A 57,671-nucleotide genomic window follows, 5' to 3' on the forward strand; every position below is an offset into this window, starting at 1 on the left:
CGAGCCAGATCGTGGCTCGGACTTCGGTTGTCGACCTCGAGTATCACGGACGCACCATTCCGGCGGGGGAGAAGGTCCTGCTCCTGATCGGATCGGCCAACCGAGACGCCGACGTCTTCGACGATGCCGACAGCTTCCAGATCGGCCGGAGTTCGTCGGGAAAACTCGCGAGTTTCGGTGGTGGCGTGCACTTCTGTCTCGGTGCCCACCTTGCCAAGCTCGAAGCCAAGATCGCCCTCGCAGAGTTCGGGCGTCGGGTCAGCGACTACGAAGTCGACGAGTCCGGAATCGAGCGTGTTCATTCGACAAACGTCCGGGGCTTTGCGGCCCTGCCGGTGAAAGTGCAGGTGCGCTGATGCCTCGTTTCGAACCCAATCCACTTCGCCGGCCGGCATTGATCAGTGGTGCATCGTCGGGAATCGGCACCGCTACTGCGTATGCCCTGGCCGAACTCGGCCATCCGGTTGCGCTCGGTGCGCGTCGAGTCACCGAATGCGAAGCCATCGCCGAGAAGATCCGCAGCAATGGTGGCGAAGCGTTTGCCCACTTCCTCGACGTCACGGACGGTGATTCGGTCGACGGATTCGTCTCGGCCGCAGAGGCAGTCCACGGTCCCACCGAAATGGTCGTCTCCGGTGCCGGTGACCTCGAATTCGGGGCTGCGGACGAGATGGATCCAGAGGCGTTTTCACGGCAGATCCAAGTCCACCTCGTTGGTGCGCAGCGATTGGCGCATCGCGTACTCCCCGGCATGAGGCAACGACAGCGCGGTGACTTCGTACTGATCGGCTCGGATTGTGCCGAGCGCCAGCGTCCACTCATGGGTGCTTACGACGCGGCCAAGGCCGGGCTCGAAGCAATGGGGCGCCAGATGCGAATGGAGCTCGAAGGAACAGGCATTCGCGCGTCGATCGTGCGACCCGGGCCGACACTGACCGGCATGGGGATGGACACGACGCCGGAGATCATCGGACCGGTTGGGGAATCGTGGAGTAAGTGGGGGTTCGCCCGCCATGGTTACTTTCTGCGCGCCTCGGACATCGCCAATGCCATTGTCGCCGTTGTGTCGGCGCCGCGAGGAGCACACATCGTGCTCGTCGAAGTTCAGCCCGAGGCACCACTGGACAAACTTCCCACTGCGAACTCACAGGAGACGACATGACGCACGGAGTGCAGGAGACGTCGCGAACACTGCCCGAGCCACCGCGGGTGTCCGGCGGGGATCTCCCGCACGGGCACCTCGAGGAACTGCGAACCGACCCGATAGCGCTCATGCGCCGGGTGCGTGAGGAATGTGGTGACGTCGGCGCCTTTCAACTTGCCGACCGCACAGTGATCTTGCTGTCCGGAGCCGAGGCAAACGAGTTCTTCTTCCGCTCCACCGACGAGGATCTCGACCAACAAGCTGCGTACCCCTTCATGAAGCCGATATTCGGTGAAGGCGTCGTCTTCGATGCCAGCCCGGAGCGGCGTAAAGAGATGCTCCACAACTCGGCTCTGCGCGGCGAACAGATGCGCGGGCACGCCGCCACGATCGGCCGCGAGGTCGAGGCGATGGTCGCGCAGTGGGGAGACGAAGGCGAGATCGATCTGCTCGACTTCTTCGCCGAGCTGACCATCTATACCTCGTCGGCGTGCCTGATCGGCAAGAAGTTCCGCGACGAACTGGACGATAGCTTCGCCAAGCTGTATCACGAACTCGAACAGGGAACGGATGCATTGGCTTTCGTGGATCCGTACGCGCCGATCGAGAGTTTCCGCCGCCGCGACGAGGCCAGGTTGGCGTTGGTTGCTCTGGTACAGGACATCATGAACGGGCGCATCGCGAATCCTCCGCAGGGCAAGGAGGACCGCGACATGTTGGACGTGTTGGTCTCGGTCAAGGACGAGAACGGCGACCTCCGGTTCAGTGCCGACGAGATCACCGGCATCTTCATCTCGATGATGTTCGCCGGCCACCACACGACTTCCGGCACGGCAGCGTGGTCGCTGATCGAGATGTTGCGGCATCCCGACACCATGACGGACGTCGTCGACGAACTCGACAATCTGTACTCCGACGGCGCCGACATCAGTTTTCATGCCCTGCGCCAGATTCCGGTTCTCGAGGCTGTGGTCAAGGAAACCCTTCGACTGCATCCGCCGTTGATCATCCTGTTGCGGGTGGCACGTGGAGATTTCGAAGTGGGCGGCTTCGAGATCCGAGAGGGCCATCTTGTCGCCGCGACGCCCGCGATCTCCAATCGAATCGCCGAGGACTTCCCCCGACCGGACACCTTCGATCCCGGGAGGTACATCGACCCGAATCAAGAGGACATCGTCAACCGCTGGACGTGGATTCCGTTCGGAGCCGGCCGGCATCGCTGCGTCGGCGCTGCATTCGCCCAGATGCAGCTCAAAGCGATCTTCTCGATCCTGCTGCGGGACTTCGAGTTCGAGATGGCGCAGCCGTCGGAGTCCTACCGAAACGACCACAGCAAGATGGTCGTCCAGTTGCAGCAGCCGTGCGCGGTGAGGTACCGGCGCAGAACACGTCCCGGGCGTGAGGGGTGATCATGCACGTCGAAGTCGACCTCGACCTGTGCCAAGGCCATGCGGCGTGTGAGCTCGAGGCACCGGAGATCTTTGTCGTCCCGAAGCGGGGGAAGGTCAGTCTTCTGGACTCGGACCCACCCGAGTCGCTCCGCGGTGAAGCTGAGATGGCGGTCAGGTACTGCCCGACCGGCGCCCTGAGAATTGTCGACTGATTACAGCGGATTGTCGATTGATTGCAGCGAATTCAAGTACTCGAGGGAGGAAGTTCAGATGACGGGTTTCGACCGCGCAGAGCTCGACGAGATGGTCCAACGCTGGATCGAGGCGAACAAGAAGGCCGAAGCCGCCGGTGATTGGAAACCGTTGGCGGACATGTACACCGAGGACGCCACGTACGGGTGGAACTACGGTCCCAAGCAGGATTTCATGGCGGTGGGGCGCGAGGAGATTCGCGAAGTCGCGCTCGGCCTCGAGATGAAGGGCCTCGAAGGCTGGGAGTACCCGTATCAAGACTTTGTGATCGACGAACGTAGTGGAAACGTAATCGGCTTGTGGAAGCAGATTTCCGATGCCAAGCGTGAGGACGGGAGCAACTACTCCGTCTACGGTATCGGCGGTAGTTGGTTCCGCTACGGCGGGGACTTCCAATGGTCCTGGCAGCGTGACTTCTTCGACTTCGGGAACGTGTCGGCACTGTTCATGGAGATGATCGGCAACAACGCTCTCTCGAAGGGGATGCAGGGCCGGATCCAGCGATCGATCTCAGGCGACCCGCTACCGGGCTGGTATCCGGTGGGCACCGCGCCGGTCCCGCTGTGGTGAGTCCGATGACGGTGCGCGATTCCTTCGAGACACTCTCGCAGCGCGACCTTGCCGTGTTGGTGCCCGAGTTGCTCCTGTGCGGGCAGCTGATCGATCGCTCGGGCATGGCGTATCTGATCGTCGAATTCGGACGCGAGGGTATGGCGCAGGTGGCCGTCGAGGAGTGGGAATCGGCCAGCCCCTGGTACACCCGCCGCATGCAGAAGGCTCTCGGATACGAGGGCGACGACGTCGTGACGATCTTCAAAGGGTTACAACTCGACATCGGCGCTCCGCCACAGTTCATGGACTTTCGATACCGGGTCGACGATCCGCTGCACGGTGAATTCTGGCTCGATCATTGCGGAGCACTCATGGACGTCGAGCCGTTGGGCGATGAGTTCGTGACCTCGATGTGTCACGACATCGAGGATCCGACTTTCGATGCGACGGCCATCGCGACCAACCCGCACGCCCAGATCCGTCCGATTCACCGACCACCGCGCAGGCCTGCGGACCGACATCCGCACTGTGCCTGGACCGTTTCCATCGACCCGTCGCACACGCCTCCCGTGATGACCGCGCACACCGAGCAGATCGGACGCACCGCCGCGGTGACGGTCGAGCTGAGCCCGATCGATCACGGTGGGGACGGTAGGGCGGACTACTCGGGTCCGTTGTTGTCCGACCTGAGGTTTTCCGACTTCTCGCGATCAGCCTTGGTTCGTATCGCAGAGGAGATCTGCGTGCAGCATCATCTGTTGGCGTTGGGCTTTCTGGCAGCGGTTCGCCGCCGTGCCGACGAAGACAAGGCGCGCGAGATCACGCGAAAGCAATTGACCGGAATCGCGGGAGTTGCGGCACAGCGTATTCGAGATGCGCTCGGGCTTCCTTCGACTCTGGAATCGTTGGCAGTGGTCCTGTCCGTGCATCCCTTGCTGAATCCGAAGCAGTATGTGGAGAGCGAGATCCGACCGGACGGCGGTGCTCTGGAGCTGTGGATCTCGCGAGACGCTCTTGTCGACCGCGACGGCGGTTGGCCGACCTTGCTCGGCAGCGAGCACCTCGATCCCCTCCAGGCTTTGGTCCGCGGCGTGAATCCGCACTTCACCGTGAGAGTGGTGGCCGAAGATGCCGCGGGGCTCCTTCTGGCCGTCGACATCACCGAAGCTCCCGCTCCGGAATGCGTCGAAGTCGCCATTACGAAGGTCAGTACCGGCGCGGCATTCGTATTCGAAGATCGCGGAATCCCTTTGCCTCTCTTCGTCGTCTGACCGGCCGAACCCGAAGGACTCAACCTATGGCGTACACGTTTGCAGACCTGTTCGAGCATTCCGTCGATGTGATGCCCGATCGCCTCGCGCTGATCGTTTCCGGCGAGGAGGTGACATACCGTGAGCTCGACGAGCGGGCCAACCGATTGGCGCATTACTTCCAGTCCGTCGGGTTGGGTGTCGGTTCGCACATCGGTATACAACTGCACAACTCGATCGAGGCGATGGTTGCTGTCCTCGCGGCCTTCAAGATCCGCGGCGTTCCCATCACGGTGAACTACCGCTACACGAGCGACGAATTGGTTTACCTGTACGAGAATGCGGATCTCACGGCGTTGGTTTTCCATCGTGGTTTCGCTGAGCGGGTCGCCGAGGCGTTGGTGTCCGCGCCGCGGGTCAAGTACGTGATCGAGGCGGCGGACGAACTCGCTCTCGGGAACGAACCGTCGATTCCGGGGGCAGTGGCGTACGAGGATGCGCTCGGCAACCAATCCCCGCTGCGCGTAGGTGAACATGCTTTTCCCGAGCGTTCCGGCGACGACGTCTACGTTCTCTACACCGGCGGAACAACCGGACGACCGAAAGGCGTCGTCTGGCGGCAGGAAGACATCTGGCGCGTGTTGGCCGGCGGTTACGACTTCTATTCGGGTGAGCCGATCGCCGACGAGTACCAGCAGTCGCGCGGTGGCGCCGCGGCAGCCGAACCGATGCGGTGGTGCATGCTTCCACCGCTGATCCACACCTCGGCACTGATGCCGACGTTCAACGCTCTGTTCTCCGGAAACACCGTCATCTTCGAACCGAAGTTCGATGCGGCGCAGGTCTGGAAAGTCGTCGCCGAGTATCGCCCGCAGGTCATGGTCATCACCGGCGACGCCATGGGCCGTCCACTGGTCGAAGCCCATCACGAATTGCAACCGGATGCGTCGAGCCTGGCTGTGCTCGCCTCCGGCGCTGCGCTCTTCTCCGGATCGGTCAAAGACGCGTTCTTCGACGTCTTTCCGAATCTGATGATCTCCGATTCGGTTGGATCGTCCGAAACAGGCTTCGGCGGAATCGGATTCGCAACCAAAGGGCTCGAGCAGCGTGGCGGACCCAAAGTGGGCGCCAACAGATTCACGGTCGTCGTCGACGACGACAACCGTGTGTTGGAGCCGGGTTCGGGGGCCGAAGGATGGTTGGCGAAACTCGGCAACGTCCCACTGGGCTACTACAACGATCCGGTGAAGTCGGCGGAGATATTCCGAGAGGTGAACGGCGCGCGGGCAGTGGTGACCGGAGACCGAGCGCGGATCGAGGATGACGGCTCGGTCACTCTCCTCGGCCGGGGAAACATGGTGGTCAACACCGGCGGTGAGAAAGTCTTCGTGGAAGAGGTCGAAGCAGTGGTGAAGGCCCATCCCGACATCTACGACGCAACAGTGATCGGCATTGCCGACGAGCGGTGGGGCAATCGGGTGGCGGCGGTGCTCCGCGTCCGCGATGGTGTGGAACCGGATTTCGATTCCATCGAAAAACACACCCGCACTCAGCTTGCCGGCTACAAGATTCCGCGTTCCTTCTGGATCGCCGACGAGGTCGTTCGAGCGCCGAGCGGCAAGCCGGACTACCGCTGGGCCAAGGAGTTCTCACAGAACAGCGACCCGGTCCACCGGATCGACTAGCGCTCACACGCAACACCCGGCACCCGGCACCCATCCGTAAAGGAGCATCTGCAATGCCTGAGATCGACCTTCCCGACGGGTTCGACGTGACCGACCCGCATCTGTACGGCGAGCGCGTCCCGCTTGCCGAGTTCGCCGAACTACGACGATGCGCTCCGGTCTGGTGGAACGCCCAGGGACCGGGTACCGGCGGATTTCACGACGGTGGTTGTTGGGTTGTCTCCCGCCACGCAGACGTCCGCGACGTCTCGTTGCGCAGCGAGGAGTTCTCGAGCAACGTCAACGGCTGCATTCCGCGGCATGAAGACAACATCTCGGCGGAGGAGTTGGAGGCGACAAAACACGTCCTCATCAACAAGGACGCCCCTGAGCACACACAGCTGCGCAAGTTGGTGGCGCGCTTGTTCACTCCGCGGTCGGTGGAAGCGATGCGGGCCGGGCTGGAAGCGCGGGCAGAAGACATAGCGTCGGCTGCCGTGGCGGAAGGTAGCGGTGATTTTGTCAGCCAGGTCGCCAGCGAGTTACCGATGCAGGCGATCTCGGAGCTGATCGGTGTACCGCAGGACGGGCGCCGTCAGCTGTACGAATGGTCGAATCAGATGACGGGATACGACGACGAGTCGCTCGCCGGCGAGTCGCGGATGGCGTCGGCGCAGATCCTGGGCTACGCCTATCAACTGGCCGAGGCGAGACGGGAGGAACCGCTCGACGACATCATCTCGCGCTTGGTGCATGCCGACATCGACGGACAGAAACTCACCCCGGAACAGTTCGGTTTCTTCGTCATCATGTTGGCTGTCGCGGGCAACGAAACGACGCGCAACGCAACGACACTCGGCATGATGGCATTTCTCGAGCATCCGGATCAGTGGGAACTGTACAAGCGTGAGCGTCCGCGCACCGCCGCGGACGAGATCATCCGCTGGGCTTCGCCACTGACGTCGATGCAACGAACAGCAGTGGTGGACACACAGATTGCCGGCACTACGATTGCGAAGGGGCAGCGTGTCGTACTGCTCTACGGCTCGGCGAACTTCGACGAAACCGTCTTCGAGAACCCCGACGTCTTCGACATCACCCGAGACCCGAATCCGCACCTCGCGTTCGGAGGAACCGGACCGCACTACTGCGTCGGCGCCAACCTGGCCAGAATGGAGGTCGATCTGATCTTCGGCAAGATCGCCGATCACATGCCCGACATCAGCAAGCTCGGCGATCCGAGCAGGCTCTCGTCCGGTTGGCTCAACGGGATCAAGGAATTCAAGGTCGACTACGGCAACTCCACGTCGTGTCCTTCGGGGCATTGACGTGTACAGCGGAAGAGTTGCGCTTGCGAGCCCGATGCGCGAACTCGGCCAGTTCTACCGGATGGGCGCCGATGTCGCAGTGGGCTTGTTCCGCACCCGCTTTCAGGTGCAGGAGTTTCTCGAGCAGAGTTGGATGATCGCCCGGGTGTCGATCGTGCCGACAGTGTTGGTAGCCGTGCCGTTCACGGTCCTGGTGAGTTTCACCCTCAACATCCTTCTCCGCGAGATCGGTGCCGCCGACCTCAGCGGCGCCGGGGCCGCGCTCGGTGCCGTGACTCAGGTCGGTCCGGTGGTGACGGTGCTGATCGTGGCAGGTGCGGGCGCGACAGCCATCGCCGCCGATCTGGGATCGAGAACGATTCGTGAAGAGATCGACGCCATGGAGGTGCTCGGGATCGATCCGATCAATCGGTTGGTGATTCCGCGTGTGGTCGCGTCGACCGTGGTGGCTTTGCTGCTCAACGGACTCGTCTGCGTCATCGGCATCGCCGGCGGTTACGCCTTCTCGGTGTTTCTCCAGGGCGTGAACCCTGGCGCCTTCGTCGAGGGAATCACGTTGCTGACCGGCCTGCCCGAGGTGGCGTTGTCGATGGTCAAAGCTGCACTGTTCGGGATGCTGGCGGGATTGGTGGCCTGCTATCGCGGACTGTCGGTACGGGGTGGGCCGAAAGGCGTGGGGGAGGCCGTCAACGAAACGGTGGTGTACGCATTCATGGCGTTGTTCGTCGTCAACACCATCGTCACCGCGGTCGGCATCCGATTGACGGCGGGGTGATCGAGGTGACGCTGTCGGATTCGCTGGCACAAATCGGCAAGTTCGGACGCACGCGGGCGCGGGTGGCTCGAACGTCACGCTCGATCGACGACGTCGGGCGACAAGCTGTCTTCTTCGCGCGCGCCATCGCTCACATCCCGTGGGCAATTCGCAAACACCCGAAAGAAGTGTTGAGGCTGGTAGCCGAGATCAGCATGGGCACCGGAGCTTTGGCAGTGATCGGCGGCACGGTTGCGGTCGTAGGATTTCTGACTCTAGCCTCGGGCGGCACCATTGCGATCCAAGGTTTCAGCTCGCTGGGAAATATCGGAGTCGAAGCGCTCACCGGATTCTTCTCCGCCTTCATCAACGTTCGTATCGCTGCGCCGGTCATCGCGGGAATCGGCCTGTCGGCCACGATCGGAGCAGGTTCGACCGCGCAGATCGGTGCCATGCGCATCAGTGAGGAAATCGACGCCCTCGAATCGATGGCGATCAGTTCGGTCCCGTACGTCGTCAGCACCCGCGTCACCGCAGGGATGATCGCGATCTTGCCGCTGTACTCACTGGCGCTCGTAGGATCATTTCTGGCCGGACGATTCACCACGGTCGTGCTGTTCGGTCAATCCTCCGGTCTTTACGACCACTACTTCACGACGTTCCTCGATCCGGTCGACGTCGCATGGTCCTTCGTTCAAGTGCTCGTGATGGCACTACTGGTGATGCTGATCCACACGTACTACGGATACAACGCGTCCGGGGGACCGTCGGGCGTGGGAACTGCAGTGGGCCGCGGGGTTCGGCTCTCGCTGATCTGCGTCGTGGCGGTGACCCTGCTCGTCTCACTCGCGCTCTACGGCGGTTCCGGCAACTTCAATCTGTCCGGTTAGGGGTACTGCGTGCACAGATACGGCTACAAGTTGGCTGCTCTGGGCTTGGCTGCGGCGATCGTCGGGGTCATCGCTTTGTCGGTCGCGTCTTTCAACCAGGTGTTTGTCGCTCGCGTCCCGATCACGGTGATCGCGGAGCGCGCGGGGCTCGTGATGGATCCGGGCGCGCGGGTGAAGATGGCCGGGGTGACCGTGGGCTCGGTGGAGTCCATCACGCCGACTGACGACGCTACCGCACAACTGTCGTTGTCGATCGATCCCGAAGCGCTCGAATCTATTCCGTCAAACGTGGATGTGGCGATCACGTCGAACACGGCCTTCGGCGCGAAGTTCGTCAGCCTGTCCTCGCCGGAGCAGCCGAGCAGCGCGCGACTTGCCGCCGGGGCGACGATCGACGCATCCCGGGTGACTGTCGAGCTGAACACGGTGTTCGAGAAACTCACCACCGTGCTCCGGACGGTGGACCCGGGCAAGCTCGATTCGACATTGGGTGCCCTCTCGACTGCTCTGCAAGGACGCGGCGAACGGCTCGGGGTCGCACTCGAACAAGCAGATTCCTCGTTGCTCGAATTCAACACTGCACGTGAGGCTCTCGATCATGTGTTGACGGATTTACCAGCCGTCACACAGACCTACCGCGACGCTGTTCTCGACTTGATGGACACCCTCGACTCGCTCACGACGACGGGAACCACTGTTCTCGACGAGCAGCAGAATCTCGATTTCCTCTTGCTCAACGTGATCGGGGTCGCCCGCACCGGAGAAGATGTACTGGGAGCCAACGCCGACGGTATCGACACCGTTCTGTCGTTACTGCGGCCGACCACCGCACTGCTCGAGGAATACTCCCCGGTGATTCCCTGCATGTTCCACGGACTGCAGGAGAGCAAGAAGATCGGCGACGGCGCCTACAACGGACAACCAGGAATCAAGATGTCGATCGGTCTGATCGCCGGAACCGAACCGTACCGATATCCCGACGACCTTCCGAAGGTCGCGGCAACAGGTGGCCCGCAGTGTATGGGTCTTCCACTGCGCGACCCGAACGTCAATGCTCCGTACCTGGTGACCGATACCGGGGTGAATCCGTTTGCGCCCGAGCGTCAGCCGAATGGTGGGCAACCGATGAACACGGTCCCGGATCTGATGAGCTACCTGTTCGGGACGGAGATCCGATGAAAGTTCGTGGGTACACCGTCAAGTTCGGAATTTTTGTTCTGGTGATGATCCTCGTCAACGCCGGGCTGATCCTCGTGTTCGGCCAGATGCGAGGTGGCGACGCGAGGTCGTACTCGGCGGAGTTCGTCAACGCCTCCGGGCTCAGAGCCGGCGACAAGGTGCGCATCGCGGGTGTGCCGGTCGGTTCTGTCGGCTCCGTCGAATTCGGTGGGAATCACCGTGCCCACGTGAGTTTCAGTGTGGATACGGGTGACACCGTGACTGTATCGACCAGAGCCGCTGTTCGATATCAGGATCTGGTGGGTAATCGATACCTCGAACTGCTCGACGATCCGGGGATCGCGGAACCGCAGCCACAGGGAGAGAGCATTCCCGTCGATCGCACCGCGCCGGCACTCGACCTCGATGCGCTACTCGGTGGTTTCAAGCCGCTGTTTCAAGCCCTGGACCCAGAGCAGGTCAACGCGTTGTCGATGTCCTTGCTCGAGGTGTTTCAAGGCCAGTCCGGAACTGTGGCATCGGTGCTGGCGCACACCGGATCGATCACGAACACTCTCGCAGACCGCGACCAACTGATCGGTCGAGTGATCGGCAACCTCGACGGTGTGCTCAGTGAATTGCGCAGCCGCGGTGGTCAGTTCAGTGACACTCTCGATCACCTACAACAGCTGGTCAGCGGGCTCGCGGCGGACAGGGAGATGATCGGGACTGCCGTCGAGAGCGTGAACACCGCATCAGGCACCTTCGCCGATCTCCTCGCCGGAGTTCGCCCGGACATCGCGGGAAACCTGTCGAAGCTGGACGCAAGCCTGAATCCGCTGATCGAGCAACAAAGTGAGCTCGATCGGATTCTCGCGTCCATGCCCTCGAACTACAAGCAGCTGATCCGAGTCGGCTCGTACGGGTCGTTCTTCAACTTCTATCTGTGCGGAATCGCACTGAAGGTCGACGGTGCCGACGGTACGCCGCTCACTGTCGACCTGGTGGATCAGACGACCGGAAGGTGCGCACCACGATGAGAGAGATGGCACAGAGCCAGGCCGTACGCGTGGGGGTCGTGGGATTGGTCGTCACGGCCGCCGTCGTATTGGCATCGCTCCAGTATCAGAATCTGCAGTTCCTGAAATCGGGCGTCGGGTACAGCGCGGTGTTCGCCGACGCCAGCGGTCTCGCGCCGGGAGACGAAGTCAACGCCGCCGGAGTGAAGATCGGAAAGGTGGACCGGATCGAGGTCGAGCACGGACTCGCGCGCGTGGACTTCACACTGGAAGGCTCGATCGGTTTGGGAGAAAGCACGTCGGCAGCCGTCACCACGATGTCGTTGCTCGGCAAGCGAGCGGTATCACTCGATCTGGACGGTCCGGGAAGGATCGCGGTCGGCGGCGAGATCCCGGTCGAGCGAACAAGATCGGCGTACTCGCTGCCCGACGTGCTCGGTGACCTCACCACGACGGTCGAGGACATCGATCTCGACCAACTCTCCGAATCACTCGACGCAGTGGGGCAGGTGATGTCCGACAGTGCGCCGAACCTGAGGCCGGCACTGGACGGTGTCGCACGGATCTCCGACAGCGTCAATAGACGCGACGACATGTTGCGCACCTTGCTGTCCGATGCAAACGACGTCGCCGGGACGCTGGCCGAGCGTGGACCACAGGTCAACGCGCTACTCGTCGACGGCAACGCCTTGTTGGGAGAACTGGATCGGCGACAGGCGGCGCTGGGGGAAGTGATCACGAACATCTCGGCGTTGTCGACCCAGCTGAGCGGACTCGTCCACGACAACGAGGCGCAATTGCAACCGGTCCTCGGCAAACTCGACACGGTTGTCGGCATTCTGCAGAACAACAAGGACAACCTTTCTCAGGGAATCGACGGTCTCGGTACGTACGTGGGCACGCTCGGCGACACCGTGGCCAGCGGTCCCTTCTATTACGCCTACGTCCAGAACCTGGTACCGGCGCAATACACCCAACCGTTGATCAACGCGATGTTCGGGCTACCACCTGCGCCGCTACCGATTCCGGAGGTTCGATGATGGGTGCCTTACGAGTTCGCAAACCGGTGAACTGGCGTCGAATCGCCGTCGTCGGTGGAAGCGTCGTCGGCGCGGCGATCGTCGTCGCGTCGGGATACCTTGCGGTGCAACATCTGCGCTACTACAACGTGACCGCCTACTTCACCTCGACGACCGGCCTGTATGTCGGTGACGACGTTCGTGTCGTGGGAGTCGACGTCGGCCGCGTCACCGAGATCGCCCCACAGGGAGATCGAATGCGCGTCGAACTGAAATTGGCGCGCGAGGTTCCCGTCGCCGAGGACGCGAAAGCGGTGATCGTTGCCCAGTCACTGGTCTCGGCCCGCTTCGTGCAGTTGACGCCGGCGGTGACGGACGGCGCCGACGCACTGAATGACGGTGCGGAGATCGGGCTCGACCGAACAGCCGTCCCGGTCGAGTGGGACCAGATCAAGGAACAGCTGGGCCGGGCTGCCGATGCTTTGGGTCCCGACGGGGACGATCGCGGTCCCGCCGCCAACTTCCTCGACGGTGCCGGATCCGCACTGGCCGGCAACGGGGAAGCGCTGGGGCGCTCGGTGACCGAACTCTCGGAGGCTATGAGCACACTCGACGAAGGCGGAGCCGATCTGTTCGGCACCATCCGCGGCCTGCAGACCTTCACGACCGCACTCGCCGCAAGCGACGAACAGATCGTTCAGTTCCAAGGACGACTGGCAAATGTCTCGAGTGTGCTCGCCGAGAGCCGGACGCAATTGGCTCCGGCTCTCGCCGATCTGGACGCCGCCGTCATCGACGTACAGCGGTTTGTCGAACAGAACCGAACCGGCTTGACGGAGCAGATCGCGAAGTTGGCCGACGTGTCCCAGGTATTGGTCGACAAGCGCGCAGGTCTCGAGAAGGTACTGCATCTGGCTCCGACAGCGTTGTCGAACTACTACAACGTCTACCGGCCGGCCCAAGGAGCGATGGTGGGTGTGCCCGCATTCCAGAACGTCGGCAACCCGATCGACTTGATCTGCGGCGGAATCGCCGGCCTGGCCAACGACACCTCGAAGAAGGGCGCGGATTTGTGCATCGAATACCTCGGCCCGTTGCTCAACACGATCAAGGCGAACTACCCGGACCTGAGCATCAACCCGACCCGGGCGCTCGGCGCTCTTCCGGACCAACTGGTGTACAGCGAGCCTGATCTGGAACCGACTGGCGCCTTGAGTTTTCCGACGGTACCGGTGGCGTCTGATCTGACCGGCTTGCTCATGCCGTCGACAGGATCACGATGACTGGCCGCCGGTGGGGAACAGTGTGTGTGGCGGCGAGCGCCGTGCTCGTTCTGACGGGTTGTCAATGGAGCGGGCTGAATTCGGTGTCGCTGCCGGGCGCGGCCGGCAGCGGTGAGGGAAGTTTCTCGGTCGTGATCGAGATGCCGGACGTCACGTCGATCAGTCCCAACTCTCCGGTCATGGTCAACGACGTGACAGTCGGAAGTATCAGTGCGATCGAGACCGACAACTGGCACGCCCGGGTGACGGTTGCGCTCGACGGTTCGGTGTCGCTGCCCGCCAACGCGACTGCCAAGATCGGCCAAACCAGTCTGCTCGGATCCAAACACGTCGCGCTCGCGCCGCCCACCGAGGTGGCGCCGGAAGGGCGGTTGTCGGAGGGATCCGTGATTCCCCTTGCATCGGCCAGTGTCTATCCCACCACCGAGGAAGCGTTGACGGCACTGTCCTTGGTGCTCAACGGCGGTGGGCTGGCCCAGATTCACAGCATCACCACGGAACTGAACACCGCTCTCGGCGGGCGGACCGATGCGGCGCGCGACCTGCTGAGCCAGATGGACAGCGTGACCGAGACACTCGACCGTCAACGCGAGGCGATAGTCACGACCATGGAGAATCTCGACGTGTTCGCCGGTGAGATCACGGCTCAGCGAGACGTTCTCGGTGAGGCGTTGGAGACCCTTGATCCGGCCTTGGCGGAACTGAGCGCCCAACGCGTCGACCTGACCACCGCCCTCGATGCGGTCGGCAGGTTCGGGGACGTCGGGACCGATCTGGTCGACCGGACCCGCGACGATTTGAAAGCCAATTTGAGCGCCTTGGAATCGACGCTGCAGAAGGTGGTCGAAACAGGACCGGACCTGATCAACAATTTGGGCAATCTGAGTACCTTCCCCTTCCCTCAGACGACCATCGACGACGGAATGCGCGGTGATTACACCAATTTGTGGGCGCTGATCGACCTCACGAGTAATCGCCTTCAGTCAGGTCTGGGCTTCGGTACTCCGTTCGGGGCGCCGCAAACTCCGGTGGAGAACGGAATACTGGTCGATCCTTTGACCGCGCCTCTGGGTACCGGGCGGGCCGCCCCAAGTGACACCGGGCGGGCCGCCCCAAGTGGTACAGGGCGGACCGACCAGGACGGTGGACGATGATTCTCACGAAGTTGGTGCGAAGGCAATTGACGATCTTCGCGATCCTGGCGGTGATAGGCATGAGCGCAGCGGCTATCTCGTACCTGAGAGTTCCGACCATGCTCGGCATCGGGCGCTATTCGGTGACAGTCGAACTGCCCGACGCCGGCGGCCTGTATCGGAACGCGAACGTGACCTATCGCGGCGACACCATCGGTCAGGTCAGGTCGGTGCGTCTCTCTCCGGGAGTGGTACGCGCCGAATTATCCTTGGAGAGTGCGGTTCCCGTTCCCTCCAGCGGGCTCACAGTAGCGGTGCGAAGCGTGTCGGCAATCGGTGAGCAATACGTCGACATGCAACCGAGCACCGCGGACGGACCCTTTCTGGCCGACGGAGACGTGATCGGCCCCGACGCTGTCACGATCCCGACCGAGATCGGACCGGTCCTCGATCAGGCGCAGGCGATGCTCGCATCCGTACCGCAGGACAAGTTGCGATCGGTGATCGACGAGTCCGCGGCAGCTTTCGGAGGCAGGGGAGAGGATCTGGCTCGTCTGCTGGATTCGACCACCTCGTTCGTCGATCAGATGGCCGCTGCCACAACGCCGGCTACGACGCTCGTACAGCAGTTGGATCCGCTCCTGCAGACACAGGTGGTGACGGGCGATCAGATTCGCCAGTGGGCGTCCAGTGTCGCTCAGCTCAGTGGACAGTTGGAGGTCGCCGACGGGTCCGTGCGCAATATCCTCGAGACCGGACCGGGCTTCGCGACTGAAGCCGACCTGCTGTTTCAAGGCCTCAAACCCACTTTGCCTGTGCTGCTTGCCAATTTCACCAGCACCGCTCAGGTGGCTTTGACGTACAACGCCGGGTTGGAACAGGTGCTCGTCATCTTGCCGCCACTGGTCGCGGCACAGGAAACCGTCGTACAACGCGGGCAGGTGGACGGCGCCGCGAACGTCAACTTCCACCTCCAAGCGCAGGACCCTGCGGCGTGCTCGACCGGTTACCTTCCTGCCGATCAGCGACGGGACCCGACCCAGACGAGTGTGCCGGACACCCCGGCTGATCTGTACTGCAAAGTGCCACAGAACTCGGTCTTCGCCGTTCGTGGATCTCGGAACATTCCCTGCATGGAGGTACCGGGCAAACGAGCACCGAGCCCGGAGATCTGCCGGAGCCCCGAAGCGTACGTGCCGTCGGGGACCAATGCGCCCGGCGAGTTGTACACCGGGCCTGACGGAGTCGACTATCAACACACGGAGTTGGCTCCGGCTGACTCCGGTCCGGGGGAGGGGGAGCCGTGGCAACAGTTGCTGACGCCGACGAATCGCTGAGAGGTGAGGTGCTGGATCCGGTCCGAGGGAAGCGCGGTGTACTCACTGCCCTGGTCTGGATTGCACTCGCGGCTCTGAGCGTCGTTGTCGTCTTCGGTTGTCTGGCAGTTCGATCGGACCGCGTGCGAGAGTCCCAGCGTCAAGGGTTCGTCGACGGTGCTGTCGCAGGAACCCTTGCTCTGATCGACGTTCACTCTGCCACGCTCGACGAGGATCTCGCGGAGCTGAAGTCGCTGACTACGGGAACTTTTGCAGACGAACTGAAGTCCGGTGAATCTGCGTTCGTCGCATCGATCCGTGATTTCGCCGTCGATTCCGACGGTCATGTCGACACCGCCGCCCTGGCATCGGAATCCGGAACCTCGGGGGTGGTACTGATCGCGGCATCGGCTCAGGTCGGCAATTCGGCGGGAGAGTCTTCGGCGCGAACCTACCGTCTTCGCGTCGGTGTCGAAGAGGTCGACGGTCGGGTACTGATGTCGAGTGTGGAGTTCGTCCCGTGAAGCGCGTGGTCTTGGCGTTTGCAGCGCTGATCTTGGTGGGAGCCGGCGGGACTCTGCTCTGGAGTCACCACCGTTCGGCAGCCGCTGAAACCGCACGTGTCGAGGTGATCGGTGTGGCGCCGATGCTCGTCGAGAATCTCTTGAGCTACAACAGCGACACGGTGGACGAGGATCTTGCACATGCTGCCGAGGGCGCAAGTGGAACATTTCAGGACCGCTTCGCTGAATTCGGATCGAAAACCGTTGCACCCCAGTCGAAGGAGCAAGGAATCAGCACGAAGGCGCGAGTAGTCGACGTGGGAGTGCTCTCCGCTGCTGCAGACCGAGCGGAATTGCTCCTGTTCGTCGATCAGATCACGACGAGTATCGCGCGGCCGGCACCAGCGTCGACGTCGAGCCGAGTCGAGGTGACACTCGATCGAGTCGACGGCACATGGCTGGTGAGTGCCATGACCCCCGTCTAGTGAAGGTTGTCGCGGCCCGCCATGATCAGCCTGGCAGTGACTTCGAGCCGGTCTGCGATCTGCGAATAGGACTCGTAACCCATGCCGGCTCGGACAAGCGCTCCGGACCAGGAGATTTCGAGTGCTTCGAGTACGTCGGGATCGTATGACGGCCCCAGCGCCTCGATGAGCCGCTCGCGGATGTTCTTGCCGATACGTCCCCGAAGGTGTTCGACGTCGGGATCATTGCCCATCATCGCCGTGGTCACGGCCGCGGCCAGCTCCGGTTCGTCGGAAACGAGGAGTGCGACGCTTCGAAGGACCGAGCAGACCTGCGCTTCTCGTTCCGCCTCGGGGGAGGGCTCGTGCGGTACTGCGTCGAGTCGGCGCCAGAACAGTTCTGCCACAAGGTGACTCTTGGACGAAAAATAGGTGTACGCCGTGGCTGCGGCGACACCGGCTTCCGCTGCCACCATTCGCACAGTCAGATCGGCAAACCCTTTGTCGCGCAGGACCGTGATCGCTGCCGCGGTCAATCGATCGACGGTTTCGGCTTGCTGCTGTGTGAGCCGTCGACGAGTGGACTCGAACTTGGTCTTACCAGACATGTGTCCAGACACTACGGGATCAGACCCATGCGAGCAAAGTGTGCGCTATCACCGCTCGTTCTCGCTCCCGCTCTGTGTCATCTCTCGCTCCCGCTCGGCGTCATGTCTCGCTCCCGCTCGGCGTCATGTCTCGCTCCCGCTCGGTGGGACAGAATTTCGATCCCCCGCGATCGCTAAGTCCATGTGTTAGAACGATTTCTAGAACACGTTCGGAAATGTGCCCAGGATCGGAGAGGCTGATTATGACGAAGTGGGACGAGACATGCGACGTACTCGCTGTGGGATCGGGCGGCGGACTCGCCGGCGCGTATACGGCAGCACGCGAAGGCCTCGACGTCATTGTGATCGAAGCGACCGGCAAGTACGGCGGAACAACGGCGTACTCGGGCGGCGGCGGAATGTGGTTCCCGTGCAACGCCGTTCTTCGCCGGGGCGGGGACGACGACACCATCGAAGATGCGCTGGAGTACTACCGTTCGGTGGTGGGTGATCGGACACCTGCCGACGTCCAGGAGGCATACGTTCGAGGCGGCGCCGGGTTGATCGACTATCTCGAAGAGGACTCGAATTTCGAGTTCCAGATACTGCCGTGGCCCGACTACTTCGGGGAAAAACCCAAGGCTCGCGCGAGCGGTCGACACATCGTTCCCAAACCGATGAACGCGAAGAGGCTTGGTGTGCTACGTGATTCACTTCGATCGCCGCTCGCGACGGAGCGGTTGGGAGAAGAGTTGCCGGCGTACCTCGTCGGCGGGCAGTCGTTGATCGGTCGATTCTTGCTGGCACTTTCGACATTCGCCAACGCCGCCATGCACCTGAACACCACTCTCGAAGAATTGGTCGTCGAGGACGGATCGGTCGTCGGCGCGGTCGTCGAACAAGGTGGTCGGCGTCGAACCATCCGAGCCCGCAGAGGAGTGATTCTGGCCGCGGGCGGATTCGAACAGAACGAGACCCTGCGTGCCGAATTCGGTGTTCCCGGCTCGGCGCTCGACACGATGGGTTGTCCCGGCAATCTCGGCAAGGCGCATCAGGCGGCCATCGCCGTGGGCGCCGATACCGACCTCATGGGGGAGGCCTGGTGGTCGCCGGGGCTCACCCATCCGGATGGCCGCTCCGCGTTTGCGCTGTGGTTCACCGGCGGAATCTTCGTGGACGACAACGGTCGTCGATTCGTCAACGAGTCTGCGCCGTACGACCGCTTGGGTCGCTCCGTCATCGAACACATGCTGGCAGGAGAAGTAACCACACCGTATTGGATGATCTACGACAACAGGGAAGGTGCAGTGCCGCCGGTGAAGGCGCCCAACGTGCCCATGGCGCAGACGGAGCAGTATGTGGAGGCGGGGTTGTGGAAGAGTGCCCAGACGCTCGAAGACCTCGCCGCCCAGATCGATGTTCCCGCAGCGGAACTGGTGCAGACCGTGAAGCGATTCAACGAGTCTGCGGCGACCGGCGTCGACACGGACTTCGGCCGAGGAGACACTGCGTACGACCGTGCCTTTTCGGAGGGGGCTTCACCGCTCGTACCGATCGACCAAGGACCGTTTCACGCGGCCGCTTTCGGTATCTCCGACCTCGGGACCAAAGGTGGTCTACGTACCGACGCAACCGGGCGGGTGCTCAAAGCCGACGGTACGGCGATTGCCGGGTTGTACGCGGCGGGGAACACGATGGCAGCGGCCAGCGGGACAACGTATCCCGGAGGTGGAAACCCGATCGGAGCGAGCATGCTGTTCAGTCACCTGGCTGCACTCGACCTCACGAAGCCGCCGTCGTAAGGATCGGGCCGCTCGTGTCGGGAAAGGGGTCAGGCCTTGCCGAGTCCGGCGGCGATTCCCTTGTCCAGTTGGCTGAGCATTGCAGTCCCCAAGGACGAAAGCTGGGCGACCTGGCGATCATCGAGGCCCTCGAAGAGGAGACCTTGAACAGAGGCGACGTGTGGCGGCGCGGCCGCGACGACCTTTGTCATTCCTTCGTCGGTGAGTACTGCGTTGGAGCCGCGGCTGCCGCGAATGACTTCCCGTTTCACCCAGCCGGCTTTCTCCATCTTCGTGATGACGTGCGAGAGGCGGGACAGGGAAGCGTTCGCGCGCTGGGCCAGTACCGACAACTGGAGCTTGTGGTGGGGGGCGTCCGAGAGTGCGGCGAGCACGAAGTATTCGAAGTGGGTGAGTGCCGAATCGCGTTGCAGTTGAGTGTCGAGTGCGGCAGGCAACCGTGTCACGAGAGCGATCAGTGTCAGCCAGGCTTCCTGCTGCTCGGCTGTGAGCCACTTCGTCTGAGACTGCGCGTCGGGCTGCGCGGTCGGTTCACTCATCGGTGACTTCTCCTTCGGGTCGAGCATTCTTCGTGCACGGAGCGTGCTGGTGTACAGCGTCTCAGACGCATGTCCAGAAGAATATTGCGGGGAATAGTTGCGGGACGCAAGTGTTGAGTCCTATATTAGGTTGAACCTTCAACTTAACGACGAATGTCTATCCCGAGGAGCCCATATGTCCACCACAACCATGCCTGCGCTGTATCTCAGCCACGGTGCTCCGCCGCTGGTGGACAGCGCGTTGTGGGTCGAGGAATTGGGGGCGTGGGCCGGTGATCTTCCGCGGCCGACGGCAATCCTCGTCGTCTCGGCGCACTGGGAATCAGCACCGCTGACGATCGGTTCGACGACCACGGGCACCCCGCTCATCTATGACTTCGGTGGTTTTCCCGAGAGGTTCTACCGCGCGAAGTACAACTCTCCCGGCGCTCCGGAACTCGCAGCTCAGGTTGCCGCGTTGATGCCGGACAACGAACGAGTGGTGCAGCAGCCGAATCGAGGACTGGATCACGGTGCCTACGTGCCGCTCACGGTGATGTACCCGGACGCAGACATCCCGGCACTGCAGATTTCGCTGCCAACCCTCGATCCCGAGCGTTTGCTCCATCTCGGAGAACGCCTACGGCCACTCCGTGAGCAAGGTGTACTGATCGTGGGATCCGGATTCACCACGCACGGGCTGCCGTTCCTGCGCGATCCGTCACCGGAGGCGCAGGCCCCGGGATGGTCGGCGGAATTCGACGCGTGGGCAGGGGAGAGGTTCGCTGCCGGAGACGTCGATTCGTTGATCGACTTCCGCGCGCAAGCTCCCGGGATGCCGTACGCGCATCCGACCATCGAGCACTTCGCCCCGTTGTTCGTCACGCTCGGTGCGTCGTCCGATCCGGAGCAGGTGCCCACCCAGGTGATCGACGGATTCTGGATGGGACTTGCGAAGCGCTCGATTCAGGTCGCCTAGAGAATCAGGTTGCTCAGAGAATCATTTCGCCCAGGTGAGTCAGCTTCGATTGCGAAGGAACTCGAGTGCCTGGTCGCCGTGCGTGTTGGCGCGAAGTTCACTCGAGATGACTTTGAGAACGGTGCGGTCGATGTCGATCACGAAGGTCGAGCGTTTGACCGGAGCCAGCTTGCCCAGGAGTCCGCGCTTGACGCCGAACTGTTCGGCTACCTTGCCGTCGGTGTCGGCGAGCAGGGGGTAGTCGAAGGATTGTGCGGTGGCAAAGGTCGACTGAGCTTCGACCGTATCGGTGCTGATACCTGCCCGCGAAGCGCCCACCGCGGCGAATTCGCTGCCCAGGTCACGGAAGTGGCACGCCTCGGCGGTGCACACCGGCGTCGAGGCTGCCGGGTAGAAGAAGAGGACCAAGGGGCCGTTCGCGAGCAGGCTCGTCAGCGAGCGCGGAGTTCCGTCCTGGTCGGGCAGCGAGAAATCGGGGGCGAGTTGGCCTGGTTTCATTCGGCCGAGGTTACCCGCGCACGACGACCGTGTGGGGGAGCCTGGGATGATGGAGGCATGCACGGCGAGCCCACCTCCATGTCCGCACGGTCGTCCGACACCGCGATCGTCGGTGACGCGTCCGATTCCACCACCACTCGGGAGCAGTTCCGTGCCCTCGCAGCTGAGCACCGGGTCGTTCCGGTCACTCGGAAAGTGTTGGCGGACTCCGAAACTCCGCTCTCGGCGTACGAGAAGTTGGCCGGCAATCGTCCAGGCACCTTCTTGCTCGAGTCGGCCGAGAACGGTCGTTCGTGGTCGCGGTGGTCGTTCATCGGCGTCGGGAGTCCGGCTGCACTGACCGTCGTGGACGGAGAGGCGGCTTGGTACGGCAATGTTCCGGCCGGTGCTCCGGCCGGCGGTGACCCGATCGATGCACTCGGTGCCACCCTCGAACTACTTCGTTCGGAGCGACTTCCCGACCTACCCCCGCTGACCGGCGGAATGGTCGGGTTCCTCGGTTACGACGCGGTGCGGCGCCTCGAGAGATTGGGTGACTCCGCGGTCGACGACCTGCAGATACCCGAGATGGTCATGCTGCTTGCTGCCGACATCGCCGCTGTCGATCACCACGAAGGGGCGATCACCCTCATCGCCAATGCGGTCAACTGGGACGGCACCGACGAGCGTGTCGACACGGCGTACGACGACGCGGTTGCCAGGTTGGACGCGATGACTCGCGCTCTCGCGGCGCCGGCGAAATCGACGGTGTCGACATTCTCGAAAGCGACTCCGAACTACCGTCGTCAACGCACCACCGAGAGCTTCGGTGTCGACGTCAAAAAGTTGATCGGCGACATCGAAGCGGGCGAGGCATTCCAGGTAGTTCTCTCGCAGCGATTCGAGATCGATTGCACTGCAGCACCGATCGACGTGTACCGGATGCTGCGCGCGTCGAACCCCAGCCCGTACATGTATCTGCTCAACGTGCCGAACGGTGATGGAGAGACGGCGTTTTCGATCGTCGGTTCGAGCCCTGAAGCACTGGTCACCGTCGCCGAGGGCGTCGCGACAACACACCCGATCGCTGGAACCAGATGGCGCGGTGCCACAGAGGAGGACGACATCCTGCTCGAGAAGGACCTCCTCGCCGACGAGAAGGAGAACTCCGAGCACCTCATGCTCGTCGATCTGGGGCGAAACGATCTGGGTCGTGTCTGTCGCCCGGGCACGGTGAAGGTGCACGACTACCGGCACATCGAGCGGTACAGCCACGTGATGCATCTCGTATCGACCGTCACCGGTCATCTGGCCGAGGGAAAGCACGCTCTCGACGCGGTCACGGCTTGCTTCCCCGCTGGAACCCTGTCAGGGGCACCCAAGGTGCGTGCGATGCAGCTGATCGAAGAACTCGAGCCCACCAGGCGGGGTATCTACGGCGGCATCGTCGGCTACCTCGACTTCGCCGGCGACGCCGACACCGCGATCGCGATCCGAACGGCATTGATCAAGGACGGGATCGGATATGTCCAGGCGGGGGCCGGCGTCGTCGCCGACTCGGATCCGGTCTACGAGGACACCGAGGCCCGCAACAAGGCGATGGCAGTGCTGAGCGCCATCGCGTCGGCGCACACCCTGCGCACCATCGGAGGTGACGATCAGTGAGTGAGAACGAGTCGATTGCAGCGGAGCAGCCTACAAGGGCTTCTCGTGGCACCGCTGTGCCGAGGACGCTTTTGCTTGCACTGTCGGCAGCAGCTCTGTGGGGCAGCTCACGAATGACGTGGGTTCATCTGACCTCGAGCGACGGCAAGACGCTGGAGCGGACGACGGACCTCGACGGCAGCACCTGGGCGGCGGCGATGACTCCGCTCGCGCTCGCGCTTCTGGCGGCGATCGCGGCGTCGTTCGCGGTGCGAGGTTGGGCGCTTCGTGTGGTCGGACTGTTGGTGGCACTCGTCGCCGTCGCGGTAGCGGTTCCGGCGGTGCAGTTGTTGGTGTCCGGAGCCTCTGCGGACCGAGCGGTGGAGTTGGCCGAGTTGTCCGGTCACCCGGAAGATCTCTCGACGACTGTTTCGGTACTGCCTGCCTTGCTTGCGTTGCTCGGAGCGGTGGCGGCGCTCGGCGCAGCAGTACTTCTGATGCGCAAACCTCCAGTGCGAGGCGGGTTGTCGTCGAAGTACGACAACCCTGCCGCGCGCCGCGAAGCTGCAGCCAAGCTCGGTCAGGGAGACACACCCGCGTCGGACGAGCCTGTGACACAACGGATGTTGTGGGACGCGCTCGATGCCGGAGAGGACCCGACAGTGGCTGACGGGGACGACGGAGCTGGGGGAGGCAACGGTGCGAAACCGGGGTCGTCGCACTGAGTAAGACTGAACCCTCACCTGCGTGGGTACCCCGACGGAGTAGCAAAATTTCGTCCCACTAGGCTGAGACCACCCTGATGACGTATCTCACATCGGGCTCTTGCCCAGAAAGGATTCGGGCCACGATGACCGTACTCGACTCGATTCTCGACGGGGTGCGCGCTGATGTCGCCGCCCGCGAAGCCGTACTCGACTTCGCTGCAGTCAAGGCTGCTGCGGCCGCTGCACCGCCTGCACTCGATGCTGCAGCAGCACTTCTGGAATCGAGCATCGGCGTCATCGCCGAGGTCAAGCGAGCGAGCCCGTCAAAGGGTGCGCTGGCCGACATTGCCGATCCCGCAGAGCTTGCCGCGGCTTACCAAGCCGGTGGCGCACGCATCATCAGTGTTCTCACCGAAGAGCGCCGTTTTCACGGCTCGTTGGCCGACCTTGACGCAGTCCGTAAAGCGGTCACCATTCCGGTGCTGCGCAAGGACTTCATCGTGGGGCCGTACCAGATTCACGAGGCTCGCGCTCACGGCGCCGACGTCATCTTGCTGATCGTCGCGGCACTCGAACAGCAGGCGCTCGCCTCGCTGATCGATCGCACCGAATCTCTGGGAATGACTGCCCTCGTCGAGGTGCACACCGAGGAAGAAGCCAACCGCGCGCTCGAAGCCGGCGCCAAGGTGATCGGTGTCAACGCGCGCAACCTCAAGACCCTCGAGGTGGACAAGAACACCTTCGGTCGCATTGCGCCCGGTCTGCCGACCGAGACGATCAAGATCGCCGAATCGGGTGTTCGCGGAACTGCCGATCTGTTGGCGTACGCCGGTGCGGGCGCCGACGCAGTGCTCGTCGGTGAAGGCCTCGTGACCAGCGGCGACCCTCGCAAGGCCGTCGCAGATCTGGTCAATGCCGGTGCACACCCGTCCTGCCCCAAACCGTCTCGATAAAGCGCTTCACCCGCCCGGCGTGCTTTGATGCACCCGGGCGGTGACCAGCGACACCGTTGGGGCAGACTGGTGGGGTGACTTCACGTACTCAGGAACCAGGCTCCGGTGCAGTATTCAAGGGCGGCAATCTGCCGCCGGCCAGCGCGGGACTCACCGAGCGCTCTCACGACCCGGATGCCGGAGGGCATTTCGGCGTCTATGGCGGACGGCATGTGCCGGAAGCTCTCATGGCGGTTATCGAGGAAGTCACTGCGGAGTACGAAAAGGCTCGCGCGGACGACACGTTCTTGAACGAACTCGATCGCTTGCAGCGCGATTACACCGGGCGTCCGTCGCCGATTTTCGAGGCAACGCGAATGAGCGAGTTCGCCGGCGGCGCGCGCATCATTCTCAAGCGTGAAGATCTGAACCACACCGGTTCTCACAAGATCAACAACGTTCTCGGTCAGGTTCTGCTGGCGAAGCGTATGGGCAAGACCCGCATCATCGCCGAGACCGGAGCGGGCCAGCACGGTGTGGCATCGGCCACCGCCTGTGCACTGCTCGGTCTCGAGTGCGTCATCTACATGGGTGCTGTCGACACCGAACGTCAAGCACTGAACGTCGCACGCATGCGCCTGCTCGGCGCGGAGGTCGTCTCGGTCGAGACCGGTTCGCGCACGCTCAAGGACGCGATCAACGAAGCCTTGCGCGACTGGGTTTCCCACGCGGACAACACCTATTACTGCTTCGGTACCGCGGCAGGTCCGCACCCGTTCCCCACCATCGTTCGCGACTTCCAGCGAGTGGTCGGCCTCGAAACACGAATCCAGGTTCAGGCACTGACCGGCCGCCTCCCCGATGCAGTCACAGCCTGCGTCGGAGGCGGCTCCAACGCAATCGGAATCTTCCACCCGTTCATCGACGATCTGTCGGTACGGCTGGTTGGCTACGAAGCAGCCGGCGACGGTGTCGAAACCGGAAGGCATGCAGCAACGTTCGCCGGCGGTACCCCTGGCGCATTCCAGGGTGCCTACTCCTACCTGCTCCAGGACGAAGACGGTCAGACCATCGAATCGCACTCGATCTCTGCTGGTCTGGACTACCCGGGCGTCGGACCCGAGCACGCTTACCTGAGCGATATCGGGCGTGCCACCTACGAACCCGTCACCGACAGCGAAGCGATGGATGCTCTTCTGCTGCTCTCGCGCCGCGAAGGCATCATCCCGGCCATCGAATCCGCCCACGCCGTTGCCGGCGCGCTCCGACTGGGCAAGGAACTCGGCGAGGGCGCGATCATCGTCGTCAATCTCTCCGGTCGCGGTGACAAGGACATGGACACCGCCGCAAGCTGGTTCGGTCTCTTCGACGGCGCCTCGAGTCAGGCAACCGCTCCGGATGATGCAGCAGACCAGAACGACAACACGGAAGGCTCGGACAAGTGAGCGAACGACCATCACGCCTCGCACCCACCTTTGCAGCGTGCAAGGCTGACAAGCGTGCCGCCCTCGTCGGTTACCTGCCTGCCGGTTATCCGACCGTTCCCGAATCGATCGACGTGTTCAAGGCGATGGTCGACGGTGGCTGCGACATCATCGAAGTCGGTGTCGCGTATTCCGATCCGGTCATGGACGGTCCGACCATCCAGCGTGCAGCCGAAACCGCACTCACCAACGGCGTTCGCCTTCGCGACATCTTCACCGTGATCGAGCAGATCAGTTCGGTCGGCGGCAAGGCCGTCGTGATGACCTACTGGAACCCGGTACTGCAGTACGGCGTCGACAAGTTCGCACGAGACCTCGCTTCTGCCGGCGGGCTCGGACTCATCACCCCCAACCTCATTCCGGAAGAAGCAGGCGCCTGGATGGAAGCATCCGAGGAGCACCACCTCGACCGGATCTTCCTTGTCGCCCCGTCCTCGACGGAAGAACGGCTCGCGATGACACTCGACGTGAGTAGTGGATTCATCTACGCGGCCTCGACAATGGGTGTCACCGGCGCTCGCGACGCCGTGTCGTCGATGGCTCCGGAACTGACCGCACGAATCCGCGCGCATTCCGACATTCCCGTCGGCGTCGGATTGGGTGTTCGGTCCGGCGCACAAGCTGCCGAAATCGCGGCATACGCCGATGCCGTCATCGTCGGCTCGGCTCTGGTCTCCGCGGTCGAGAACGGCTTGGGAGCGGTTCGCTCGCTCACCGAAGAACTCGCCGAGGGCGTCCGCTCGGCTACCGTGGCGTCGTGACCTCAACTGTGGACCTACTGGCCTATATCCCCAGCCCGCCCCAAGGCGTCTGGTACGTCGGACCGGTAGCGCTGCGCGCCTACGCGCTCTTCATCATCCTCGGCATCATCGTCGCGATCGTGTGGGGAGATCGTCGTTGGGTCGCCCGCGGCGGCGAGAAGGGGACCGTTCTCGACATCGCGATCTGGGCTGTTCCGTTCGGTCTGATCGGTGGCAGGCTCTATCACGTATTGACCGACTGGCCCGCCTATTTCGGCGAGAACGGTCAGCCTCTCGATGCACTCAAGGTGTGGCAGGGAGGCCTCGGAATCTGGGGAGCTGTGTTCCTCGGCGGCATCGGTGCGTGGATCGGCTGCCGTCGACGCGGCATTCCGGTTTCCGCGCTCGGTGATGCGATTGCGCCCGGAATCCTGCTCGCGCAGGCCATCGGTCGTATCGGCAACTACTTCAACCAGGAGTTGTACGGTCGCGAGACCACCGTCCCATGGGGCCTCGAGATCTTCGAGCGTGTGAACTCCTCCGGCCAGCTCGATCAACTGGCAGGTGTCTCCAACGGAGAAGTCATTCGGGTCGTTCACCCGACGTTCCTCTACGAAGCTGTGTGGAACGTCCTGATCGTGATCCTGCTGGTCCTCGTCGACCGCCGATTCAAGATCGGTCACGGACGCCTGTTTGCTCTGTACGTCGCGGGTTATTGCCTGGGCCGGTTTGTCGTCGAACTGATGCGCGACGATTTCGCATACGAGATCGCCGGCATTCGAGTCAACACATTCACTTCGGGGATCGTGTTCTTCGCCGCACTGGCCTACTTCTTCCTGGCGAAGAAGGGTCGTGAGGATCCGGCTGATTTGAAGTCCAAGGACTACGTCGCTGCGGTAGCTGCCGGTGAAGCAGGAGTCGCGGCGCCAGTTACCGAAACTGATTCGGCGAAGGCCGACGCGAAAGGCGCCGACGCAGAAGATTCTGAATCCGATGCTGCTGAATCCGCTTCCAGTGAGGCAAGCGCCTCCACGGCAGCGTCGGATGAGTCGTCGGACGCGGTGAAGCTGTCGAAGAAAGACAAGCCGTGACAGGTCCCTATTCGCAAGGGGGGTTCCCCGAGGATCAGGGACCGGTCTACGGCGCGCCCAATCCGTACGGATATCAGCAGCCACCGCCCGCTCCATCGATGTACGGGTTCGGAGATCCCTATGCGCCGTACGGTCGGCACCCGGTAACGGGGGAACCGTATTCCGACAAGTCGAAAGCTACAGCTGGACTGTTGCAGATCTTGCTGGGCTTCCTCGGAATCTGTGGAGTCGGTCGTCTTTACATCGGGAGCGTCGGCATCGGACTGTGCCAACTGCTCGGCATGTTCTTCGCGCTGTTCATGTCCGCGTTCCTCATCGGAATTCCATTTGCCATCGGAATTTGGATCTGGGCGTTCGTCGACGGCATCGTGATACTTTCGGGCAATGCGCGGGACGGTGTTCGCCGGCCGTTACGAGGATGAACCGCGAGGATGAACCGCGAAGACAGATGTGTGGGGGACCGGCCTCGCGAAGGTCGAACCCTTCTCGCGGCCGAATAGCAAAAACGATCACGTACCGTCGTCGAATCGAAGGAAAGTACGTTGCCTAACTTGAACAAGAATCCGGAACCGTCCGAGTCGGGGGACTCGTCAGGATCGCAGCCGCCGGTTCCACCCCAGTTCGGGTCGCCGTTCGACTACGACGCGACGGCGGATGCGTCGTTGACGGAAACCTCGGCGCCAACGGAAAAGACTCCGTCGACGGAGACCACCGGCACCGGTCCAGGCTGGGACACGTATTCGGGAGTCGGGAACGGCCCGGGCTGGGGAAACCACCCCATCTACCCGCCGCCGACCGGAACCGAATCGACTACAGCGTTCCCCTCTGCCGATTCTGATTCCACCCCGAATCAGCCCACGGCGCCGTACACGTCGCAGGAAAGTTACGCCGCCCAGAACTATCCGGCGACCGACTATCCGGCGCCGGACTACTCGAGGCCGACCCAAACCCCGACGGACGGTCCCGTCTACGGTGCGCCGGCAGATCAGACTCCGAATCCCTACGCGGCTCCGCCGCAGGGCTACCCCGCCGCTCCGCCGCAGGGAAGCCAGAATTACGGTCAGCAGCAGGGCTACCCCCAGCCTGGATATTCGCAGCCCGGTTACGGTCAGGCGCAGGGATACCCTCAAGGTCAGGGTTATCCTCAGCCTGGCTTCGGCCTTGTCGACCCGTCCGCACCGTACGGACGTGACCCGATGACCGGCGAACCGTATTCGGACAAGTCGAAGACGACCGCCGGATTGCTGGGCATTCTGCTCGGCGGTTTCGGAGCAGGACGTTTTTACCTCAACCAGCCCGGCATGGCTGTCGCACAGATCGCGGTCACTTGGTTGACGTGTGGAATCGGTGGCATCTGGCCGCTCATCGACGGCATCATGATGTTGACCGGCAGTGTGCGCGATCAGTACAACCGACCTTTGCGTAGCTGATCGAAAACGATGTTCGGAACTGTGGCCCCCTGACGCTCGTCGTCAGGGGGCCACAGTTTTACTCTCGCGACCTGCGGTTATGTGCTGATAAACTAGCGAACGTCGGCTGCATGACCGTGTGGAGGTCGCCGAGTGCCGTTTTCTCGAATACCTGATCCTCGAGGCCTGTACGACCCCGATCAGGAAACCGATTCATGTGGTGTAGCCGTGGTAGCAGACACCTCTGGACGTCACCTGCATTCCATTGTCGACGAGGCGCTCGCGGTCCTGGCCAATCTCACCCATCGTGGCGCAGTCGGGCGCGAGTGCAACAGTGGTGACGGCGCGGGCATCCTTCTTCAGCTGCCGACGGAATTCTTCGACGCGGTGACCGCGTTCGAGCTTCCACCACCCAACGCGATGGGTGAGAACACCTACGCAGCCGGAAACTGCTTTCTCCCGGTGGATCAGGAAGCACGTCGGCGCGCGGTAGTTCGGATACACCGGTACGCAGCGGCAGAAGGACTGCGGATTATCGGGTGGCGGGAGGTCCCAGTCGACCGTGACTGCGTCGGAACCGTTGCCGCGCAGTGCGCTCCGTACATCAGTCAATGTTTTGTGACGTGCGCCGAGCCAAGAGATCGCAGTGTGGGCGGAATTGCCTTGGACCGACGAGTGTTCGCGCTCAGGAGACAAGTCGAGCGAATTCATTCGGCCGATGATGCGGTGTATTTCCCCTCGTTGTCCGCCCGAACCATCGTGTACAAGGGCATGCTCACGCCGACGCAGTTACCCGGTTACTTCACCGACCTATGCGACGCCCGAATGCGAACTGCCTTGGCGGTCGTGCACAGCCGGTACTCCACGAACACTTTTCCGTCGTGGTCACTTGCTCAGCCGTATCGCTGCATCGCTCACAACGGCGAGATCAATACGATTGTGGGAAACAGGAATTGGATGCGCGCTCGCGAGCCGATGTTGCGGAGCGCACTTTTAGGTGGGGACATCGATCGCATGTTTCCGATCTGTACCCCGGGTGGATCCGACTCTTCGTCGTTCGACGAAGTGCTCGAGTTTCTGACGCTCGGGGGCCGCACTATGCAGCACGCCATCGCGATGATGATTCCCGGTGCCTGGGAGAACGATTCTTCGATGCCAGACGAGATGAGGGCCTTCTACCAATTTCACGCTTGCCTGATGGAACCATGGGACGGCCCGGCGTCGGTGACGTTCAGCGACGGCACTGTTGTCGGGGCGGTGTTGGATCGCAACGGTCTTCGCCCAGGGCGATGGTGGCGGATGAGGAACGGCCGTATCGTGTTGGCGAGTGAGAGCGGTGTGTTCGACGCTCCGACGTCCGAGGTGTTGGAGAAGGGGCGCCTCGAACCGGGTCGAATGTTCCTCGTCGACACCGCTCGCCGTGGCATCGTTTCCGATGCGGAGATCAAATCCGAACTCGCGAGCACAGCCCCCTACCGGGAATGGGTCGACGGGGGATTGGTCGATCTCGAGGAAATCCCCGAGTCGGCGCCTGCCCGAGGCGATCCGGCTCCGCTGTTGCAAAGGCAGCTGCTCTTCGGATACCAGGCAGAGGACTTGCAGGAAGTTCTCCTTCCAATGGCTCGCTCAGGATCGGAGCCGTTGGGATCGATGGGAGTCGACACACCTCTCGCCGTTCTCTCGGATCGGCCGAAGGTGTTGTACGACTACTTCGTCCAGCTCTTTGCTCAGGTGACGAACCCGCCTTTGGACGCGATTCGCGAGGAAGTCGTCACTACGCTTGGTGTCACCCTCGGCGCTGAGCAGAACTTGTTCGAAGCGTCGGCGCTGTCGTGCCGAAGGATTGTTCTCGATAAACCGGTGATCGGACCGAGGAAGATGGCGAAGGTCGCCGAACTATGCGGCGCAAGAACTCCGAGAAGCGCTGTCCTACGGGGAGGTTTCGATCCGAGAGGCAGTCTCGGCGAAGGCGTCGAGAGGCTTCGTGAGTCCGCCCGAACGGCCGCCGCAGCCGGAATCGAGATTCTGGTGATCTCGGACCGTGGATCGGGCCCTGAGCAGGCTCCCATTCCGTCATTGCTCGCAGTATCTGCCGTGCACCACGATCTGGTTCGGCATGGCCTGCGAACCAAGGTTTCCCTCGTCGTCGAGTCGGGTGACGCGCGCGAAGTTCATCACATCGCGCTGCTGATCGGCTACGGTGCGGCGGCTGTCCACCCCTATCTTGCTCTTGAATCGGTAGAAGCACTCAGCGAGCAAGACGAGCTTCCCGGGATAGATTCGAAAATGGCATCGGACAACTATCTGAGAGCGGCAAATTCCGGTGTGCTCAAAGTGATGTCGAAGATGGGAATCGCTACGGTTCACTCCTACACGGGCGCACAGGTATTCGAGGCAGTGGGCTTGGGCCGAGAATTGGTCGACGAATACTTCTGCAACACACGGAGCCGGATCGGCGGGATCGGTATCACCGAAGTCGCGCGAGAGGTTCTGATGCGTCACGCGGCCACGTATCGTACGGTGCAGCATCGTCAGTTGAGCAGCAGTGGAGAGTTCCGGTATCGCCGCGGTGGTGAATTGCATGTGTTCACACCCGAGTCCGTGTTCTTCCTTCAGCATGCGACCCGGACGGGGCGAAGTGAGATGTTTCGTCGCTACAGCGATGAAGTCGATCGACTGAGCGCGCAGGGCGGAACACTTCGGGGATTGTTTCGATTTCGGCGTGAGATTCGTCAGCTGATTCCCCTCGATCAGGTCGAACCCGTCGAGATGATTCTCGCTCGATTCAACACCGGTGCGATGAGCTACGGTTCCCTCTCTGCCGAGGCGCACGAGACGATGGCGGTTGCGATGAATGCTCTCGGCGGACGTTCGAACACCGGTGAGGGCGGAGAGTCACCGGAGCGGTTGCGTGACAACAAGCGTCGAAGCGCAGTCAAGCAGGTCGCGAGTGGTCGCTTCGGGGTGACCAGCGATTACCTGGTCAATGCCACTGACATTCAGATCAAGATGGCCCAGGGCGCCAAGCCCGGTGAAGGAGGGCAGCTTCCGGGGTCCAAGGTGTACCCGTGGATCGCGGAAACCCGGTACTCGACACCTGGAGTCGGCCTCATTTCTCCGCCCCCGCACCACGACATCTATTCGATCGAGGATCTCGCCCAATTGATCTACGACCTCAGATGCGCAAACGATCGTGCGCGGATACACGTGAAGTTGGTCAGCGCAGTCGGAGTCGGGACAGTTGCGGCAGGTGTGGCCAAAGCGCACGCCGACGTGGTGCTGATCTCCGGTCACGACGGCGGGACGGGCGCGGCGGCACTCTCGTCCATCCACCACGCTGGTACGCCCTGGGAGATCGGGCTGGCCGAAACTCAGCAGACCTTGGTGCTCAACGGGTTACGCGATCGGATCGTCGTCCAGTGTGACGGGGGTTTGCGCACGGCGCGGGACGTCGTCGTCGCCGCGTTGCTGGGGGCGCAGGAGTACGGGTTTTCCACGGCGCCACTGATCGCGGCCGGCTGCGTCATGATGCGGGTATGTCACCTCGACACCTGCCCCGTCGGAGTAGCGACGCAGAATCCCGAACTGCGAGAGCGATTCACCGGCCGGCCGGAGTACGTCGAGAACTTCTTTCGCTTCATCGCCGACGACGTACGACGTTTGTTGGCAGAACTGGGGTTTCGAAGTATCGACGACGCTCTGGGCCATGCAGACGTATTGGAAATGTCTCCGGCGGTGGCGCATTGGAAGAGTCGCACGTTGGACCTCTCACCACTCTTCGACGTTCCGGCCGCGCCGACCGGCGCGGCCTACCCGCCGTGTGTACCTGTTTCGAGCGAACTCGAACGCACCCTGATCGAGTGCGCCGCGAACTCGCTCGAGGACGCTCGACCCGTGCATATCGAACTGCCAGTACACAATACGGATCGGGCGGTGGGAACGAGGCTGGGCGCAGAGGTGACCAGACGCTACGGCGCCGTCGGGCTACCTCAAGGCACCATCGACGTCGTGCTCAGTGGAACGGCAGGCCAGTCACTCGGTGCGTTCCTGCCGCCCGGCATCTCGCTGGTCGTCGTCGGCGATGCAAACGACTACGTGGGGAAGGGGCTCTCCGGTGGACGAATCGCGCTTCGGCCGAGTGAGGACGCGCCCTTCGTAGCGGAGGATCAGGTGATTGCCGGCAATACGCTGCTGTACGGAGCTACGAGCGGTGCGCTCTATGCCAGGGGGCGTGTCGGGGAACGATTCGCGGTGCGCAACTCGGGCGCGGTCGCTGTGGTGGAAGGCGTCGGAGACCATGCGTGCGAGTACATGACCGGGGGTCGCGTCGTCATCATCGGCCCAACTGGTAGGAACCTTGCTGCGGGAATGTCGGGCGGAATTGCCTTCGTACTCGACGTGAAGGCAGAGAAGGTCAACGGCGACATGGTCGTTCTGGAGCGGCCTTCGGCGGAAGACTGCAGTCAGCTGGTCGAAATTCTCGGCGAGCATTTGGCTGCGACCGGCTCGCCGGTGGCGGCAAAACTTCTCGACGACTGGGTTGGCCAGAGTCCGAGATTCACCAAAGTTTTGCCTGTCGACTACCGGAAGGTCGTGGAAGAGAACGAACTGGTGGAACCGGCTCATGCCTGACGCACGCGGGTTCCTCAACGTGAAACGATCCGGCTCACCGACCAGATCGACCGATGTGCGTGTCGGCGACTGGGCGTCGGTATACGAGTCGCTGGATCCCGTCGTGCGAAATCGAGACGTATCTGCACAGGCCTCGCGTTGCATGGACTGCGCTGTGCCGTACTGCCATTCGGCCGACGTGGGGTGTCCGCTCGGCAATCTCATTCCGGAATGGAACGACCTGGTTCGGCGTGGACGGTGGTCCGAAGCCTCGGAGAATCTGCATTCCACCAACAATTTCCCCGAGTTCACCGGACATCTGTGCCCCGCACCGTGCGAAACGGCGTGCGTTCTCGCACTCGACGACGAGCACACGTCGGGGGGTGTCACCATCAAGCGCATCGAACAGGCAATCGTCGACAACGCCTGGGAGTCGGGTTGGTTGGGGCCGCAGGCACCGGTAGTTCACAGCGGAAACCGTGTTGCGGTTGTCGGGTCGGGACCGGCGGGACTGGCCGCGGCTCAACAACTGACACGAGCCGGACACAGTGTCACGGTGTTCGAGCGGAGCGATCGGATCGGGGGACTGCTTCGCTACGGAATTCCGGAATTCAAGTTGCCCAAGGCCCTCATCAACCGGCGGCTGGACCAACTGACCGCCGAGGGGACCAGATTCGTCACCGACTGCGCCGTCGGAGTGAACGTGAGCGCGCACGACCTCTCGACGGAATTCGAGGCGGTAGTCCTGGCGGTCGGGGCTGATCGTGCCAGAGACACCGACGTACCGGGTCGTAGTCTTCGCGGAATCCATCGTGCGATGACGTACCTGCGTGCGGCCAACCGCGAATGCGAGGGTGACGGTGCGTCGAGCATCTCGGCGCGAGGTAAGAACGTCGTGATCATCGGTGGCGGCGACACGGCCGCCGACTGCCTCGGCACGGTGCATCGCCAAGGCGCCCTCTCGGTGACGGAATTGGATTACCACGTCCCACCTCCGGCACGCCGCGATCGAGATCGCGACCCATGGCCGTTGTGGCCGCGGGTCCTACGCAGCTCGCCGGCAGACGAGGAGGGCAGTGACAAACGATTCCGATGGGCGGCGCAGGAATTTCTCGACGACGGTGGGGGTGCGGTCCGCGCAATCCGGATGGTTCCGGTAGCCGTGTCGCGGGGGACGAACGGACAACGGACCCTGGTGGAGACCGGCGACACGACGGATCTGGTGTGCGAGATGGTCCTGCTCGCTCTGGGTTTCGACGGCGTCGAAACCGCCCCACTGCTCACCGACCTTGATGTCGGCACCGATCCACTCGGCAGAATCGAGTGTGATGTCGGGTGGCAGACCCGGACACCCGGCGTATTCGTCTGCGGCGACGCGCATCGCGGGGCGTCGCTGGTGGTTTGGGCGATTGCCGAGGGACGGTCGGCCGCACGTGCCGTCGACATGTTTCTCACAGGCGAGTCGGCGCTTCCGGCTCCGGTTCATCCAAAGGCATTTCCGCTGTTCGTGAACTGACCAACTGAATCGAGTAAGTACAGAAAGTGCAGGTCGCAAATGCCGGATAGAAGTGCGGTGGGGTAGCGACTAGGCTCGAGCCGTGAACCGACGGACAAAAATTGTATGCACACTTGGACCTGCGACAGCTTCTGGCGACCGCATCCGTGAGCTCGTGGAGAGCGGCATGGACGTGGCGCGCCTCAACTTCAGCCACGGCGAGCATGCCGATCACGAAGAAAACTACATTCGCGTCCGCGCCGCGTCGGACGCCACCGGAAAGGCCGTCGGTGTTCTCGCCGACCTTCAGGGGCCCAAGATTCGCCTCGGCCGATTCAAGGACGAGCGGACCACCTGGGCCAACGGTGAAGAGGTTCGTATCACCGTCGACGACGTCGAGGGAACGCACGATCGCGTCGGGACCACGTACAAGGAATTGGCGCGCGACGCCAAGGCCGGCGATCGACTGCTGGTCGACGACGGAAAGGTCGGCCTGGTCGTCACGTCCATCGACGGCAACGACGTCGTCTGTCGGGTCACCGAAGGCGGTCCGGTCAGCAACAACAAGGGCCTCTCACTGCCCGGTATGAACGTCTCCGTTCCAGCCCTGTCGGGCAAGGACATCGCCGACCTCGAGTTCGCTCTCAAGCTGGGTGTCGACTTCATTGCACTGTCCTTCGTTCGCTCACCGGCGGACGTCGAATTGGTTCACGCCATCATGGATCGAGTCGGGCGCCGCGTTCCCGTCATCGCGAAGCTCGAGAAGCCCGAGGCCATCGACAATCTCGAAGCCATCGTGCTCGCGTTCGACGCCGTCATGGTCGCCCGCGGTGACCTCGGTGTCGAGTTGCCGCTCGAGCAGGTCCCGCTCGTTCAGAAGCGCGCAATCCAGATTGCTCGTGAGAACGCGAAGCCGGTCATCGTCGCGACGCAGATGCTCGAGTCGATGATCGAGAACTCACGTCCCACTCGCGCAGAGGCATCCGATGTCGCCAACGCCGTTCTCGACGGCGCCGACGCAGTCATGCTCTCGGGCGAGACTTCGGTGGGCAAGTACGTCATGGAAACCGTTCGCACCATGGCCCGCATCGTCGAGGCCGTCGAGAACGAATCAACCCGTGTCCCACCGTTGACCCACGTCCCGCGCACCAAGCGCGGAGTCATCTCGTACGCAGCACGCGACATCGGCGAACGTCTCGACGCCAAGGCCTTGGTTGCGTTCACTCAGTCCGGTGACACGGTGCGTCGACTGGCTCGTCTGCACACGCCGCTGCCGTTGCTCGCCTTCACACCGCTGCCTGCGGTGCGCAGTCAGCTGACGCTGACGTGGGGAACCGAGACGTTCCTGGTCGATGCGGTGGCCACCACTGACGAGATGGTGCGTCAGGTGGACAGTGCGTTGCTCTCCCTCGGGCGGTACGTCAAGGGAGACCTCGTGGTCATCGTTGCCGGATCCCCTCCGGGAACTGTCGGTTCCACCAACCTCATTCACGTCCACCGTATCGGCGAAGAGGACCACTGAGTGACCCACGCGAACGCGTCCACCGACCTCGGTACTCTTCTCGGTCTGTTGGATCTGGAGCAGATCGGTGACGACGCGTTCCGTGGATACCACCCGAAACAGGTAGGTTCGCGGACGTTCGGCGGTCAATTGGTGTCTCAGGCACTGATGGCCGCCGGACGGACTGTCGACGGTGATCGCCCCATCCATGCCGTGAACGCCCATTTCATTCGGGGCGGAGATGTGAAGGCGCCTATCGAGTACCGGGTGGAGCGTCATCGTGACGGGAGGGCATTCGCCAACCGTCAGGTGACTGCCTATCAGGGTGAGAACGAATTGTTCGTGATGCTCGCGGCGTTCCAGGACTCCGGCAAGGGGCTCGACCATGCTGTCGAGATCCCGGATGTTCCACTTCCGGAGTCGTTGCCTCCCATCGGCGATCATCTGGTGGGGTACGAGGAAAAACTGCCGCATTTCAGTGCGGCGCTCAAGCCGATCGACATGCGGTACGCCAACGATCCGGCGTGGATCCTCAAGGGCACCGGCGAGAAACTCAACCACAATCGGGTGTGGATGCGCCCCGACGGTGATCTGCCGGACGATTCGCTCATTCACGCTGCGACGCTGGCATATTCGTCCGACACCACCGTGCTCGATTCGATTCTGACCACTCATGGTTTGTCCTGGGGTCATGATCGTATCGTCGCGGCGACGGTCAATCATTCGATCTGGTTCCATCGCCCGTTCCGGTTCACCGACTGGGTTCTGTACGCCACCGAATCGCCGGTCGCCGCAGGTTCGCGCGGTCTGGCAACCGGACGGTACTTCTCGGTGGAAGGACTGCTGTTGGCGACGGTGGTCCAAGAAGGAATGATCAGGCATTTCCCGCGTAAAGGGGAATGAGATGCGGGCCCGAGACTGAACTCGGGCCCAGAATCAAGCAGACTTGCGATATTGCGGTGAGAGTTCGTCGGCGCGGTCCCACGGAGACCAGTCGACTTCGCGTCCATCGAGTTGGGCCGCAACAACTTCCAAGCCCGCGTGCCAGCCGGCAGCGTGGGCGTACGCGGACTCTTCGTCTTCCATCGTGTGGGTGAGGGTCAGCCAGCAGCCGCCGGTGCCGTCCGGTGCCAGTTCCCAATGCAGAGTATCTGCGTCCCAGAGGAATTCGAGAATTCGGTGCGGGTGGACGCTGATGACCGTCCCGCGCGTCACGTGATCTGCGGGCAGTCCGAATCGCTCGACTTGTTCCGGGGTCACCTTGAACAGCAGATCCGCGCCTGGAGTGAGATTGAAATCGACGTCCGCCGGGAACCAGGCGTCGAGGTACTCGCGTTCCGTTATCACTTTCCAGACCTTGTCCGGTGCGTGCGGAATTGCCAGTTGGAAGCTCAGTGACACCCGACCGTCATAGGTCAGGTTTATCTTGCCGTTGTCCATCGGTGCCTCCAATGCTTGGTGCCCGTGCGGTTGCCCCCATCGTGCCATCTAATTGCTTAGGATGGAATAACTGCAGGTCAGATCGTTACCTATTGATAGGTTATGTCGATTTGTCTCGTTTTGAGAGCGGCGTTCCGGATGCGTTTCGTGGCAGTGAGACAAACGCGCGGTACGCTGACCACGCACGACTGGCGCGGGTGGGAATTACCACCGGGGAGTGCACATCGCGAGGCATCGACCGCCTGGGTGCTTCACACATCTTGTGTGAAGGGGGATTCATGTCTACCGAAAATCTGTCTACCGAAAATCTGCCCAGCCAGAACGTGGCCGCTCGAATAATCAACGGACGCGCAATTGCCGATGCTGCGCTCGCGGACCTGTCAGTGCGCACGAGGCAGTTTCGTGATGAGACGGGGCACGTTCCTTGCCTGGCCGCCGTCATCGTGGGAGCGGACCCGGCCTCGAAGGCGTATGTACAGATGAAGGCCAAACGGTCTGTCGCCGTCGCAATGACGTCGCGGACGGTTGAACTCCCGGTGAGTACAACCACCGAAGAACTAGTCGACGTGCTGAGAGCGTTGTCGGCGGACCCTTCGATCGACGGCATACTGCTGCAACACCCGGTGCCAGGCCACATCGACGAACGGGTTGCGTTCGATGCCATCTCGGCCGACAAAGACGTTGACGGCGTTACCTCGGCAGCGTTCGCGGCAATGGCGTTGACCGGTGGGGGATTCGAATCATGTACACCGAGTGGCATCCTGCGCCTGCTCGACGCCACAGGCGTCGAACTCTCCGGGAAGCATGCTGTCGTGGTCGGCCGAAGCCCGATACTCGGATTGCCGATGGGAATGCTCCTCCTGCGTCGAGGCGCAACGGTGACGTACTGCCATTCGCGAACCGTCGACCTGGCCGCCCACGTCGCTTCGGCAGACGTCGCTATCGCGGCCGTCGGTGTTCCGGAACTGATCAAAGGGGCGTGGATCAAGCCTGGGGCAGTGGTGATCGATGCGGGGTACAACGAGGGCAACGTCGGAGACGTGGAGTACGCCGCTGCGCTCCCACATGCCGGTGCGATCACACCGGTGCCGGGTGGCGTCGGCCCCATGACGGTTGCCGTCCTGCTGGAACAAACACTGGCAGCAGCAGTTCGAGCAGCGGAAGTTCGGGCATGTAGTGAGAATCATGACAGTCGTGTTGGACCGGACCCAGCAATCGCCTCGGATCGATTGTGAGACCTCGGTTTCGAGACGGAGCATTCATCCGCCCCTCGATAACCGAATTACCGCGTCGAGCACCGCTGCGCTGGAATGGCTGAGCTGAGCGCGCAATTGGGTATTCGACAGTCAGCTGTCTGCCGTGGGGATGTCGATCATCAACTGGGACGGTGAATCGGATGTCGATACGGTGTATGCCGGACGGATGTCGACCGTGCCGACAAACGACTGCAGGATCGCACTGTTCCTGGCCGCACTGTCTATGCGCGTGATGTTTTCGCCCTCGTGAGATACGGAGTTGAGCGACGAATCCGATTGGACTCCCATCAGGTCGACTTGAAGTATCGATCGACTTCCGACGTCCACGACTGTGCTGTCACCCGCTCGGATTTGCTTCGCTGACGTATTCGGTTTTCCAGAACACTGATCCATTTCCGTCGAATCGGTAGGTGATTCGGGTGAAACCGTCGTGATCGGTCACTTCGATCTCGGTCACGTCGACGCGCGGATTCGGTGAAGGGATCTCCGTGTCGTTCGGGAACGGAGCAAGCGTGGAGATCTCGGTTGGTGGGGCATCGATCGGGGGAGTGCCGACCTGAAGGGTGCCTGTCTGTGTTGCAGCATCGAGGACGGTCTGGGTGGAAGATTCGCCGGCAGTGTTGGATTCGCCGGCAGTGTCGGATTGGTCGTCAGTCTGACACCCGGTGAGCAGCGCGAAAACAGATATGGCTCCGAGCAGAGCAATCAGGCGACGACCGTTCATGGATCGAATCTAACTGCGGTCGATCTGGGGTACAGCCGAATGCCGAAACCTTGCGGTACGGCCAACTGCGGCAGGTGGTGCCCTCGGTGAGACTCGAACTCACACTGGACGGGTTTTGAATCCGTTTCCTCTGCCAATTGGGATACGAGGGCTTGTTGCGATGACTACATTAGAAGATGCGATTTCAATGTCAAACACCGGTACCCTCTAATCGTTCGCGTCTCGTGTCGGGGCGGTTCGATGGAGGAGGATGGTGGCCATGAATTCGCCGCAGCCGCAAGGCAATCAGCTCGCACCCCGTCGTGTTGTCGTCGCTGAAGACGAGGCGTTGATCCGCATGGATCTGGTCGAGATGCTCCGCGAAGAGGGCTACGACGTCGTCGGTGAGGCCGGTGACGGGCAGGTTGCGGTGGAGTTGGCCGAGTCGCTCAAGCCTGATCTGGTCATCATGGACGTGAAGATGCCCAGGAGAGACGGCATCGACGCCGCTTCGGAGATTGCCGCCAAGCGGATCGCTCCTGTTGTCATTCTCACAGCGTTCAGTCAGCGCGAGTTGGTCGAGCGCGCACGCGATGCCGGCGCCATGGCTTACTTGGTCAAGCCGTTCTCGATCAGTGACCTCGTTCCCGCTGTCGAATTGGCGGTCAGTCGTTTCCGCGAGGTGACGGCGCTCGAGCGTGAGGTCGCTGATCTTTCCGACCGGCTCGAAGCACGCAAGCTGATCGAGCGAGCCAAGAGTGTTCTGATGGTTCGCCAAGCGCTCACCGAACCTGAGGCGTTCAAGTGGATTCAGCGCGCCGCGATGGATCGGCGCTCCACGATGAAGGCGGTCGCACAGGTCGTACTGGAAACTCTGGGCGGTGAACCGGACGCTTGAGCAAAGTGTCCGGGTTATCCGGCTGCACTGAGTGGCTGCGTCGACCGTCGAAACGTCGCGCAGCGCTACAGCCGTGTAAACACTGTGCGCCTTCAGATAACAGTCAGGTCACAGGGCTTTCTTGAAGGATCGCGAAACGGTTCCAAGGTCTAGCGTCTGATCCCACAGCGAGCGCCAGTTCGGGTGGCGCGAGCACCGGCTGATCTTAGGAGCGTGGGATGGCTAGACGAACACTTGTGCGTACTGCTGCAGTTCTCGGCGCGGCATCACTGGCACTTGCAGGCTGTAGCTCGGACAAGTCGGATGACTCGTCTTCGAGTGGCTCTACGTCCGGCGCTTCCGCCGCGACGACATCCGTCACGACTGATTGCACCCCGGAGCAGGCCAAGGCCGGCGCCACCCCGTCCACGGAAGCGCTGCGTATCGGTACGCTTCTTCCCGATACAGGCAGCTTGTCGTTCCTCGGGCCGCCGATGGTCGCGGGCACCCAGCTGGGAGTCAACGACGTCAATGCTGCCGGAGGCGTTCTCGGCCAACCGGTCCAGCTGATTCCCGGCGATTCGGGTGACACCACAACGGACACCGCCAACACCACCGTCGACCGCGAATTGGCTGCAGGCACTCAGGTCATCGTCGGCGCCGCGTCGTCTTCGGTTTCGCTCAAGGTGATCGACAAGATCGCCAGCGCAGGCGTCGTGATGTTCTCGCCTGCCAACACCTCGGACCAATTCGTCTGCTACCCCGACAAGGGCATGTACTTCCGCACCGCTCCGACGGACGTACTGCAGGCTCAGGCCGTCGCACAGCTCATTTCGGACGACGGTGGTCAGCGCGTAGCGATCATGGCCCTCAACGACCCGTACGGGACGGGTCTGGCGGACAACATCGAAAAGAATCTGATCGATTCGGGCGTCCCCTCCGATCAGATCGAGAAGATCATCTACGACCCGAACGCGCAGTCGTTCAACTCCGAAGTCGATCAAGTCAAGAACTTCAATCCGGATGCAGTGGCATTGGTGGGCTTCGAGGAGTCGGCGAAGATCATCACGCGTATGCACGAAGTGGGCATCGGCCCGTCGGACGGAATGGCGATGTACGGCGTCGACGGCAACATGGGTAACGCGCTCGGCGAATCCGTGGCGAAGCCGTTGCTCGACACCATGCAGGGAACCACGCCCCTGACGGACGTCGGAGCTGCCTTCCAGGATCGTCTGAAGGCTGTGAACCCCTCTCTGATCGACTTCAACTACGCCGGAGAGTCGTACGACGCGGTGGTGATCTCAGCGCTCGCTGCCGAGCAGGCGAAGTCGACGGCCGGTACCGACATCGCAGCCAACATCAACAGCGTCACCGAAGGCGGCACCAAGTGCACGTCCTACGTCGAGTGCCTGCCGTTGGTGAAGGCGGGAACCGACATCGACTACGACGGCATCACCGGTGAGTTGGACTTCAACGATTCGGGAGAACCGTCCATCGGTTCGTACGGAAAGCTCAAGTTCGGCCCTGAGAACACGCTGACCACAGAAGGATTCGTGGTGGTGGGCAAGTAAGCAGCCAACGAGAATGGGCCAGGGTCGAGAGACCCTGGCCCATTCTCGTGTCTGTCCTACTTCTCTTTGCTTCCGGCGAGCGTTCCCAAGTACAACTCGATCACCTTGGGGTCGTTCATCAGATTGGCGCCGGTGTCGGTGTACGCGTTCTTACCCTGATCGAGTACGTAGCCGCGGTCGCAGATCTGAAGGCAGCGGCGCGCGTTCTGCTCGACCATGATGACCGAGACACCCGCAGCATTGATCTTCTTGCAGCGGATGAACACCTCGTCCTGGAACATGGGGGACAGGCCCGCGGACGGTTCGTCGAGCAGCAGCACCGACGGATCCATCATCAGGGCCCGGCCCATCGCGACCATCTGGCGTTCGCCGCCGGAGAGTGCGCCGGCCTTCACCTTTCGCCGTTCACTCAGAAGAGGGAACAGTTCACTCACGAAGGCGAATCGTTCCGCGAATGCCTTGGGACGCAGATAAATGCCCATTTCGAGGTTTTCTTCGATGGTCAGAGTCTGAAAGACGTTCTGTGTCTGAGGGACGTACCCGACTCCCTTCTGAACGAGGACGTGAGCGGGCGCAGACGTGATGTTGTCCTCGCGTAGGGTGACCGACCCTTCGCGTACCGGTATCAGTCCGAACAGTGATTTCAGGAGTGTCGATTTGCCTGCGCCGTTCGGTCCGATGATCCCGACGATTTCCCCTTCCTTCAGGAAGAAGTTGCATTCACGCAGGATGTTGACGCCGGGAATGTAGCCCGCGACGAGGCTGTCGGCGCGGAGTAGGGCACCTGCCGACAGTCGCTGATGCTCCTCGGCCGTCGCGGCGAACTCTGCAGGCGTCAGTGAACGTGTGTGGTTCTCGCTCATGGCTTCTCGTGCCTTCCGCGCGGTTCCTCGGGACTCGATTCCAGCGTCGCGGCGAGATCGGCCGGAAGGCTGTCGACGTCGGGTTCCGACAGGTCCCCGCCCGACTCGAGGGTTTCGACCTCGGCTTCAGCCAGGGCGGCGGCCAGAACGGCCGTCTCGCCCACCGGATTTCCGTTGTCGTCGAACTCGAGGGCCTGGTCATGGTGGCTGCCCAGATATGCGTCGACGACGGCTGTGTTGGACGAGAGTTCGTCCGGGGTGGATTCGGCGATGACGCTGCCCTGCGCCATGACCACCACCCAATCGCTGATATCCCGGATCACGTCCATGTCGTGTTCGACGAACACGACCGTCATTCCGTCGTCGCGCAATGATTTGATGTGTCCGAGCAGGCTTTGCGTCAGAGCAGGATTGACCCCCGCCATCGGTTCGTCGAGCATCACCACCGAGGGCGAGGTCATGAGTGCGCGAGCCATTTCGAGCAGTTTGCGCTGCCCACCGGAGAGTGAACCGGCGAGGTCGTCTGCCTTGGTGTCGAGTTTGAATCGTGCGAGGAGTTCGTTGGCGCGTTCGGTGATCTCGCGTTCCTGGCCTTTCCAGATCCACGGAACGAGGGATGCAAAAATGCGTTCACCACGTTGGCCGGTGGCACCGAGACGTACGTTGTCCAGCACGGTGAGTTTGGAGAGCGCCTTGGTCAACTGGAACGTCCGTACCACTCCTTTCCTGGCTACCTGGTGGGGATACATGCGGCCCAGCGATTGACCGTCCATCGACCACGTACCGGTGTCCGGCCGGTCGAAACCGGTGAGGAGGTTGAAGAGCGTCGTTTTTCCGGCACCGTTCGGACCGATCAGACCCGTGATGCACCCTCGTTGAATCTCGAGGTGATCGACGTCGACGGCTTTGAGACCGCCGAACGTCCGCGAGACATTGTCAGCGACCAACACCGGGTCGGGTTTCGCCGATCCGGGAAGGTGAGGAACGTCGGCAAAGATCTGTGCTCTGGTATCGGCGTCAAGCATTGAGTTGCACCTCCCGCTTGTTACCCAGTATTCCCTGCGGTCTGAAGACCATCAGGAGAGCAATCATCAATCCGAGCAGGACATATCTGGTGGCCCCGACTTGCTGTTCCGTGAGTGAAAGCAGCGGATTTTCGCCGGAGATCGCCTGACGCAGCAAGGCATCAGGGATGGCGAGGAGGAACCAGAACAACATTGCGCCGACCACCGGGCCGAATACCGTTGCCGCCCCGCCCAGAATCAGTGCGCCGAACGCGAAGAACGTCTGCGCGGTCGAGTAGAAGTCCGGGTTGATGGACTTGGTCTGCAAAGCGTTGAACACACCGGCCAGACCACCGATCACGCCGCCGAGAACCAGCGCCTGCATCTTGTACACGAAGACGTTCTTGCCCAACGATCGCGCTGCGTCCTCGTCTTCGCGAACCGCCTTGAGGACGCGCCCCCACGGACTGTGCGTCAACAAGTAGACAAATCCGCACAAGATCAAGACCAGCGTCCACCCCACGACCATCGACCAGAGGTCGTCTCCGTAGAACTTCACGCCGAGAAACGAGTACTGCTTGGCCGAGTCGAAGGGGCTCAGTGCGGTGAACGGGTCTGCGAAACCGAACAGGCCATTGGTGGAACCGGTCACCGAATCCGACGCGGTCGAGCGGAAGATCAGACGCAGGATCTCCGAAGCGGCGATGGTCACGATGGCGAGATAGTCGGCGCGCAGACGCAGCGTCGGGATACCGAGCACGAGCGCGAGGAGCCCGGCTGCGGTAAGTCCGACGAGGATGCCGAGCCACAACGGCTGGTCGTAGGTCACGGTCATGATGCCGACGCCGTAGCCGCCGAGGAGGGCAAAACCGATCTGACCGAAGTTGAGCAGTCCGGCGTAGCCGAAGTGCAGGTTCAGCCCGATTGCCAGCAGTGCGTAGAAGATTGCCGACGGCCCGATCAACTGGGCGAAGGAAACCTGGAAAGCTCCCATGATGTCCATGTTCGTCACCCGATCCTTTGTCTGGATCCGAGGATGCCCTGGGGGCGAACCACGAGGATCACGATCAAGACGAGAAGTCCGCCGATGTATTTGAGATCGGGGTTGATGATGAGCGTCGAGAGTTGGACCAGAAGTCCCACGATGACGCAGCCGAGTAGCGCCCCGTACGCGGTTCCCAGACCACCGAGGGTGATTCCGGCGAACATGAGCAGCAACAGTTTGAAGCCCATTTCCCACTGGACGCGTCCGCCGAGTTCGGAGATACCGAACAGCACACCGCCTAGGGCGGCCAGTCCGCCGCCGAGACCCCAGACGAACATGATCACGCGCTCGACGTTGATACCGGACGAAGCGGCGAGATCACGATTGTCGGAGACGGCACGCATGGCCTTTCCGATGCGAGTCTTCTGCAGAAGCAGTGCGACGCCGACCAGGACGACAAGACTGACGATCATGACTATCGCGTTGGCGTCGGTCAGTGCGATCGGGCCCCAGTTCTTCTCGACCTGGCCCTGGTAGTCGTGGAACGGTTCGGCGCGGTCGGAGAAGAAGATCAGGATCAAGTAGCGCAATGAAATCGCGAGACCGATCGAGACCACCAATTGCGCGATCAACCCGGTCTTGCGCTTACGCAGTGGTTTCCAGACGATTCCGTTGGTCAGCAGGCCGATGCCGATGCCGACGAAGATCGCGAGGATCGTGGCGGGAATCAGCGGAACGCCGAAGGACGTGTTGATCACCCAGGCAGCAACGGCTCCTAACGTCACCATCTCGCCGTGAGCGAAGTTGGTCAGGCCAGTGGTGCCGTAGATCAGGCTCAAACCCACACCGGCGATCGCGATCACGAGGCCGAACCGCAGACCGTCGACCGTCGTGCGGATCAGCTTCTCGCCGAAGCTGACATTCGAGGCGGTACGTACCTCGCCGAACGAGAAGATCACGGTGTTCGCGCGGCCGGCCACCACCTCGCGTTCGACAGCGGCTTGCACACTGACCCCGTCGGGAAGTGTGTCGGCAACGATCTCGAAGGTGTAGGTGCCCGGTGCCACGGCCAGTTCCCAACGGCCGTTCGATGCCGATTCTCCGGTGGCGACTTCCGTACCGGAAGAATCGAGCGCACGGACGGTGACGCCCTCGAGGCGTGTGCCGCCGTTGTTGAGATTGCCGCTGACGGGGACAGCGTTGTCGGGAACCGGTGCTGTCGGTGTTGCGGATGCTGTCGGGGTCGGCGGTGTAGGGGAAGTGGTCGGTTCCTGAGCCGAAGCAGTTCCGGCCAGGCTGAGTAATGCGAAGAACGTCAGTAATGCAAAGGCCAGTAGTCGGCTGAGTGTCGCGAGGGTCTGCCGTTTCACTACGGGTGGGGCCACGTACGTCCTCCGAGCGGGTCGGGAATAGCGCGTCTGGACAAAGGTGCCGCGCAGCACAGGGATTGTTTCGTTGCTGCGATTTCCGGACTCTAACGGCTCCGTTCGCTTCAGATGGGGTTCTGAGATTTCCGGGATGTTTCGGTTCCGTATCGAAGGCCGAAGGCTGCATCAATTGTCCGATTCTTGTGTCTGTTCCTGCGTAAACAACGGCGAAGGCGTCGATGTCGGTCGCGATCCCTAGACTGATGAACCGTGAGCCCCGCAACCACAACTCGGTCCAGCACGTCCACCGCTTCAGCCGGCACCACCGGCAAGGCGGACGATCGCCCTCTTCTGATGCTTCTCGACGGGCATTCGTTGGCATTTCGCGCCTTCTATGCGCTGCCTGCAGAGAACTTCAAGACACACAGTGGGCAGGCCACCAACGCGGTGTACGGCTTCACGTCGATGTTGATCAACCTTCTTCGTGACGAGCAGCCCACCCACTTGGCCGCGGCTTTCGACGTGTCGCGTCAGACGTTTCGCGCCGACCTGTTCCCCGAATACAAGGCGCAGCGCGCGAAGGCTCCGGACGAATTCAAGGGCCAGATCGACATCACCAAGGACGTTCTCGGCGCGCTGGGCATCCCGGTCATGGCCGAGGAAGGTTTCGAGGCCGACGACGTGATTGCCACGTTGACCACGCAGGCGGAGGCACTCGGATACCGGGTTCTCGTCGTGACCGGCGACCGCGACTCGCTGCAGCTGGTGACCGACAACGTCACTGTGCTCTACCCGAAGAAGGGTGTCTCGGAGCTCACCCGATTCACGCCGACGGCCGTCGAGGAGAAGTACAGCCTCACTCCGTCGCAGTATCCGGATTTTGCTGCCCTGCGCGGCGACCCGAGTGACAACCTCCCCGGTATCCCCGGCGTCGGCGAGAAAACCGCTACCAAGTGGATCCGTGAGTACGGTGACCTGCAGGGACTGGTAGACAACGTGGACAAGGTCCGCGGCAAGGTGGGCGACTCACTACGAGAGAACCTCGCAAACGTCCTGCTCAATCGTCAGCTCACCGAGATGGTTCGCGACGTTCCGTTGCCGTACACGCCCGAGCAGTTGGTGTTGGCCCCGTGGGACCGCGAGAAGATTCATGCGTTGTTCGACGATCTCGAGTTCAAGGTTCTCCGCGATCGACTGTTCGCGACCCTGTCGTCGTCCGAGCCCGAAGCAGAGGAAGGGTTCGAGGTCAGCGGCGACGCACTTGCCCCGGGTGCGGTTGCCGCGTGGCTCGACGCCCACGCGCGAACCGGTGAGCGTCACGGCGTCACGGTGCTCGGAACCAGAACTCCGTTTGCCGGCGACGTCACTGCACTTGCGATCGCGGCCTCCGACGGTGAATGTGCATACATCGCGGCGTCGACGGCAACACCGGAAGACGAAGTAGCTCTCGGTGATTGGCTCGCCGATGCATCGCAGCCGAAGGCGCTGCACGAAGCCAAGTGGGCGATCCATGCTCTGTGTGGGCGTGGTTGGACGCTCGGTGGACTGACCAGCGACACTGCTCTGGCCGCATATCTCGTCCGGCCGGGCCAGCGCAGCTTCAATCTCGACGACCTCTCGCTCCGCTACCTCAAGCGTGAACTGCGCGCCGAAACATCCGGCCAGGAACAGCTTTCACTGCTCGACGACACCGAACAGCTCGATGCCGAAGCAGCCGAGACCGCGATGCTCAGCGCTCAGGCCGTTCTCGACTTGGCAGCTGCACTGGACACCGAGTTGGAGTCGATCGAGTCCAAGTCGCTCCTCTCCGACATGGAACTGCCGTTGACGATCGAGCTCGCACAGATCGAGGCCACCGGCATTGCCGTCGACAGCGCGCATCTGCACGATCTTCAGAGCCGTTTCGCCTCCCAGGTCGCCGACGCCGCAAACTCCGCGTACGAGGTGATCGACAAGCAGATCAACCTGGGTTCGCCGAAGCAGCTGCAGGTGGTCTTGTTCGAAGAACTCGACATGCCCAAGACGAAGAAGACGAAGACGGGCTACACCACCGACGCCGAGGCGTTGCAGGGTCTGTTCGACAAGACAGGACACCCGTTCCTCGAACACCTTCTCGCGCACCGTGATGCGACGCGTATGAAGGTGACCGTCGACGGTCTTCTCAAGGCCGTGGCCGAAGACGGACGCATTCACACGACGTTCAACCAGACGGTTGCCGCGACCGGACGTCTGTCGTCGACCGATCCGAACTTGCAGAACATCCCGGTGCGAAACGACGCGGGGCGCGAGATTCGCGACGGATTCGTAGTCGGGCAGGGGTTCGACGTTCTGCTCACTGCCGACTACAGCCAGATCGAAATGCGCATCATGGCGCACGTGTCAGGCGACGAGGGGCTGATCGAGGCATTCAAGACCGGTGAGGACCTGCACAGCTTTGTCGGCTCGCGCGCATTCGGTGTACCGATCGAAGAGGTAACTCCTGAACTGCGTCGCCGGGTCAAGGCGATGTCCTACGGTCTGGCCTACGGGCTCAGTGCTTACGGATTGGCGTCGCAGTTGAAGATTTCGACCGAAGAAGCGAAGCAGCAGATGGATGCGTACTTCGCTCGTTTCGGCGGCGTGCGGGATTACCTCCACGCGGTGGTCGAGCAGGCACGTAAGGACGGCTACACCTCGACGCTCTACGGTCGTCGTCGCTACCTGCCGGACCTCAACAGCGACAACCGTCAGCGTCGTGAGGTGGCAGAACGGGCTGCCCTGAATGCGCCGATCCAGGGCACCGCAGCCGACATCATCAAGGTCGCGATGATCAATGTTCAGAAGGCTCTCGCCGACGCCGGATTGAAGTCGCGCATGCTGCTGCAGGTGCACGACGAATTGGTGCTCGAAGTGGTCGCCTCCGAGTTGGAGGAAGTCACCGCACTGGTCAAGGACAAGATGGCCACAGCCATCGAGTTGTCGGTACCCCTGGACGTTTCGGTGGGAACCGGTCGAAGCTGGGACAGCGCGGCTCACTGAGTCGGCGCCAAGGCAGCCTGGCTACGAAAAGAGCGCGCTCCGAATCGAATTCGATTCGGAGCGCGCTCGCTTTCGCTATTCAGCTGAAGCGGTTTGCTCTGCGATCTGCTTGCGGACCTCGTCCATGTCGAGTGCCTTGACCTGAGTGACGAGCTCTTCGAGCTGAGCGGCGGGAAGAGCGCCGGCCTGGTTGAACACGAGTACGCCTTCGCGGAAGGCCATGATCGTGGGGATGGAGCGGATGTTCGCGGCCGCTGCGATTCCCTGCTCGGCCTCGGTGTCGACCTTGGCGTGAACGACGTCGGCGTGCTTCTCCGAAGACGCTTCGAACGTCGGTGCGAACTGGCGGCACGGGCCGCACCAGGAGGCCCAGAAGTCCACGAGGACGACGTCGCTGCCGTTGATCGTTTCGTCGAAGTTCTGCTGGGTGAGTGTCTGGGTGGCCACAGGGGTCCTTTCCATTGTGCGGGCTGTTGGTGTGTGCAACGCCCCGGAACCGCTGATTCTTCCCTGAGCCGATTTCAGCTTGCGTTCTCGGTCGCCCGAAACGTCCGGCGGTAGGCCTGGGGCGTGGTGCAGCGAAGCCGGATGAAGTGCTGGCGAAGCACGGCGCCGCCGCCGAAACCGACGCGTTCCGCGATGACATCGACGGAGAGGTCCGAATTCTCCAGGAGTTGCTGGGCGGCCAGTACTCGCTGATCGCTGAGCCAGCGGGCGGGAGTTGTTCCCGTTTCCGCTTGGAAACGGCGGGCAAATGTGCGAGCGGACATGTTCGCTCGGGCCGCGACCATTCCGACAGTGAGGTCGAGGGCGAGATTCTCCGTCATCCAGTCGAGGAGTGGGGCAAGGGTTGCACTCGGCGTCGAGGTGAGGGGAGTGGCGACGTACTGGGCCTGCCCACCGTCACGGTGGGGTGGCACCACCATCCTTCTCGCGATGCCGTTGGCGACACGAGAACCCTGTTCCTTTCGCACGATGTGCAGGCACAGATCGATTCCTGCCGCGGTGCCTGCGCTGGTGAACACCGGATCTTCGTCCACGTACAACACGTCCGGATCGACCTTGGCTTCCGGATACGTCTGGGCAAGCCTCTCTGCGTGCCGCCAATGCGTCGTGCATCGCCTTCCGTCCAGTAGTCCAGCCGCGCCGAGGACAAACGCTCCGGTGCACAGGCTCGCCACCTTGGCGCCCCGGGCTACGGCCTCGTTGAGTTTCACCAGCAGGGGATCGACACTCGAGTCGGGACTCGGTGAGCACATGTACGCGTCGCCGGCGTCGTAGGTTCCGCCGGCGGAAACGACGATGAGGTCGGCGTCGTCGAGAGAATCGAGGTTGTACGGAACATCGATGTTGTAACCGAACCGCGTTCGGATCGGGCCCGGAACTGCGGCGATCAGCGAGAAGTCGTACGTGGGGAGGCCGTCGTCGGATCGGTCGAAGCCGAAGACTTCACATGCCACGCCGAGTTCGAACGCCTCGGTCATCGGCATCAGTGGGACCACCACTTTCGCGAGCATCTTTCGAGTGTGACAGAAAAACGGGAAAGTGGCAGAAAATCGTCCAAGTCTGGCTTTTCTGCCACTACTGCCACGTGGGACATTCCGTCAGGCTGGACACATGGCAATCATCGTCGTCAGCCTCTTGGTCCTACTGGTCCTGAACGTACTAGCTCTTGCCGGCCGAACGCCCGACACTCGTCACGACGTCAGTCCGCACGGAGACTTCACCCTTTGAGGGCAAGTCTGGCCTTTCAATACACCGCAGCTGCGGTGGTGTGGGGAGCCAGTTTCCTCTTCATGAAGATCGGGCTCGAAGGTCTGTCCTTCACGCAGGTAGTTCTGTGGCGCTTGGTCTTCGGTGCGCTCGCGCTGGTTCTCGTGTCAGCGGTCAACCGGATCGGCCTACCGAGGGAATTTCGTGTCTGGAAGCACCTGGCTTTTCTCGCAGCGACGCAATGCATCGTTCCGTGGGTGCTGTTCAGTTGGGCGGAGCAAAACATGTCCTCGGGACTCGCGAGCATCTACAACGCCACCACGCCACTGATGACTATGGCTGTCTCCCTTGCCTTTCTGCCGGGGGAGACGCTGACGCGATACAAGTCGCTGGGGTTGCTTCTCGGATTCGGTGGGGTGCTGATCGTGTTGGCGCCGTGGAATCTCGGCGTTGGCGGAAGTGTGAGTGCTCAGGTCGCTTGCCTGGGAGCGACTGCGTCGTACGGGATTTCGTTTGTCTACCTCAGGCGTTTCGTGCTTCCTCTCGGCGTCGACACTCGTACGGTCGCGCTTGTGCAGATCAGTATCGGTGCTTTCGTGATGGTTCTGGCCTCTCCGGTCGTCGCAAACACGCCGATGCACCTCACGCCGGCAGTTGTCCTGTCGATGATCGCTCTGGGCGCACTGGGGACCGGGCTCGCATTCATCTGGAACACCAATGTCGTTCAGGGGTGGGGGCCGACTGCGGCGTCCACCGTCACTTATCTCAGTCCAGTGGTGGGCGTCGCTCTCGGCGCAATAGTCTTGGACGAAAGCGTTGGCTGGAATCAGCCGGTTGGTGCGCTGGCGGTGATCGCGGGAATCTTGGTGACCCGACGTGCAACCCGCTCTGTCACACCGGCGGTGTCAGTAACCATTCCGTCTTCTGTTCGCCGTCCCAGCGCCTGATCCCGCCGCTGCGCCCGTGAATCACGTCGGTGCCGAGCAGGGCGATGGCTTCACCCAGACGTGCAGGTTCGACGCGTCGGGCGAGCGTCACGTGAGGCGTCCACGCGCCGGGCTCGACGTGGGCGGGAAGTGCCGTCGAGCCAACCGTTGACTCGCCTATTTCTCGGTGCAGGTGAAGGAGTGCACGCGAAGGAACAACCGAGCGCGCCAAGACCATCTGCTTGCCGCCGAACACGACGTAGCCACCCAGCCGGACCTCGAAGTCCGGGGCCGAGAAGCGCCGCACCAACAGTTCGTCGATCTCCGCGGGGATCTCACGGGCGACGAACAGCGTGATGTGCGGACGGTTGGACGGGCTGTGATGAGAGGCCTGACTCGGTAATCCGGCGTCGGCGAGTAGCTGCCATTGTGCTCGCACTGCCGACTCACTCACCGGATCGAGGAGCAATTCCACCGACTGGACCATGGTGAGCAATGATTGCCTGATGACAGGTGCGAGCGCAATCGGTACTCCGGCCATGCGGCTGGGACTCATGCACGGCGACGGAATCGGCCACGAAATCGTCCCGGCGACACGGCAGATCGTGGATGCGGCGCTGTCATCGGTTCACGCTCCGCCCGTCGAGTGGGTCGAGCTTCCGCTCGGGAGTACGGCCATCGACACTCACGGCACGCCAATTCCCGACGAAACCATCGATGGGTTGGGGCAGCTGCAAGGCTGGATCCTCGGACCCCATGACAGCGCGTCGTATCCCGAGAGGTTTCGCGGACAACTCACCCCCGGCGGCGTCATCCGGAAAAAGTTCGAGTTGTTCGCGAACATCCGACCGGCAGCAGCGTTCCCCGGCGTCAAGGCGATGGTCCCCGACATGGATCTGGTGATCGTCCGCGAGAACACCGAGGGGTTGTACGCGGATCGGAACATGGCAGTCGGCAGCGGCGAATTCATGCCGACGCCAGACATCGCCCTGGCCGTCGGTGTGTTCACCCGCGCTGCATGCGAACGGATCGCACGCACTGCCTTCGCGTTGGCGTCGCGTCGGCGCAATCACGTCACGATCGTCCACAAGGCCAACGTCCTGACACTGACCACCGGCCTCTTCCGCGACGCCTGCCGAACCGTCGCCGCGGAGTACCCCCACGTAGTCGTCGACGACGAGCACGTCGACGCGATGGCGGCGCACCTCGTTCGACGCGGCGGAGACTTCGACGTCGTGGTGACCGAAAACATGTTCGGCGACATTTTGTCGGATCTGGCGGGCGAGCTGTCCGGTTCACTCGGAACCGCGCCGTCGATCAACGCTTCCGAGACGCAGGTCATGGCTCAGGCTGCGCACGGAGCAGCACCCGACATTGCCGGTAAGAACCGGGCGAACCCGACGGCACTGTTCCTCTCGAGTGCGATGATGCTCGACTGGCTCGGTGATGCGCGCGGAGATCGCTTGTTGTCTGCGGCGGCACGCCGCATTTCAGACGCGGTTCGTACGACCATCGCGTCGGGTATCGCGACCGCCGACCTCGGCGGTTTGGCATCGACCAGCGAATTTTCCGAAGTCGTGTACGCACACACTCTGCGTCGCTGATTCTTGTACGACAGGCCGGAATCTTGCGAAGTCGGCGACGGTGGAACTCCTGCCGTAACCTACCGTTCGACTGAATTTCGGATGGACGTTGCAAGTGCGGCGATCGACGAGTGGAGAGCAGAGTCGTGGTCGATGAAAACGCACGGGCACCAAGGCCACGTGGCGTGGGTTATGGCTCGAGCAGTGGCGGGCGTATCCGCACCAACGTGGTGCGAGTCCTGTTGGTGGGCTTGATCGTCGCACTGTGCGGCGGATGTGTCACCAACAACGAGGGTCTCGTTCCGGAAGGGCCGCCACTTGATGTCCAGAAGGTGCCCGAGATCGCCGCTCTTCTGCCGTCCAAGGTCACGGATTCGGGCAAGCTGCAGGTCGGCGTCAACATTCCGTACGCGCCAAACGAATTCAAGGACGCGGACGGCAACATCGTCGGTTTCGACGTCGACCTGATGAATGCCGTTGCCGCCGTTCTCGGTGTCGAAGCTGTCTTCAACCAAGCCGACTTCGACAAGATCATCCCCGCTATCCAGTCGGGAAGCTACGACCTCGGCATGTCTTCGTTCACCGACTCCAAGGAACGCGAGAAGACGGTCGACTTCGTCACGTACTACAGCGCAGGTATCCAGTGGGCGCAACGGCCGGACAAGCCAGTCGATCCGAACAACGCATGCGGGCTTCGGGTGGCGGTGCAGACCACGACCACCGAGGACATCGACGAGGTGCCTGCCAAGAGCGAGGCATGCGTGGCCGAGGGCAAGCCCCCGATCGACAAGATCAAGTACGACAGCCAGGACGACGCGGCCAACGCGCTCATCCTCGGTCGAGTCGACGCGCTGTCCGCTGATTCGCCAGTGACCGGCTATGCGATCAAACGGAGCAAGGGCCGGATGGAAGCTGCGGGAGAACCGTTTGATTCGGCGCCGTACGGCTGGCCGATCGTGAAGGGTTCCGCCCTTGGGCCCGCTCTGCAGCAGGCAATGCAGTACCTGATCGACAACGGCGTCTATCAACAGATCGCGCAGACCTGGAGTGTCGAGGCCGGCGTCATCGAAGTATCCAAGATCAACGGCGCGGAAAGCTGATGAACATGACAACAACTGAGACCGGCGATCCGGTGCCGATCAAGGCGATTCCACTACGCAGACCTGGTCGTTGGATTGCCGCGGTCGTCGTCGTGGTCCTCTTCGGACTGTTCGTTTACGGCGCGGCGACCAACGAAGCCTTTGCATGGGGGACTTACGGTCAGTATCTGTTCGACAAACGGATCTCCGCTGGTGCGTGGACAACGATCCAGCTGACGGTGCTGGCAATGGTGATCGCGATCGTCCTCGGTGTGATTTTGGCAGTCATGCGACTTTCTCCCAACCCGGTGCTTCGCGCCGCGGCCTGGGGCTATCTGTGGATCTTTCGAGGAACCCCTGTCTACGTGCAGTTGGTCTTCTGGGGCCTGTTCCCGTCGATCTACAAGAGCATCGATCTCGGTATTCCCTTCGTACATCAGTTTGCGCACATCAATCTCCAGGACTTGCAGGCAGCGTTTCTGTTTGCGGTGATCGGTTTGGCACTGAACGAGGCTGCATACATGGCCGAGATCGTCCGTGCCGGCGTGAGTTCGGTCAACGAGGGCCAGACCGAAGCATCTGTTGCATTGGGTATGACGTGGAGTCAGACGATGCGCCGAACCGTACTACCGCAGGCGATGCGCGTCATCATTCCGCCGACCGGTAACGAAGTCATCAGCATGCTCAAGACCACCTCGCTCGTGACGGCGGTCCCTTACAGCTTCGAGTTGTACGGTCGAGCGCGCGATATCTCGGGCGCCAACTTCGAGCCGATTCCCCTGTTGATGGTGGCGGCAACGTGGTACCTCGCGATCACGAGTCTGCTCATGATCGGGCAGTACTACGTCGAGCGTCACTATTCGAAGGGCGCAACCCGAGCACTGACCACACGCCAGCTTCAGGCACTGGCCGACGCGCAAGGAAAAGCTACGGTAGTGGAAACGCTTCCGGATACCCCCGGAGGAGAACGCAAATGACACCCATGGTGAAAGCAGACCGAGTTTGTAAGAACTTCGGCGCACTGGAGGTTCTGAAAGGGATTTCGCTCGAAATCGACCCTGGCCAGGTCCTCTGCCTGGTCGGTCCGTCCGGGTCGGGCAAGTCGACGTTCTTGCGCTGCATCAATCACCTCGAGCAGGTCAACGCCGGCCGACTGTACGTCGACGGCGACCTGGTGGGTTACTCGGAGAAGAACGGCAAACTGTACGAACTCCACCCGCGAGCAGCGGCCAAACAACGCCGCGACATCGGGATGGTGTTTCAGCACTTCAACCTGTTCCCGCACCGCACCGCTCTCGAGAACATCATCGAAGCGCCGACGCAGGTGAAGCGCGTCAGTAAGAAGAAGGCTGTCGAACGAGCGAAGGACCTCCTCGATCAGGTCGGGTTGAGCGCCAAAGCCAACGCCTACCCGGCCCAGTTGTCGGGTGGTCAGCAGCAAAGAGTTGCCATCGCCCGCGCTCTCGCGATGGACCCGAAGCTCATGCTGTTCGACGAGCCGACGTCCGCGCTCGACCCCGAACTCGTCGGTGAAGTTCTCACTGTGATGAAGCAATTGGCCAAAGAAGGCATGACGATGGTGGTCGTCACCCACGAGATGGGTTTCGCCCGCGAGGTCGCAGATCAGTTGGTGTTCATGGACGGGGGAGTTGTGGTCGAGGCAGGCGAGCCCCGGGAACTCCTGGCCAATCCGCAGCACGATCGGACCAAGGCGTTCCTGTCGAAGCTGCTGTAGCCGTCAGGGTTTGACGGCGCTGAAAATTGCAGTGCCCGGAAAGAGTTGGCCGCGCAGGGGACTCCACTGTCCCCATTCGCGGTCCAACCACTCCGGCCATTCGGGCTCGATGATGTCGCGCACCTGAAGTCCGGCCGCGACGATCTCACGAACCCGGTCGCCGATGGTGCGGTGATGCTCGACGTAGGTGGGGACTCCGTTGTCATCGACCTCGACATACGGGGTGCGGTCGAAGTAGGGGAGGGTCGCGGTCAAGCCCTTCGGCCCGGGATCGTCGGGGAAGATCCATCGGATCGGATGGTTGACGGCAAAGACCCACGATCCGCCGGGACGCAGAACCCGGGCGACTTCGTTCATCACTCGCTGCGAATCGGCAACGAACGGGACGGCGCCGAACGCAGAACAGACGATGTCGAAACTCTCGTCGGCAAATGGCAGGAGTTCCGCACTTGCC

Annotated in this window: 53 protein-coding genes, 1 tRNA gene, 1 pseudogene and 1 riboswitch (2 of these 56 cut by a window edge); of the genes and pseudogenes, 41 read left to right on the forward strand and 14 right to left on the reverse strand. The window is 62.1% G+C overall.

The window, feature by feature from the left end; translation table 11 throughout:
- The 18 genes in view from AC3WQS_RS18665 to AC3WQS_RS18750 are tightly spaced (at most 58 nt apart) and all read left to right on the forward strand, a layout consistent with a single transcriptional unit that may run on beyond the window.
- A protein-coding gene (locus AC3WQS_RS18665; protein WP_492713316.1) for a cytochrome P450 crosses the window boundary here: on the forward strand, positions 1-356 show its 3' end. Its footprint begins 850 nt before the window's first position; 356 of the gene's 1,206 nt are visible here — the last part of the coding sequence; its start codon lies beyond the left edge, outside the window; its stop codon occupies positions 354-356.
- Entirely contained in the window at positions 356-1,162 is an 807-nt protein-coding gene (locus tag AC3WQS_RS18670) for an SDR family oxidoreductase (protein ID WP_019748681.1), read from the forward strand. The genes AC3WQS_RS18665 and AC3WQS_RS18670 overlap by 1 nt, the downstream gene beginning before the upstream one ends.
- Positions 1,159-2,553, forward strand: coding sequence for a cytochrome P450 (locus AC3WQS_RS18675; RefSeq protein ID WP_019748680.1), 1,395 nt, complete (start codon positions 1,159-1,161; stop codon positions 2,551-2,553). The genes AC3WQS_RS18670 and AC3WQS_RS18675 overlap by 4 nt, the downstream gene beginning before the upstream one ends.
- Positions 2,554-2,555: 2 nt before the next feature.
- Positions 2,556-2,747 (forward strand): ferredoxin, encoded by a 192-nt coding sequence (locus AC3WQS_RS18680; RefSeq protein WP_020907945.1) that lies wholly within the window; start codon positions 2,556-2,558, stop codon positions 2,745-2,747.
- A gap of 58 nt (positions 2,748-2,805) precedes the next feature.
- The gene (locus AC3WQS_RS18685) at positions 2,806-3,357 is read left to right on the forward strand and encodes a Cif family virulence factor (RefSeq protein WP_020907944.1); all 552 of its coding nucleotides are present in this window, start codon (positions 2,806-2,808) and stop codon (positions 3,355-3,357) included.
- A gap of 5 nt (positions 3,358-3,362) precedes the next feature.
- Complete coding sequence (locus AC3WQS_RS18690) at positions 3,363-4,610, forward strand: hypothetical protein (RefSeq protein ID WP_492713317.1); 1,248 nt, start codon at positions 3,363-3,365, stop codon at positions 4,608-4,610.
- Between the two features lie 26 nt (positions 4,611-4,636).
- Positions 4,637-6,274 carry an acyl-CoA synthetase gene (locus AC3WQS_RS18695; protein ID WP_060939330.1) on the forward strand — a complete coding sequence of 546 codons (1,638 nt, stop codon included), beginning with the start codon at positions 4,637-4,639 and terminating at the stop codon, positions 6,272-6,274.
- Positions 6,275-6,327: 53 nt separating this feature from the next.
- The gene (locus AC3WQS_RS18700) at positions 6,328-7,581 is read left to right on the forward strand and encodes a cytochrome P450 (protein WP_492713318.1); all 1,254 of its coding nucleotides are present in this window, start codon (positions 6,328-6,330) and stop codon (positions 7,579-7,581) included.
- A 34-nt stretch (positions 7,582-7,615) separates the two neighbouring features.
- A complete protein-coding gene (locus tag AC3WQS_RS18705; protein WP_021344419.1) occupies positions 7,616-8,356 on the forward strand; it encodes an MlaE family ABC transporter permease in 741 nt (246 codons plus the stop codon).
- Complete coding sequence (locus AC3WQS_RS18710; protein WP_003944051.1) at positions 8,353-9,225, forward strand: MlaE family ABC transporter permease; 873 nt, start codon at positions 8,353-8,355, stop codon at positions 9,223-9,225. Before AC3WQS_RS18705 ends, AC3WQS_RS18710 begins: the two co-directional genes overlap by 4 nt.
- Positions 9,226-9,234: 9 nt before the next feature.
- The gene (locus tag AC3WQS_RS18715) at positions 9,235-10,404 is read left to right on the forward strand and encodes an MCE family protein (protein ID WP_492713319.1); all 1,170 of its coding nucleotides are present in this window, start codon (positions 9,235-9,237) and stop codon (positions 10,402-10,404) included.
- A complete protein-coding gene (locus AC3WQS_RS18720; protein ID WP_020907939.1) occupies positions 10,401-11,423 on the forward strand; it encodes an MCE family protein in 1,023 nt (340 codons plus the stop codon). Before AC3WQS_RS18715 ends, AC3WQS_RS18720 begins: the two co-directional genes overlap by 4 nt.
- Positions 11,420-12,442 carry an MCE family protein gene (locus tag AC3WQS_RS18725; RefSeq protein WP_492713320.1) on the forward strand — a complete coding sequence of 341 codons (1,023 nt, stop codon included), beginning with the start codon at positions 11,420-11,422 and terminating at the stop codon, positions 12,440-12,442. The genes AC3WQS_RS18720 and AC3WQS_RS18725 overlap by 4 nt, the downstream gene beginning before the upstream one ends.
- Positions 12,442-13,704 carry an MCE family protein gene (locus tag AC3WQS_RS18730; protein WP_487760802.1) on the forward strand — a complete coding sequence of 421 codons (1,263 nt, stop codon included), beginning with the start codon at positions 12,442-12,444 and terminating at the stop codon, positions 13,702-13,704. Before AC3WQS_RS18725 ends, AC3WQS_RS18730 begins: the two co-directional genes overlap by 1 nt.
- Positions 13,701-14,858, forward strand: coding sequence for an MCE family protein (locus AC3WQS_RS18735; protein WP_492713321.1), 1,158 nt, complete (start codon positions 13,701-13,703; stop codon positions 14,856-14,858). The genes AC3WQS_RS18730 and AC3WQS_RS18735 overlap by 4 nt, the downstream gene beginning before the upstream one ends.
- On the forward strand, positions 14,855-16,174 hold the full coding sequence (locus tag AC3WQS_RS18740) for an MCE family protein (RefSeq protein ID WP_029255478.1): 1,320 nt from the start codon (positions 14,855-14,857) through the stop codon (positions 16,172-16,174). The genes AC3WQS_RS18735 and AC3WQS_RS18740 overlap by 4 nt, the downstream gene beginning before the upstream one ends.
- Complete coding sequence (locus AC3WQS_RS18745; protein WP_020907934.1) at positions 16,141-16,677, forward strand: Rv1363c family protein; 537 nt, start codon at positions 16,141-16,143, stop codon at positions 16,675-16,677. The genes AC3WQS_RS18740 and AC3WQS_RS18745 overlap by 34 nt, the downstream gene beginning before the upstream one ends.
- The gene (locus AC3WQS_RS18750; protein ID WP_134999577.1) at positions 16,674-17,141 is read left to right on the forward strand and encodes a hypothetical protein; all 468 of its coding nucleotides are present in this window, start codon (positions 16,674-16,676) and stop codon (positions 17,139-17,141) included. The genes AC3WQS_RS18745 and AC3WQS_RS18750 overlap by 4 nt, the downstream gene beginning before the upstream one ends.
- Here AC3WQS_RS18750 and AC3WQS_RS18755 read toward each other — a convergent pair.
- Entirely contained in the window at positions 17,138-17,728 is a 591-nt protein-coding gene (locus tag AC3WQS_RS18755) for a TetR/AcrR family transcriptional regulator (protein WP_003943994.1), read from the reverse strand. The two genes, AC3WQS_RS18750 and AC3WQS_RS18755, sit on opposite strands and share 4 nt — an antisense overlap.
- Positions 17,729-17,970: 242 nt before the next feature.
- On the opposite strand from AC3WQS_RS18755, the gene AC3WQS_RS18760 reads away from it, so the two are divergent.
- Positions 17,971-19,509: an FAD-binding protein gene (locus AC3WQS_RS18760; protein WP_492713322.1), complete on the forward strand. Its 1,539-nt coding sequence runs from the start codon at positions 17,971-17,973 to the stop codon at positions 19,507-19,509.
- Positions 19,510-19,538: 29 nt separating this feature from the next.
- Here AC3WQS_RS18760 and AC3WQS_RS18765 read toward each other — a convergent pair whose 3' ends face one another.
- Positions 19,539-20,048, reverse strand: a complete 510-nt coding sequence (locus tag AC3WQS_RS18765) for a MarR family winged helix-turn-helix transcriptional regulator (protein ID WP_492713323.1) — start codon at positions 20,046-20,048, stop codon at positions 19,539-19,541.
- 175 nt (positions 20,049-20,223) lie between these two features.
- Between AC3WQS_RS18765 and AC3WQS_RS18770 the strand changes: the two genes are divergently transcribed.
- On the forward strand, positions 20,224-21,006 hold the full coding sequence (locus AC3WQS_RS18770; protein ID WP_492713324.1) for a dioxygenase family protein: 783 nt from the start codon (positions 20,224-20,226) through the stop codon (positions 21,004-21,006).
- A gap of 39 nt (positions 21,007-21,045) precedes the next feature.
- On the opposite strand, the gene AC3WQS_RS18775 is transcribed toward AC3WQS_RS18770, so the two are convergent.
- The gene (locus tag AC3WQS_RS18775; protein WP_397510732.1) at positions 21,046-21,504 is read right to left on the reverse strand and encodes a peroxiredoxin; all 459 of its coding nucleotides are present in this window, start codon (positions 21,502-21,504) and stop codon (positions 21,046-21,048) included.
- A 57-nt stretch (positions 21,505-21,561) separates the two neighbouring features.
- Here AC3WQS_RS18775 and AC3WQS_RS18780 point away from each other — a divergent pair, with 57 nt between their 5' ends.
- From AC3WQS_RS18780 to AC3WQS_RS18835, 12 genes are all read left to right on the forward strand, one after another.
- Positions 21,562-23,148, forward strand: coding sequence for an anthranilate synthase component I (locus tag AC3WQS_RS18780; protein WP_019748660.1), 1,587 nt, complete (start codon positions 21,562-21,564; stop codon positions 23,146-23,148).
- The gene (locus tag AC3WQS_RS18785) at positions 23,145-23,852 is read left to right on the forward strand and encodes a TIGR02234 family membrane protein (RefSeq protein ID WP_019748659.1); all 708 of its coding nucleotides are present in this window, start codon (positions 23,145-23,147) and stop codon (positions 23,850-23,852) included. The genes AC3WQS_RS18780 and AC3WQS_RS18785 overlap by 4 nt, the downstream gene beginning before the upstream one ends.
- A 125-nt stretch (positions 23,853-23,977) precedes the next feature.
- Positions 23,978-24,787, forward strand: a complete 810-nt coding sequence (gene trpC / locus AC3WQS_RS18790; protein ID WP_003944016.1) for an indole-3-glycerol phosphate synthase TrpC — start codon at positions 23,978-23,980, stop codon at positions 24,785-24,787.
- 74 nt (positions 24,788-24,861) lie between these two features.
- Positions 24,862-26,211: a tryptophan synthase subunit beta gene (gene trpB, locus AC3WQS_RS18795; protein WP_492713325.1), complete on the forward strand. Its 1,350-nt coding sequence runs from the start codon at positions 24,862-24,864 to the stop codon at positions 26,209-26,211.
- The gene (gene trpA, locus AC3WQS_RS18800; RefSeq protein ID WP_060939338.1) at positions 26,208-27,011 is read left to right on the forward strand and encodes a tryptophan synthase subunit alpha; all 804 of its coding nucleotides are present in this window, start codon (positions 26,208-26,210) and stop codon (positions 27,009-27,011) included. The genes trpB and trpA overlap by 4 nt, the downstream gene beginning before the upstream one ends.
- The gene (lgt, locus tag AC3WQS_RS18805; protein WP_019748656.1) at positions 27,008-28,081 is read left to right on the forward strand and encodes a prolipoprotein diacylglyceryl transferase; all 1,074 of its coding nucleotides are present in this window, start codon (positions 27,008-27,010) and stop codon (positions 28,079-28,081) included. The genes trpA and lgt overlap by 4 nt, the downstream gene beginning before the upstream one ends.
- Complete coding sequence (locus AC3WQS_RS18810) at positions 28,078-28,503, forward strand: TM2 domain-containing protein (protein ID WP_019748655.1); 426 nt, start codon at positions 28,078-28,080, stop codon at positions 28,501-28,503. The genes lgt and AC3WQS_RS18810 overlap by 4 nt, the downstream gene beginning before the upstream one ends.
- Before the next feature lie 129 nt (positions 28,504-28,632).
- Positions 28,633-29,511, forward strand: coding sequence for a TM2 domain-containing protein (locus tag AC3WQS_RS18815; protein WP_060939339.1), 879 nt, complete (start codon positions 28,633-28,635; stop codon positions 29,509-29,511).
- A 132-nt stretch (positions 29,512-29,643) separates the two neighbouring features.
- Entirely contained in the window at positions 29,644-34,122 is a 4,479-nt protein-coding gene (gene gltB / locus AC3WQS_RS18820; RefSeq protein WP_492741530.1) for a glutamate synthase large subunit, read from the forward strand.
- Positions 34,115-35,617: a glutamate synthase subunit beta gene (locus tag AC3WQS_RS18825; RefSeq protein WP_492713326.1), complete on the forward strand. Its 1,503-nt coding sequence runs from the start codon at positions 34,115-34,117 to the stop codon at positions 35,615-35,617. Before gltB ends, AC3WQS_RS18825 begins: the two co-directional genes overlap by 8 nt.
- A gap of 82 nt (positions 35,618-35,699) precedes the next feature.
- Positions 35,700-37,118 carry a pyruvate kinase gene (gene pyk / locus AC3WQS_RS18830; protein ID WP_003944038.1) on the forward strand — a complete coding sequence of 473 codons (1,419 nt, stop codon included), beginning with the start codon at positions 35,700-35,702 and terminating at the stop codon, positions 37,116-37,118.
- On the forward strand, positions 37,119-38,000 hold the full coding sequence (locus AC3WQS_RS18835) for an acyl-CoA thioesterase (RefSeq protein ID WP_019748651.1): 882 nt from the start codon (positions 37,119-37,121) through the stop codon (positions 37,998-38,000). It begins immediately after the preceding gene.
- A gap of 33 nt (positions 38,001-38,033) precedes the next feature.
- Here the strand turns inward: AC3WQS_RS18835 and AC3WQS_RS18840 are convergent, their stop codons facing one another.
- Entirely contained in the window at positions 38,034-38,537 is a 504-nt protein-coding gene (locus AC3WQS_RS18840) for an SRPBCC domain-containing protein (protein WP_003944006.1), read from the reverse strand.
- Positions 38,538-38,711: 174 nt separating this feature from the next.
- Positions 38,712-38,792: riboswitch (ZMP/ZTP riboswitch) on the forward strand.
- A gap of 23 nt (positions 38,793-38,815) precedes the next feature.
- On the opposite strand from AC3WQS_RS18840, the gene AC3WQS_RS18845 reads away from it, so the two are divergent.
- Positions 38,816-39,772 (forward strand): bifunctional 5,10-methylenetetrahydrofolate dehydrogenase/5,10-methenyltetrahydrofolate cyclohydrolase, encoded by a 957-nt coding sequence (locus tag AC3WQS_RS18845; protein WP_492713327.1) that lies wholly within the window; start codon positions 38,816-38,818, stop codon positions 39,770-39,772.
- Between the two features lie 111 nt (positions 39,773-39,883).
- On the opposite strand, the pseudogene AC3WQS_RS18850 reads toward AC3WQS_RS18845, so the two are convergent.
- Together AC3WQS_RS18850 and AC3WQS_RS18855 are read right to left on the reverse strand one after the other, a co-directional pair.
- Positions 39,884-40,517: pseudogene (locus AC3WQS_RS18850) on the reverse strand (AMIN-like domain-containing (lipo)protein).
- 75 nt (positions 40,518-40,592) lie between these two features.
- Positions 40,593-40,669, reverse strand: a tRNA-Leu gene (locus tag AC3WQS_RS18855).
- Between the two features lie 107 nt (positions 40,670-40,776).
- On the opposite strand from AC3WQS_RS18855, the gene AC3WQS_RS18860 reads away from it, so the two are divergent.
- Together AC3WQS_RS18860 and AC3WQS_RS18865 are read left to right on the forward strand one after the other, a co-directional pair.
- The gene (locus tag AC3WQS_RS18860) at positions 40,777-41,394 is read left to right on the forward strand and encodes an ANTAR domain-containing response regulator (protein WP_003944029.1); all 618 of its coding nucleotides are present in this window, start codon (positions 40,777-40,779) and stop codon (positions 41,392-41,394) included.
- Positions 41,395-41,612: 218 nt separating this feature from the next.
- Positions 41,613-42,944, forward strand: a complete 1,332-nt coding sequence (locus AC3WQS_RS18865) for an ABC transporter substrate-binding protein (RefSeq protein ID WP_003944031.1) — start codon at positions 41,613-41,615, stop codon at positions 42,942-42,944.
- 56 nt (positions 42,945-43,000) lie between these two features.
- On the opposite strand, the gene AC3WQS_RS18870 is transcribed toward AC3WQS_RS18865, so the two are convergent.
- The 4 genes from AC3WQS_RS18870 to AC3WQS_RS18885 are packed head-to-tail and all read right to left on the reverse strand — an operon-like array spanning position 43,001 to position 47,130.
- Positions 43,001-43,807 (reverse strand): ABC transporter ATP-binding protein, encoded by an 807-nt coding sequence (locus AC3WQS_RS18870; protein ID WP_492713312.1) that lies wholly within the window; start codon positions 43,805-43,807, stop codon positions 43,001-43,003.
- Positions 43,804-44,832: an ABC transporter ATP-binding protein gene (locus AC3WQS_RS18875; RefSeq protein WP_020907906.1), complete on the reverse strand. Its 1,029-nt coding sequence runs from the start codon at positions 44,830-44,832 to the stop codon at positions 43,804-43,806. Before AC3WQS_RS18875 ends, AC3WQS_RS18870 begins: the two co-directional genes overlap by 4 nt.
- On the reverse strand, positions 44,825-45,814 hold the full coding sequence (locus AC3WQS_RS18880) for a branched-chain amino acid ABC transporter permease (RefSeq protein WP_003944088.1): 990 nt from the start codon (positions 45,812-45,814) through the stop codon (positions 44,825-44,827). The genes AC3WQS_RS18875 and AC3WQS_RS18880 overlap by 8 nt, the downstream gene beginning before the upstream one ends.
- 5 nt (positions 45,815-45,819) lie before the next feature.
- A complete protein-coding gene (locus AC3WQS_RS18885) occupies positions 45,820-47,130 on the reverse strand; it encodes a branched-chain amino acid ABC transporter permease (protein WP_037134409.1) in 1,311 nt (436 codons plus the stop codon).
- A gap of 303 nt (positions 47,131-47,433) precedes the next feature.
- On the opposite strand from AC3WQS_RS18885, the gene polA reads away from it, so the two are divergent.
- Positions 47,434-50,181 carry a DNA polymerase I gene (polA, locus tag AC3WQS_RS18890; RefSeq protein WP_492713311.1) on the forward strand — a complete coding sequence of 916 codons (2,748 nt, stop codon included), beginning with the start codon at positions 47,434-47,436 and terminating at the stop codon, positions 50,179-50,181.
- A gap of 75 nt (positions 50,182-50,256) precedes the next feature.
- On the opposite strand, the gene trxA is transcribed toward polA, so the two are convergent.
- Together trxA and AC3WQS_RS18900 are read right to left on the reverse strand one after the other, a co-directional pair.
- A complete protein-coding gene (trxA, locus tag AC3WQS_RS18895; protein ID WP_003944106.1) occupies positions 50,257-50,628 on the reverse strand; it encodes a thioredoxin in 372 nt (123 codons plus the stop codon).
- Positions 50,629-50,702: 74 nt separating this feature from the next.
- Positions 50,703-51,698: a helix-turn-helix domain-containing protein gene (locus AC3WQS_RS18900; RefSeq protein ID WP_020969741.1), complete on the reverse strand. Its 996-nt coding sequence runs from the start codon at positions 51,696-51,698 to the stop codon at positions 50,703-50,705.
- 213 nt (positions 51,699-51,911) lie between these two features.
- On the opposite strand from AC3WQS_RS18900, the gene AC3WQS_RS18905 reads away from it, so the two are divergent.
- Positions 51,912-52,841, forward strand: a complete 930-nt coding sequence (locus AC3WQS_RS18905; protein ID WP_492713310.1) for a DMT family transporter — start codon at positions 51,912-51,914, stop codon at positions 52,839-52,841.
- Here AC3WQS_RS18905 and AC3WQS_RS18910 read toward each other — a convergent pair.
- Entirely contained in the window at positions 52,786-53,361 is a 576-nt protein-coding gene (locus AC3WQS_RS18910; protein WP_483634627.1) for a 2'-5' RNA ligase family protein, read from the reverse strand. The genes AC3WQS_RS18905 and AC3WQS_RS18910 overlap by 56 nt on opposite strands.
- Between AC3WQS_RS18910 and AC3WQS_RS18915 the strand changes: the two genes are divergently transcribed.
- The 4 genes from AC3WQS_RS18915 to AC3WQS_RS18930 all read left to right on the forward strand — a co-directional run bounded on the left by AC3WQS_RS18915 (position 53,327) and on the right by AC3WQS_RS18930 (position 57,217).
- Positions 53,327-54,424, forward strand: a complete 1,098-nt coding sequence (locus tag AC3WQS_RS18915; RefSeq protein ID WP_060939360.1) for an isocitrate/isopropylmalate dehydrogenase family protein — start codon at positions 53,327-53,329, stop codon at positions 54,422-54,424. The two genes, AC3WQS_RS18910 and AC3WQS_RS18915, sit on opposite strands and share 35 nt — an antisense overlap.
- Before the next feature lie 206 nt (positions 54,425-54,630).
- Positions 54,631-55,503, forward strand: coding sequence for an ABC transporter substrate-binding protein (locus AC3WQS_RS18920; RefSeq protein ID WP_024487476.1), 873 nt, complete (start codon positions 54,631-54,633; stop codon positions 55,501-55,503).
- Positions 55,503-56,459 carry an amino acid ABC transporter permease gene (locus tag AC3WQS_RS18925; protein WP_019748635.1) on the forward strand — a complete coding sequence of 319 codons (957 nt, stop codon included), beginning with the start codon at positions 55,503-55,505 and terminating at the stop codon, positions 56,457-56,459. Before AC3WQS_RS18920 ends, AC3WQS_RS18925 begins: the two co-directional genes overlap by 1 nt.
- On the forward strand, positions 56,456-57,217 hold the full coding sequence (locus tag AC3WQS_RS18930) for an amino acid ABC transporter ATP-binding protein (protein WP_019748634.1): 762 nt from the start codon (positions 56,456-56,458) through the stop codon (positions 57,215-57,217). Before AC3WQS_RS18925 ends, AC3WQS_RS18930 begins: the two co-directional genes overlap by 4 nt.
- Before the next feature lie 3 nt (positions 57,218-57,220).
- Here AC3WQS_RS18930 and AC3WQS_RS18935 read toward each other — a convergent pair whose 3' ends face one another.
- Positions 57,221-57,671 carry the 3' portion of a class I SAM-dependent methyltransferase gene (locus AC3WQS_RS18935; RefSeq protein WP_007728737.1) on the reverse strand. 395 nt of this gene lie beyond the right edge of the window, so only the last 451 of its 846 coding nucleotides appear in the window; its start codon lies beyond the right edge, outside the window — the gene reads right to left on this strand; the stop codon is at positions 57,221-57,223.

This window comes from Rhodococcus sp. FW305-130, from assembly GCF_058788335.1.

Coding starts and splice junctions, on each gene's coding strand:
- AC3WQS_RS18840 (WP_003944006.1), bottom strand. CDS start 38,537: ATGGACAACGGCAAGATAAACCTGACCTATGACGGTCGGGTGTCACTG.
- AC3WQS_RS18775 (WP_397510732.1), bottom strand. CDS start 21,504: ATGAAACCAGGCCAACTCGCCCCCGATTTCTCGCTGCCCGACCAGGAC.
- AC3WQS_RS18915 (WP_060939360.1), top strand. CDS start 53,327: ATGACAGGTGCGAGCGCAATCGGTACTCCGGCCATGCGGCTGGGACTC.
- AC3WQS_RS18925 (WP_019748635.1), top strand. CDS start 55,503: ATGAACATGACAACAACTGAGACCGGCGATCCGGTGCCGATCAAGGCG.
- AC3WQS_RS18735 (WP_492713321.1), top strand. CDS start 13,701: ATGACTGGCCGCCGGTGGGGAACAGTGTGTGTGGCGGCGAGCGCCGTG.
- AC3WQS_RS18670 (WP_019748681.1), top strand. CDS start 356: ATGCCTCGTTTCGAACCCAATCCACTTCGCCGGCCGGCATTGATCAGT.
- AC3WQS_RS18730 (WP_487760802.1), top strand. CDS start 12,442: ATGGGTGCCTTACGAGTTCGCAAACCGGTGAACTGGCGTCGAATCGCC.
- AC3WQS_RS18930 (WP_019748634.1), top strand. CDS start 56,456: ATGACACCCATGGTGAAAGCAGACCGAGTTTGTAAGAACTTCGGCGCA.
- AC3WQS_RS18690 (WP_492713317.1), top strand. CDS start 3,363: ATGACGGTGCGCGATTCCTTCGAGACACTCTCGCAGCGCGACCTTGCC.
- AC3WQS_RS18765 (WP_492713323.1), bottom strand. CDS start 20,048: ATGAGTGAACCGACCGCGCAGCCCGACGCGCAGTCTCAGACGAAGTGG.
- AC3WQS_RS18680 (WP_020907945.1), top strand. CDS start 2,556: ATGCACGTCGAAGTCGACCTCGACCTGTGCCAAGGCCATGCGGCGTGT.
- AC3WQS_RS18725 (WP_492713320.1), top strand. CDS start 11,420: ATGAGAGAGATGGCACAGAGCCAGGCCGTACGCGTGGGGGTCGTGGGA.
- AC3WQS_RS18845 (WP_492713327.1), top strand. CDS start 38,816: ATGTCTACCGAAAATCTGTCTACCGAAAATCTGCCCAGCCAGAACGTG.
- AC3WQS_RS18875 (WP_020907906.1), bottom strand. CDS start 44,832: ATGCTTGACGCCGATACCAGAGCACAGATCTTTGCCGACGTTCCTCAC.
- AC3WQS_RS18740 (WP_029255478.1), top strand. CDS start 14,855: ATGATTCTCACGAAGTTGGTGCGAAGGCAATTGACGATCTTCGCGATC.
- AC3WQS_RS18825 (WP_492713326.1), top strand. CDS start 34,115: ATGCCTGACGCACGCGGGTTCCTCAACGTGAAACGATCCGGCTCACCG.
- AC3WQS_RS18705 (WP_021344419.1), top strand. CDS start 7,616: ATGCGCGAACTCGGCCAGTTCTACCGGATGGGCGCCGATGTCGCAGTG.
- AC3WQS_RS18675 (WP_019748680.1), top strand. CDS start 1,159: ATGACGCACGGAGTGCAGGAGACGTCGCGAACACTGCCCGAGCCACCG.
- AC3WQS_RS18720 (WP_020907939.1), top strand. CDS start 10,401: ATGAAAGTTCGTGGGTACACCGTCAAGTTCGGAATTTTTGTTCTGGTG.
- AC3WQS_RS18685 (WP_020907944.1), top strand. CDS start 2,806: ATGACGGGTTTCGACCGCGCAGAGCTCGACGAGATGGTCCAACGCTGG.
- AC3WQS_RS18780 (WP_019748660.1), top strand. CDS start 21,562: ATGCACGGCGAGCCCACCTCCATGTCCGCACGGTCGTCCGACACCGCG.
- AC3WQS_RS18860 (WP_003944029.1), top strand. CDS start 40,777: ATGAATTCGCCGCAGCCGCAAGGCAATCAGCTCGCACCCCGTCGTGTT.
- AC3WQS_RS18770 (WP_492713324.1), top strand. CDS start 20,224: ATGTCCACCACAACCATGCCTGCGCTGTATCTCAGCCACGGTGCTCCG.
- AC3WQS_RS18695 (WP_060939330.1), top strand. CDS start 4,637: ATGGCGTACACGTTTGCAGACCTGTTCGAGCATTCCGTCGATGTGATG.
- AC3WQS_RS18865 (WP_003944031.1), top strand. CDS start 41,613: ATGGCTAGACGAACACTTGTGCGTACTGCTGCAGTTCTCGGCGCGGCA.
- AC3WQS_RS18900 (WP_020969741.1), bottom strand. CDS start 51,698: ATGCTCGCGAAAGTGGTGGTCCCACTGATGCCGATGACCGAGGCGTTC.
- AC3WQS_RS18700 (WP_492713318.1), top strand. CDS start 6,328: ATGCCTGAGATCGACCTTCCCGACGGGTTCGACGTGACCGACCCGCAT.
- AC3WQS_RS18760 (WP_492713322.1), top strand. CDS start 17,971: ATGACGAAGTGGGACGAGACATGCGACGTACTCGCTGTGGGATCGGGC.
- AC3WQS_RS18870 (WP_492713312.1), bottom strand. CDS start 43,807: ATGAGCGAGAACCACACACGTTCACTGACGCCTGCAGAGTTCGCCGCG.
- trpC (WP_003944016.1), top strand. CDS start 23,978: ATGACCGTACTCGACTCGATTCTCGACGGGGTGCGCGCTGATGTCGCC.
- AC3WQS_RS18910 (WP_483634627.1), bottom strand. CDS start 53,361: ATGGCCGGAGTACCGATTGCGCTCGCACCTGTCATCAGGCAATCATTG.
- AC3WQS_RS18880 (WP_003944088.1), bottom strand. CDS start 45,814: ATGGACATCATGGGAGCTTTCCAGGTTTCCTTCGCCCAGTTGATCGGG.
- AC3WQS_RS18755 (WP_003943994.1), bottom strand. CDS start 17,728: ATGTCTGGTAAGACCAAGTTCGAGTCCACTCGTCGACGGCTCACACAG.